The following is a 57,671-nucleotide window of genomic DNA, read 5'->3' as shown; positions in this document are numbered from 1 at the left end:
ACCAAAAAGCGTCTGAATCAGGGCGAACGCATCGTCGAGGTGCTCAAGCAGCCGCAGAACAGCCCGATTCCGGTCGAGAAGCAGGTTATCATCATTTACGCCGTCATTTCGGGCGCGCTGCTCGATATTCCGGCGGACCAGATCGGCGAGTTTGAGAAAGAGTTGTTCGCGTTTGTGGACGGCGTGTATGGAGACATTCCGGAAACCATCCGCGCGACCCGCCAGATGGACGACGATATCAAGGAAAAGCTGACCAAAGCGATCGAGGAATTCAAAGCAAAGTTCCTTTCCGAGCACTGACGCGGAAAGGGGGACTGAGCAATGGCTTCCGGAAACATGAAAGATATCAAGCGCCGCATTAAGTCCGTGCAATCCACCATGCAGATCACCAAGGCGATGGAGCTGGTGGCATCGTCCAAAATGCGGCGCGCCAAGGAGCGCGCGCTGGCCGCGCGGCCGTATTTCAACACAATGTACCGTACCGTCGCCCGCCTGGCTGCCGCCACGCGGAGCAGCGAATCGGTCTATACGCGCCGCCGAGAGGTCAGGAACAGCCTGTTCATCGTCATCGCGGGCGACCGCGGGCTGGCGGGCGGCTACAACGCCAATGTATTCAAGCTGGCGGCGGCCGAAATGGAGGGCAAAAACGCGCAGGTCATCACGATCGGCAAAAAGGCGCAGGAGCATTACGCCAAGCGCCCCTGGCCGGTGGCCGCGGATTATCCGGCCATCGCCGAGGGGATGAAGATCGGAGATACCCATCCGATCGTGGACGGGCTGCTCCGCCTGTTCCGAGAGGGAAAGGCGGACGAGATATTCCTGTGCTACACGGAGTTTGTCTCGCCGCTGCAGCAGGAGGCGAAGTGCCTGCAGCTGCTTCCGGCGCGCTTTGAAGACGCGGCGCAGGAAGCGCCCGCCGGTGCGCGCGTGCTGACCGAATACGACCCCTCGCCAGAGGCGGTGTTCGATGCGGTCATACCGGAATACCTGTACGGCGTGCTGTACGGCGCGGTGGTGGAGAGCTACTGCTCCGAGCAGTCCGCGCGCCGCATGGCGATGGAGGCTGCCTCCGACAATGCCAGCGAGATGATCGAAAACCTCAACCTGTCCTACAACCGCGCCCGTCAGGCGGCCATCACGCAGGAGATCACCGAGATCGTCGCGGGTTCGGGCGAGGTCGGCGCATAGGATGATAAGAATTAGGAGTTTTGCCAATGAGTGAGCAGAATATTGGCACCGTCGTCCAGATTATCGGGCCGGTGCTTGACATCAAATTTGCTGCCGACGCACTGCCGAAGCTGCTGAACGCCATCACGATTGACAACAAAGGCCGGACCGTTACGGTCGAGGTCGCGCAGCATATCGGCCAGGATACCGTGCGCTGCATCGCGATGGAGTCCACCGACGGCCTGGTGCGCGGCATGAAAGCGGTCGATACCGGCGGTCCGATCACGGTGCCGGTGGGCGATAAGAACCTCGGCCGCATCTTCAACCTGCTCGGCCAGCCGGTGGATAACAAGCCGCCGGTCGAGGGGGAGGAGCGCTGGCCGATCCACCGCCCCGCGCCCTCCTATGAGGAGCAGGAGTCCACAACCGAGATCCTCGAAACCGGCATCAAGGTCATCGACCTGATCGCGCCATACGCCAAGGGCGGCAAGATCGGCCTGTTCGGCGGCGCGGGCGTCGGCAAGACGGTCATTATCATGGAGCTGATTAACAACATCGCCAAGCAGCACGGCGGTATTTCGGTATTCACCGGCGTGGGCGAGCGCACCCGTGAGGGCAACGACCTGTATAACGAAATGCAGGAGTCGGGCGTTATCAACAAGACCGCGCTCGTCTACGGCCAGATGAACGAGCCGCCCGGCGCGCGTATGCGCGTGGCGCTGAGCGGCCTGACCATGGCGGAGTATTTCCGCGATGTGGAAGGGCAGGACGTGCTGCTGTTCATCGATAATATTTTCCGCTTCACGCAGGCCGGTTCGGAGGTTTCCGCGCTGCTCGGCCGCATGCCGTCGGCGGTAGGCTACCAGCCGACGCTCGCAACCGAAATGGGTGCGCTGCAGGAGCGTATCACCTCCACCAAGAAAGGCTCGATTACGTCCGTGCAGGCGGTTTACGTTCCGGCGGACGACCTGACCGACCCCGCGCCGGCGACCACGTTCTCCCACCTGGACGCCAAGGTCGTTCTGTCGCGTGACATCGCCTCCATGGGTATTTATCCGGCGGTGGACCCGCTGGATTCCTCCTCGCGCATCCTGACCGCGGACGTTGTCGGCGTGGAGCATTACGAGGTCGCCCGCGCGGTGCAGTCCATCCTGCAGAAATACAAGGATTTGCAGGATATTATTGCCATCCTCGGCATGGATGAGCTTTCCGACGAGGATAAGCTGACCGTTGCCCGCGCCCGCAAAATACAGAACTTCCTGTCGCAGCCGTTCCACGTTGCGGAGCAGTTCACGGGCTTCCAGGGCAAGTATGTGCCGATTGCGGAAACCATCCGCGGCTTCAAGGAGATTCTCGCGGGCCAGCATGACGGCCTGCCCGAGTCCGCGTTCCTGTTCGCCGGCACGATTGACGAGGTAGTGGAGAAGGCGAAGAAGGGGGCATAACATGGCTACCTTTCACTTGAAAGTACTGACCGTGGACCGCTGCTTTTACGACGATGTGGTTGACCGGATCGTTGTCCGCACAACGCAGGGCGACGTTGGCATCCTGCCGAACCATGTGCCGTATACGGCGGCGCTCGGCATCGGCGGCTTGACCATCCTCAAGGATGGGGAAAAGCGCGTGGCGGCGGTTGCCGGCGGCTTTGTGGACGTTTCCAAGGAGGAAACCGTCGTGCTGGCGCGCACCTGCGAGTGGGCGGATGAAATCGACGTTCACCGCGCCGAGGAGGCCGCGGAACGCGCCCGCCAGACCCTGCAGCAGAAAGAAAGCGACCATGAGCATGACATCGCGCAGATCAAATTGAAAAAGGCGGTCAACCGCATCCGTATCGCGGGGGATAAATGACTGCAATAAAAAAACGTCCGGCCCTGGGCCGGACGTTTTTTATATAGGGAGGGACCTGCGGGGAGGGGGCTACGGCTCGTCCTCGAGGCAGGTTTCGATCATGGAGATGACGACGTTGTTCCAACTTGTGTCGTTCTCCTTTGCGATTGCGTCAATTTTGGAAACAAGCGACTGCTTGATGTAAATTGTTTTATAGACGCTCTCTTCTTTTTCGAGAGGACGCCGAATGCTCCATTTCATACTGCTCACCTGATAATAGTTTACAGGAAATGCAGAAAATAGAATACCTTAGAAAAATACCATGTAAGGATACCATAGATTTTTCTGGTAAGGCATACATCCTTGAGGGGCATTAAAATTAAAGGGGAGTTGATATGTATGAACACGATTGTATGCGAAAACAAGTGGTGCATTCACTATCAAAAGGGCCGCTGCACTTTCGATGAAATCGAAATCAACAGCTACGGGATGTGCGCGGACTGCGTTATGCGCGATCAGGATGAAACCGAGCTGAAGCGCTTCCCCAGACGCATGCTCGATACGGATTTTCCGGAAACCCTTCCGGAAGAATAAGCAGAACACCGTGCGGCCGGTTGAACCGCACGGTGTTTTTTGCTATACTGAAACCAGATACCGAAAGAAATGGGGAAAGAAAATTGAAACGGATACGGGGGCAAATGTCCGAATCGCTCCTGCTGGGCGCGCTGCTGGCCGTGGCGGGCGGCTTTTTCGACGCTTATACCTACCTGTGCCGCGGCGGTGTGTTCGCCAATGCGCAGACCGGCAACATTGTGCTGTTCGGGCTGGAGCTGGCGCAGCGGGAATGGATGCGCGCGCTGGGCTATCTGGTGCCGATTGTGGCGTTCGCGGTCGGCGTTGTGGCGGCCGAGGTGGTCAAGCACCGGTATAAGGCGCAGCAAAATCGGGATATCAATATCCACTGGCGGCAGATCATCGTCCTTGCGGAAACCGTGCTGGTCGCCTGCATGGCCTTTTTGCCGCAGGAGCGGAACACGGTTGTCAACAGCGTGATCTCATTCGTCTGCGCGCTGCAGGTGGAAGCGTTCCGCAAGGTGCAGGGCAGCGCGATCGCCACAACCATGTGTACCGGCAACCTGCGCTCCGGCACCGAGCAGCTTGTCATCTGGCGGCAGACCGGCGACCGCGGCGCCGCGAAAAAGATGCGCAATTACTATGCGATCATCCTGTTTTTCATCCTGGGCGCGGTGCTGGGCAGCTTTGCGACCGGCTGGCTGGGGGAGCGGGCGCTGCTGCTGACCTGCGCGCCGCTGCTGGCGGTGTTCGGCATTATGTTCATCGCGGAGGAGCGGGAGGAGCGCGAAACGCGCGGTTCTCTGGAAAATTAGCACAAAAGCAAAAGGGAATGGAAAAATCCATTCCCTTTTTATACAAAAATATCCTTGACTTATTATGCAAAATCATGGTATAATAAAACGCTTAACAAAATCGGGAAATTATCCCGATTCCTAAATACATGTTAGCACGGTCTTGGTCAAAATGCAAGACCCAAAATGATATTTTTGCCACGCCGCCGGGCGTATCAACACCAACACAGCCGAAAGAAACGGAGTGATCAAAGCACATGAAGGTGAAAGACGTACAGCACGGCAAAACCACGCGAAAGAGCTTTGCACGCATCAACGAGATATTGGAGATGCCCAATCTGATCGAGGTGCAGAAAAAGTCCTACCAGTGGTTCCTTGACGAAGGACTGCGCGAGGTTTTCGCCGATACCGCGTCCATCACGGACTACACCGGAAATCTGGAGCTTTCGTTCCTCGATTACTCGATGGACGAGGCGCCGAAGTACAGCGTGGAGGAATGCAAGGCGCGCGACGCCACATATGCTTCGCCGCTCAAGGTCCGCATGCGCCTGCGCAACAAGGAGACCGGCGAGATCAAGGAGCAGGAGATCTTCATGGGCGATTTCCCGAAGATGACCGACTCCGCGACCTTTATCATCAACGGCGCGGAGCGCGCGATTGTCTCCCAGCTCGTCCGTTCGCCTGGCGTCTACTATGGCAGGGAGTATGACAAGACCGATAAGCTGCTGCTGTCGGCAACCGTTATCCCGTACCGCGGCGCGTGGCTCGAATATGAGACCGATGCGAACGACGTGTTCTACGTCCGCATCGACAAGAACCGCAAAATCCCGATCACCAGCTTTATCCGCGCCATCGGCGTCAAGACCGACGCGGAGATCAAGGAGCTGTTCGGCGAGGACCCGCTGATCGTCGCCACGCTCGACAAGGACCCCGCCCATACGCCGGACGAGGCGCTGATTGAGATTTACAAGAAAATGCGCCCGGGCGAGCCGCCCACGGTCGAGTCCGCGACCAGCCTGATGGACGCGATGTTCTTCGACGTGCGCCGCTATGATATTTCCGCGGTCGGCCGCTATAAATACAACAAGAAGCTGGATATTGCCCGCCGCATCACCGGCCATAAGCTGCTCGAGCCGGTGGTCGATCCCATGACCGGCGAGGTGCTGGCCGAGGGGGAGGAAATCCTCACCCGCGACAAGGCGCGCCTGCTGTCCCGTCGGGGCGTCAACCATGCGGTGATTGAATCGAGCGAGGGAACGGCCGTCAAGGTGTTCGGCAACGGCATGGTCGATATCGGCGACTTCCAGGAGTACACCGGCTTTACCGCCGAGGAGCTGGACGTAAAGGAAAAGGTGCGCTTCTCCGTACTCAAGGAAATCATCGATTCCGGCGTTTCGGGCGACGAACTGAAAAAGACCGTGCAGACCCGCATCCATGACCTGATTCCCAAAACCATCATCGTGGACGACATGCTCGCCTCGATCTGCTACCTGCTCAACCTGGGTCACGGCATCGGCACGACCGACGACATCGACCATCTGGGCAACCGCCGCCTGCGCTGTGTGGGCGAGCTGCTCCAGAACCAGTTCCGTATCGGCTTCAGCCGCATGGAGCGCGTTATCCGCGAGCGCATGACCATTCAGGATCTGGACATCGTCACCCCGCAGTCGCTCATCAACATCCGTCCGGTGACCGCGGCCATCAAGGAGTTCTTCGGCTCCTCGCCGCTGTCCCAGTTCATGGATCAGAACAACCCGCTGGCAGAGCTGACGCATAAGCGCCGTATGTCCGCGCTCGGCCCCGGCGGTCTGTCGCGCGACCGCGCCTCCTTTGAGGTGCGCGACGTACACTATTCGCACTACGGCCGCCTGTGTCCGATTGAGACGCCGGAAGGTCCGAACATCGGCCTGATCTCGTATCTGGCGACCTATGCGCGGATCAACGATTTCGGCTTCATCGAAGCGCCGTACCGCATCATCGATAAGGAAAACGGCCGCGTGACCGACCAGGTGCAGTATATGACTGCGGACGTGGAGGACGAGTATATTGTCTGTCAGGCCACCGAGCCGATCGATGAAAACGGCTACCTGCTCAACGACCGCGTCACCTGCCGCATGCGCGACGAGTTCGTCGAGGTTGACCGCAAGGACGTTGACCTGATGGACGTTTCGCCCCGCATGATGGTCTCGGTCGCGACCGCGTTTATCCCGTTCCTCGAGCATGACGACGCAAACCGCGCGCTCATGGGCGCGAACATGCAGCGTCAGGCCGTGCCGCTGTTAAAGACCGAAGCGCCCGTGGTCGCCACCGGCATGGAATACAAGGCGGCGGTTGACTCGGGTACCATCCCGCTGGCCGAGGGCGACGGCGTCGTCACCCGCGTAACCGCGCGCGAGGTCGTCGTACAGTATGACAACGGCGAGGAAAAGACCTATCATCTGACCAAGTTCCTGCGCTCCAACCAGTCCACCTGCATCAACATGCGCCCGATCGTCGATCTGGGCGAGCGCGTCAAGGCGGGCGACGTGCTGGCGGACGGCCCCTCGACCGATAAGGGCGAGATCGCGCTCGGCAAGAACGCGCTGATCGGCTTTATGACCTGGGAGGGTTATAACTACGAGGACGCCGTCCTGCTCAACGAGCGGCTGGTGCGCGACGACGTGTATACCTCGATCCACATTGAAGAATATGAATCCGAATCCCGCGACACCAAGCTCGGGCCGGAGGAGATCACCCGCGATATCCCGAACGTCGGCGAGGACGCGCTGCGCAACCTCGACGAGCGCGGCATTATCCGCGTGGGCGCGGAGGTGCAGGCGGGCGACATCCTGGTCGGCAAGGTGACCCCCAAGGGCGAGACCGAGCTGACCGCCGAGGAACGCCTGCTGCGCGCGATCTTCGGTGAAAAGGCGCGCGAGGTGCGCGACACCTCGCTGCGCGCGCCGCACGGCGAATCCGGTATCGTGGTGGACGTCAAGGTGTTCACCCGCGAGAACGGCGACGAGCTTTCGCCGGGCGTGAACATGGTTGTGCGCGTGTATATCGCGCAGAAGCGCAAAATTTCGGTCGGCGACAAGATGGCGGGCCGCCACGGCAACAAGGGCGTTGTGTCCCGCATTCTGCCGCAGGAGGATATGCCCTTCCTGGAGGACGGCCGTCCGCTTGATATCGTGCTCAACCCGTTGGGCGTTCCGTCCCGTATGAACATCGGGCAGGTGCTCGAGGTACACCTCGGCTTCGCGGCGAAAAAGCTCGGCTGGAAGGTTGAAACCCCTGTGTTCGACGGTGCGACCCTGGACGACATCAAGGAGACCCTGGTTGCCGCCGGCGTGGGCGAGGATGGCAAGAGCGTTGTTTACGACGGACGCACGGGCGAGCAGTTTGACAACCGCGTTACCGTCGGTTATATGTACTACCTCAAGCTGCACCACTTGGTAGACGATAAGATTCACGCGCGTTCGACCGGCCCGTACTCGCTGGTCACCCAGCAGCCGCTGGGCGGCAAGGCGCAGTTCGGCGGCCAGCGCTTCGGCGAAATGGAAGTCTGGGCGCTCGAAGCCTACGGCGCCGCCTACACCCTGCAGGAGATTCTGACCGTCAAGTCGGACGATATCACCGGCCGTGTCAAGACCTATGAGGCGATCGTCAAGGGCCATAACGTGCCGCAGCCGGGCGTGCCGGAATCCTTCAAGGTTCTGGTCAAGGAGCTGCAGAGCCTGTGCCTGGATATCCAGGTGCTCGACGAGAACATGGAGGTTATCGAGCTGGCGGACGACGAGGATGACGATGCAGATTTCATCCGCCCGATGGAGCAGGCTGTTTCGGGCGCGGATGATGAATTCACCGCCGCCGGCTTCGGCATCAACGACGCCGAGGAGGGCGACACCGATCTCTTTGCACTGGACAGCGCCGACGAGGGCGGCGACGATGCCGAAGATGATTTTGACGACGGCCTGGACGAATAAGTCAGCGGCCGGCCGGAATCATCTGTGAATTGGGAAGGAGCATCTGAAAATATATGGGATATCATACGTTTAACGCCATCAAGATCGGCCTGGCCTCGCCCGACCTGATCCGCGAGTGGTCGTATGGTGAAGTCAAAAAACCCGAAACCATTAACTACCGCACGCTCAAGCCGGAAAAGGACGGCCTGTTCTGCGAGCGCATCTTTGGCCCAACCAAGGACTGGGAGTGCCACTGCGGTAAATATAAAAAGGTCCGCTTCAAGGGCAAGATCTGCGACAAGTGCGGCGTCGAGGTCACGCGCGCCAAAGTCCGCCGCGAGCGCATGGGCCACATTGAGCTGGCCGCGCCCGTCTCGCACATCTGGTATTTCAAGGGCATCCCGTCCCGCATGGGCCTGATCCTGGATATCAGTCCGCGCGTGCTGGAAAAGGTCCTGTACTTTGCCAACTATATTGTGATCGATCCGGGCGATACCCCGCTGATGAAAAAGCAGATTCTGACCGAGGCGGAGTACCGCGACATGCGCGAAAAGTACGAGGACGATTTCCGCGCCGGCATGGGTGCGGAGGCGATCAAGGAGCTGCTGCAGGAACTGGACCTCGACCAGCTTTCCAAGGAGCTGACCGCGGAGCTGCGCGAGTCCTCCGGACAGAAGCGCCTGCGCATCATCAAGCGCCTGGAGGTCGTCGAGTCGTTCCGGCTGTCGCACAACCGTCCGGAATGGATGATTATGGACGTGGTTCCGGTCATCCCGCCGGAGATCCGCCCCATGGTGCAGCTCGACGGCGGCCGTTTCGCGACCTCGGACCTCAACGACCTGTACCGCCGCGTCATCAACCGCAACAACCGTCTGAAACGCCTGTTGGAGCTGGGCGCACCCGATATCATCGTGCGCAACGAGAAGCGCATGCTCCAGGAAGCCGTGGACGCGCTCATCGACAACGGCCGCCGCGGCCGTCCGGTCACCGGCCCGAACAACCGCGCCCTCAAGAGCTTGTCCGACATGCTCAAGGGCAAGCAGGGCCGCTTCCGTCAGAACCTGCTCGGCAAGCGTGTCGACTACTCCGGCCGTTCGGTTATCGTTGTCGGTCCGGATCTGAAGATTTACCAGTGCGGCCTGCCCAAAGAGATGGCGCTTGAGCTGTTCAAGCCGTTTGTAATGAAAAAGCTGGTGGAGGACGGCACGGCGTCCAACATCAAGTCCGCCAAGAAGATGGTCGAGCGCGCCAAGCCCGAGGTTTGGGACGTGCTCGCCGGCATCATCAAGGGCCATCCGGTCATGCTCAACCGCGCGCCGACGCTGCACCGCCTGGGCATCCAGGCGTTCGAGCCCGTGCTGGTTGAGGGCCGCGCCATCCGTCTGCATCCGCTCGTCTGTACGGCGTTCAACGCGGACTTCGACGGCGACCAGATGGCGGTTCATGTGCCGCTGTCCGCGGAGGCGCAGGCCGAGGCGCGCCTGCTCATGCTGTCCGCCAACAACCTGCTCAAGCCGCAGGACGGCAAGCCGGTCACCGTACCGTCGCAGGATATGGTGCTGGGTTCCTATTACCTGACTATCGACCGCGATACCGAGCCGGGTACCGGCAAGGTGTTCCGCGACGCCGATGAAGCGCTGATGGCTTATGCGGAGGGTGTTGTCGGCATCCACGCGCCGATCAAGGTGCGCGTGACCAAGGAGATCAACGGCAAGCTGGAGAGCCGCATTGTGGACGCGACGCCGGGCCGCCTGATCTTCAACGAACGCATTCCGCAGGACCTCGGCTTTGTCGACCGCTCGGATCCGGACAAGAAATTCGATCTGGAGATCATGTTCACCTGCGGCAAAAAAGAGCTGGGCAAGATCATTGACAAGTGCATCCATGTGCATGGTTTCAATGTAACGGCCGAGGTGCTCGACTCCATCAAGGCGATGGGCTACAAATATTCGACCAAGGGCGCGCTGACCGTTGCGGTGGCCGATATGCTGGTGCCGGACGACAAGGCGACCCTGATCCATGAATCCGAGCAGCAGGTCGCCAAGATCGATAAAAAATACAAGCGCGGCTTTATCACGGACGACGAGCGCTACCGCCTGACGGTCGCCGAGTGGGAATCCACGACCAAAAAGGTTACCGCCAAGCTGCAGGAAAACATGCGTGAGCAGCGCTTCAACCCGATCCACATGATGGCCGATTCCGGCGCGCGTGGTTCGATCAACCAGATCCGTCAGCTCGCCGGTATGCGCGGTCTGATGGCGTCCACCTCGGGTAAGACGATCGAGATTCCGATTAAGTCCAACTTCCGTGAGGGCCTCTCGGTTTTGGAATACTTCATTTCTGCGCGCGGCGCGCGTAAAGGTCTGGCGGATACCGCGCTGCGTACCGCGGACTCCGGTTACCTGACCCGCCGCCTGGTAGACGTTTCCCAGGACGTAATCATCCGCGAGGAGGACTGCGGCGCGGCCAAGGGCATCTGGGTAGAGGATATCAAGGAAGGCAACCAGGTCATCGAGCCGCTGCGCGAGCGTCTGCTCGGCCGGTATCCGGTCGACGATATCTGCGATCCGGCAACGGGCGCGTTGATCGTACCCAAGAGCAAGATGATGAACGATGCGGACGCGGACGCGATCATCGCGGCCGGCATCACCCGCGTACAGATCCGCTCGGTCCTCGAATGCCGCGCACGCAAGGGCGTCTGCTCGCACTGCTATGGCATGAACCTGGCGATGGGTACGCCGGTCGGCAAGGGCGAGGCGGTCGGCATCATCGCCGCGCAGTCCATCGGCGAGCCGGGAACCCAGCTCACCATGCGTACGTTCCACACCGGCGGCGTTGCCGGCTCGGACATCACGCAGGGTCTTCCGCGTGTTGAAGAGCTGTTCGAGGCGCGCAAGCCCAAGAAGGCCGCGACCCTTGCGGAGATCAGCGGCATCGTCAACATTGAGGAGTCCAAGCGCACCACGGTCAAGACGGTCAACATCGTCAATTCGGAAACGGGCGATATGCGTTCCTACCAGCTCGCGTCGTCTTCCGGCATCCGCGTGACCGATGGGCAGGAGGTCGAGCAGGGCTTCCAGCTCAACGAAGGCTCGCTCAACCCGCATGATATCCTGCGCATCCTCGATCCGCGTGCGGTGCATGACTATGAGATCAAGGAAGTGCAGAAGGTTTACCGCCAACAGGGCGTTGATATCAACGACAAGCATATCGAGGTTATCGTGCGTCAGATGATGCGCAAGGTGCGCGTCGAGGACGCGGGCGACGCAGAGGTGCTGCCCGGCTCGGTAATGGACCTGCTTGAGTTTGAGGACTACAACCAGAAGGTGCAGGACCGCATCGACGCGGGCGAGGAGGGCCTCCGTCTGGCGGTGGCCGAGCCGACGCTCATGGGTATCACCAAGGCGTCGCTGGCGACCGACTCCTGGATGTCCGCCGCGTCGTTCCAGGAAACGACCCGCGTACTGACCGACGCCGCGATCAAGGGCAAGGTAGACCCGCTGATGGGCCTGAAGGAAAACGTCATCATCGGCAAGCTGATTCCAGCAGGCTCCGGCATGACCGAATACTGCGACGGACATTACGAGCAGACGGTCGATCTCGGCTGAACCGGAAAAGTATAAATTCTGCAAAACAGGGGAATGCTGAAAGGCGTTCCCTTGTTTTTGCAGTCAGCGGCGCATTTTTCCGCCGTGAACGATGCGGCAAACGCGTATTATGGCAGAAATGGTGAAAAATCTCTGTAAAAATGCTTGACTTCATGCCGGAAAGCAATTATACTAATGAAGTATGCCGTATAGGAGGGTTAGTATGCTTTCAGAACTTCGCACGGCGCACAAGGTCATCGGTGTGAAGCAGTCGAAAAAGGCGATTCGGGACGGCGCGGCGGCTGAGGTCTATGTTGCGCTGGACGCGGAAAAACGCGTGGTAGGTCCCATTTACGAGCTTTGCAGCGAGACGGATACCAGGATCACGGAGATCACCACTATGGCGGAACTGGGGGACGCGGCGGGCATCGATGTCGGCGCTGCGGTCGTCACAGTCCTGCGCTGATGCTGCTTGATGGAATACGCGCGGCGCGCGTTTTTCATAAATACTTTTGAAAGAAGGAGGAAATAAAATGCCAACTTTTAACCAACTCGTCCGTAAGGGGCGCGAGGCAGTCGTTTACAAATCTACGGCGCCGGCTCTTCAGGTAGGCTATAACTCTCAGAAGAAGAAAGCCACCGACCAGTCCGCTCCGCAGAAGCGCGGCGTCTGCACGACGGTTAAAACCATGACGCCGAAGAAGCCGAACTCCGCGCTTCGTAAGGTTGCTCGTGTCAAGCTGACCAACCAGATGGAAGTTTCCGCTTACATCCCGGGCGAAGGTCACAACCTGCAGGAGCACTCTGTCGTTATGGTCCGCGGCGGCCGTGTAAAGGACCTTCCCGGCGTCCGTTACCACATCATCCGCGGCACGCTGGATACTCAGGGCGTGGCAAACCGCCGTCAGGCTCGTTCCAAGTACGGCGCTAAGCGTCCGAAGGCAGGCAAGTAAGCTGCCGACCCACACGTTTTGCGAGAAAAGTTAAAGTTTTTTTCAGCAAAGCACTCTCATGCTTTGTCTGAGGCGTTTTATATCCGATTGCATATGCGGGTGTATTACCTCGGACAGGCATTACAACGGCTTGCCCTATGTGCTGAGCCGGAGTACCTATGAAATCAAATATTTTTGAAGGAGGGAAGCAAAGTGCCAAGAAGAGGTAATGTCCCGAAGAGAGACGTTCTGCCCGATCCGCTTTACAACTCCAAGCTTGTCACCAAGCTGGTCAACTCGATCATGCTGGACGGCAAGAAAGGCGTTTCGCAGAAGGTCGTTTATGGTGCTTTTGATATCGTCCGCGAGAAGACCGGACGTGAACCGCTGGAGGTCTTTACGGAAGCGATGGAGAACATCATGCCGTCGCTCGAAGTCAAGGCCCGCCGTGTAGGCGGCGCCACCTATCAGGTGCCGATGGAAGTCCGTCCGGAGCGTCGTCAGACCCTGGGCCTGCGCTGGATTACCAAGTATGCCCGCGCCCGCAGCGAGAAGACTATGCGCGAGCGCCTGGCCGGCGAGATCATGGACGCGTGCAACAATCTGGGCGGCGCTGTGAAGAAGCGTGAGGATACGCACAAGATGGCGGAAGCGAACAAGGCATTCGCGCACTACCGCTATTAATCTGCGATCCGTTTTACGCTTTGAAAGGAGAGCAATATGCCTAGAGAATATTCCCTGGAAAGAACCAGAAATATCGGCATCATGGCGCACATCGACGCCGGTAAAACCACTACCACCGAGCGTATTCTGTACTACACCGGTGTAAACCACAAGATCGGCGATACCCACGACGGTACCGCCACGATGGACTGGATGGAGCAGGAGCAGGAGCGCGGCATCACCATCACCTCCGCCGCCACCACCTGCCACTGGTCGGGCTCCCAGCATCAGTTTCCGGAGCATCGCATCAACATCATCGACACCCCGGGCCACGTTGACTTCACCATCGAGGTACAGCGCTCGCTGCGCGTGCTGGACGGTTCGGTCACCGTTTTCTGCGCCAAGGGCGGCGTTGAGCCTCAGTCCGAAACGGTTTGGCATCAGGCTGATGATTACAAGGTGCCGCGTATGGCGTTCGTCAACAAGATGGACATCATGGGCGCCGACTTCTTCAATGTTGTCAGCATGATGAAGGACCGCCTCAAGTGCAACGCAGTCCCGATCCAGCTCCCGATCGGCGTGGAGGAGACCTTCCGCGGCATCATCGACCTGGTGACCATGCGTGCAGAGGTTTATTATGACGATCTCGGCAAGGATGTCCGCGACGAGGATATTCCGGCCGATATGATGGACCAGGCGCAGGAGTATCACGACGCGCTGTGGGAAGCCGCTGCCGAGCTTGACGAGGACCTCATGATGAAGTACCTCGAGGGCGAGGAAATCTCCGCTGCGGAGGTTAAGGCTGCGATCCGCAAGGGTACTATCGGCAATCAGATCGTTCCCGTTCTGTGCGGCACCGCTTACCGCAACAAGGGCGTGCAGATGCTGCTCGACGCGGTTATCGACTATATGCCGGCGCCGACCGATATCGAGGATATCAAGGGCGTCAACCCCAAGACCGGCGAGGATGATACCCGTCCGTCTTCCGATGAGGCGCCGTTCTCCGCGTTGGCGTTCAAGATCGCGACCGACCCGTTTGTCGGCCGTCTGACGTTCTTCCGCGTCTACTCGGGTACGATCACCGCGGGCTCCTCGGTCCTCAACGCGACCAAGGACCAGCGTGAGCGTCTGGGCCGCATCCTGCAGATGCACGCAAACCACCGTCAGGATATCGACGTGGTTTATTCGGGCGATATCGCCGCGGGCATCGGCTTTAAGAATACCACCACGGGTGATACGCTCTGCGACGAGAAACACCCGATCATCCTGGAGTCCATGAACTTCCCAGAGCCGGTTATCCGCGTTGCGATCGAGCCTAAGACCAAGGCCGGTCAGGAGAAGATGGGTATTGCGCTGGCCAAGCTGGCGGAAGAGGACCCGACCTTCAAGACCTACACCGACGAGGAAACCGGTCAGACCATCATCGCCGGCATGGGCGAGCTGCACCTCGAAATCATCGTTGACCGCCTGCTGCGCGAGTTCAAGGTAGAGGCGAACGTCGGTGAGCCGCAGGTTGCTTACAAGGAAACCATCCGCCGCTCTGCGGACGTGGATCAGAAGTATGCGCGTCAGTCCGGCGGTAAGGGCCAGTACGGCCACGTCAAGATTATTGTTGAACCGAACGAGTCCGGCAAGGGCTACGAGTTCATCAACAAGATCGTCGGCGGCGCGATTCCGAAGGAATATATCGAGCCTGTCAACCAGGGTATCCAGGGTGCGATGCAGGCCGGTATCCTGGCGGGTTATCCGGTAGTCGACGTCAAGGTTACCCTGTACGACGGTTCCTACCACGAGGTTGACTCCTCTGAAATGGCGTTCAAGATCGCCGGTTCCATGGCGTTCAAGGAAGCGATGAAGAAGGCGGATCCGGTTCTGATGGAGCCTATCATGCAGGTTGACGTTATGGTGCCGGAGGATTATATGGGCGATGTCATCGGCGGCCTGAATGCCCGCCGCGGCCAGATCCAGGGCATGGAGCCGCGCGGCGGCGTGCAGGCGATCAGCGCTGCCGTTCCGCTGAGCGAGATGTTCGGCTATGCGACCGCGCTGCGTTCGAGCACGCAGGGCCGCGGCCAGTACACCATGCAGCCCAGCCATTACACGGAAGTACCCAAGAGCATCCAGGAAAAGATTATGGACACCCGCAACAAAGACAACTAAAAACTATTGCCGAACTATTGCATTTTTCTGTGATTTGCAGTAGAATAAACTCACCATGACTATGAATTCAATTTACGAGGAGGATATCCACAATGGCAAAGGAAAAATTTGACCGCTCCCTGCCGCACGTTAACATCGGTACCATCGGCCACGTTGACCATGGCAAGACCACGCTGACCGCGGCGATCACCAAGGTTCTGGCTCTCGAGGGCGAGGCTGAGTACCAGGCGTACGACTCCATCGACAAGGCGCCGGAGGAGAAGGAGCGCGGCATTACGATCAATACCGCTCACGTTGAGTACCATACCAAGAACCGCCATTATGCGCACGTTGACTGCCCGGGCCACGCCGACTACGTTAAGAACATGATCACCGGCGCTGCTCAGATGGACGGCGCGATCCTGGTTGTTTCTTCCGCTGACGGCCCGATGCCGCAGACCCGTGAGCACATCCTGCTTGCCCGTCAGGTAGGCGTTCCGTATATCGTTGTATTCATGAACAAAGTTGACCAGGTTGACGACGAGGAGCTGCTCGATCTCGTTGAGATGGAGATCCGCGATCTGCTGTCCTCCTACGAGTTCCCGGGCGACGACATTCCGGTAATCCGCGGTTCCGCGCTGGGCGTTCTGACCTCTGAGTCCACCGATCCGAACGCGCCGGAGTACGCTTGCATCCGCGAGCTGATGGACGCTGTTGACTCCTATATCCCGACGCCGGACCGTGCGGCTGACAAGCCGTTCATCATGCCGGTTGAGGACGTATTCTCCATCACTGGCCGTGGTACGGTTGCTACCGGCCGTGTTGAGCGTGGCCAGCTGAAGATGGGCGAGGAAGTTGAGATCGTCGGCCTGATGGACGCGCCGCGCAAGACCGTTGTTACCGGTATCGAGATGTTCCGCAAGCTGCTGGATTACGCTGAGGCTGGCGACAACATCGGCGCGCTGCTCCGCGGCATCCAGAAGACCGAGGTTGAGCGCGGCCAGGTTCTGGCGAAGCCGGGCTCCATCCACCCGCACACCAAGTTCCACGGTCAGGTTTACGTTCTGAAGAAGGAAGAGGGCGGCCGTCATACTCCGTTCTTCAACAACTACCGTCCCCAGTTCTACTTCCGCACCACCGACGTTACCGGCGTTATCGCTCTGCCGGAGGGCGTTGAGATGTGCATGCCGGGCGACAACGTTGAGATGGACGTTGAGCTGATTACCCCGATCGCGATCGAGGAAGGCCTCCGTTTCGCTATCCGTGAGGGTGGCCGTACGGTTGGTTCGGGCGTTGTTACCAAGATCAACGCTGACTAATTGGCAATCATTAAACTCCCATGCTTTGCATGGGAGTTTTTTCTTGTCTAAAGCGTGCGGACGCGCGGCACAATAGCTGTGAGGAGGGATGCTTGATGAAAAACGAGCATGAGGTTTCCGCGCAGCAGCTGGAATCCGCAAAAAAGAATATTGAATGGATGGAACGGAGCAAACCGAGCGTTGCAGCGCGCAGCGGCGGACATGAGCTCAGCGACTGCCACCGTCAGAACGACGTTCAGACGCAAGGGGAGGCGCTGCCGCCGCATGAGCGGAACTGCGGGCGGGCGCACCCGATGCGCGGCACGAACAGCGAGGATCTGACCGAGTGGTGCATCGAGCACGAGACGTAAAGGGCAAACGGACGGTGCGGGGGCTGCGGGCGTGATGCCTGCAGCCTTTCGTTGTGCGGCGGTATTTTACTTTTTTGCCGACTTGTGCTACAATTGATATAACGCTGCGTAACATGCGGCCCGCCTGCGGCATAGCCTGAAAGCAGGAGGGGAAAACCATGTCTGTTTTCTGGCAATCTGTGCTGGCGGTATTTGCCGCGGTAGGGTTTTATACCGTTTTGCACACCGTATATGAAATCGTTTTTGCGCGTATGCTGCGGCTGCATGGCTCGGCGGAGCTGACGTTGTACGGGGATGGCTGCGATGCGTCGAGCGAGCAGCTGATCCGGACCGCCCTGCGGATCCGTAAGCAGTATCTGCCCGGCATGTCGATCACATTCGTCGAGATCGGCAGCGGGCAGGGCCAAAATGTGGCGAAGCATATGGCGGCGCGGCAGGACATGATGTATTTGGAATGACATGGAAGTAGAGGAACATATCGGGTGGACGAAAGAGAATACGTATTGATACGCGGCACGGTGGAACAGATCGTTTTCTATAATCAGGAAAACGGTTACGCCGTGCTGCGCCTTGCCTCCGAAGAGGGGGCGGAGGTAACGGCGACCGGCACGTTCCCCAATATCGGACCCGGGGAACAGGTTATCCTGACCGGCTATTGGGTCACGCATCCCTCCTATGGCGAGCAGTTCGCCACAGAAGCGTTTGAGCGGCGCCTGCCATCGTCCGTGCGCGGCATCGCCGAATACTTGGGCTCCGGACTGATTCGCGGCGTGGGGCAGCGTCTGGCGGCGCGGATCGCGGAACGCTTTGGGGAGGATACTTTTGACGTTCTGACACATGATCCCGACCGCCTGACCGAGATTCGGGGTATTACGGAAAAGAAAGCGCGGGAAATCGGCAGGCAGTTTGTCGAGCAAAGCGAAATGCGCCTGCTGATGGATTTTTTGAGCGAGCATAACCTGCCGGTATCGCTGACGCCGCTGCTGTATAAGCGGCTGCACGACAGTGCGATCGATGCACTGTGCGAAAACCCGTATCTGCTGTGCGATCCGTATTATGATGTGGAGTTCCGTATCGCGGACGGGCTGGCGATGGAACTGGGGCTGTCGCTGCTGTCGGACGAACGGGCGGACGCGGGCGTGCTGTATACCCTGACGTTTAACCTGGATAACGGGCATACGTTCATACCGTTGGAAAAGCTGACCCATACGGTCTGCATGCTGCTGTCGGATGAGGATGTGGAGTTCGATGAGGCGCGGGCGCTGGAGAGCATCCTGCAGCTGAGTGAGCGCGGGAAGCTGGTGCGGGAACAGATCGCGGGCAGAGACGCGGTCTATCTGCGCAGCATCCATGACGCCGAAGCCTATCTCGCAGAGATGCTGGGCAGTATGGCGGAGCGCAGCTTTATGTATGACTTTGACGTGGACGAGCTGCTCGGCGCGCTGATGGAGGGCAGTGAATTCCCCTATTCGGAAAAGCAGAAGCAGGCCATTTCCGTGGCGGCGCGCAGCGGGCTTGTGATCCTGACCGGCGGGCCGGGTACGGGCAAAACGACCACCGTGCGCGGCATCCTGCAGGTTTTTGAGGCATTGGGCCTGCACACGCTGCTCGCGGCCCCAACCGGACGGGCGGCCAAACGCTTATCCGATCTGACCGGCATGGAGGCCAGAACCATCCACCGGCTGCTGGAAGCCGGCTTTGCCGCCGGAGGGCGCACCGCCTTTGCGCGTAACCTGACGAATCCGTTGGAATGCGACGCGGTGATTCTGGACGAGGTATCCATGGTGGATATCACGCTGATGCAGGCGTTGGTCGAGGCGCTGCCGCATGGGGCGCGGCTGGTGCTGGTGGGCGACGCGGACCAGCTCCCGCCGGTGGGACCGGGCAATTTTCTGCGGGATATGATCGGCTCCCACCGTGTCCCGACGATTGAGCTGACCGAGATTTTCCGGCAGGCGCAGAAATCCGATATCGTGATGAACGCGCATGCGGTCAACGCGGGCCGAATGCCGGTCCCGTCCGGCGCGGACGGAGACTTCTTTTTTCTCAAGCGTGCCGAGCCGTCTGCGGTGATCGAAACGGTCGCGCAGCTTTGCGCGTCGCGTTTGCCGAAGCATTACGGCTTTACCCCAGCGCAGATTCAGGTGTTGTCGCCCGCCAAGCGGCAGGGGAGCGGCACGATGGCGCTCAACCGACGCTTACAGGAAGCCCTCAATCCACCCGCGGAAAGCAAGCTGGAAAAGCGCTTCGGGGACTGGATATTCCGCGAGGGAGATCGGGTGATGCAGGTGCGCAACAATTACGACATCGTATGGGAGCGTCGGGAGGACGAGGAGCAGGGGACGGGCATATTCAACGGCGATGTGGGGGAAATACTGCAGATATTCCCGCAGCAGGAATGCATGGTCATCCGGTTTGACGACCGCATCGCAACCTACACCTATGATATGCTGGGCGAGCTGGAGCTGGCATATGCGGTCACGGTACACAAGTCGCAGGGCAGCGAGTTTGACGCGGTCGTGCTGGCGCTGTCCGACGGGCTGCCGCGCCGCCTGCTGACGCGCAATATCCTTTATACCGCGATTACGCGCGCCAGGCAGCTTCTGGTGATCGTCGGCAGCGCGGATACGGTCGCTTATATGGTGGAAAACAACCAGAAGGGCCGGCGGTACAGCGCGCTCAAGGCGCGCCTGCGCGCGGAACCGGCGCCGGATGCATCGGTTCTCGGATAAAACGCAGGGAAATGTTGTCGGTTTGACAATATTTTCGCAAATAGCCTTGAAAACCGACTGGTGTATGGGGTATAATAAAAATACTGCAAATCGGCGGTAACAGAGCAAAAAGGATGAATGAAGATTATGGCTTCTTTTCTGGAAACATTAGCGAAAAAGTTTTCGCTTTTTTCGAGTGATATCGGCATTGACCTCGGCACGGCGACGGTTCTGGTCTACGTCAAGGGGAAAGGCGTGGTGCTGAACGAACCATCGGTTGTCGCGGTGGATAAGGTGTCGGGCAAGATCCTGTCCGTCGGCGCGGAGGCGCAGAAGATGCTGGGCCGCACACCAGGCAACATTATTGCCATCCGGCCGCTGCGCGAGGGCGTGATTTCAGACTATGAAATGACCGAGCGCATGATTAAGGAATTTATCCGTAAGGTGCAGGGCTTCCGCCTGTTTAAGCCCAACGTGGTGATTTGCGTGCCTTCGATCATCACCGAGGTCGAGGAACGCGCGGTGATCGACGCCGGCACCCAGGCGGGCGCAAAGCGTGTGTTCCTGATCGAGGAGCCGGTCGCGGCGGCGATCGGCGCGGGCATTGATATTGCAAAGCCGAACGGCAACATGGTGGTCGATATCGGCGGCGGTACGACCGACGTTGCGGTTATTTCGCTCGGCGGCATTGTGGAATCCACTTCGATCAAGATTGCGGGCGATAAGTTCGACGAAGCGATCGTCAAATATGTCCGCCGGAAGCACAACGCCCTGATCGGCGAGCGCACCGCGGAGCAGATCAAAAAGACCATCGGCTGCGTTTATCCGCGCACGGAAGAGGTATCGATGGAGGTCAAGGGGCGCTGCCTGATGACCGGCCTGCCGCGCACGTTCTCGGTCAACTCGACCGAGGTGCTGGACGCCTTGGAGGAAGTCAGCGCGTCGATCGTCGAGGCGATCCACTGGGTCATCGAGCGGACGCCGCCCGAGCTGACCGGCGATATTTCGACCAACGGCATCGTGATGACCGGCGGCGGTTCGCTGATCTGGGGCTTCGACAAGCTGGTCGCGTCCAAGACTGGCATCCCGACCCACATCGCGGATGAAGCGATTTCCTGTGTTGCTTACGGCACGGGCAACTGCCTGGAGAACCTGTCCGGCATGCAGGACGGAACGATGAACCTTTCGCGGCAGCGTCAGATGATGCAATAAACGGGCGCAAAGTCCGAGCCCATATGCTGCGCAGCAGTATAGCGCTTGCCGGGGCTTGCATCCGGCAAAGGCAAGGCAAAAAAACACCCGCCATTGGACGGGTGTTTTTGATGGAGCGGTGCGGAGGCCGGTGGATGACAGAACAGCAAAAATACATGAAAGCGGCGCTCCGTCTCGCCCAAAAGGCGGCGGAGGAGGGCGAGGTGCCGGTGGGCGCGGTGGTCGTCTGCGAGGGGAAAATTGTCGGCCGCGGCCGGAACCGCAGGGAGACCAAAAAAAACGCGCTCCATCATGCGGAGATCGAGGCCATCGAAAAGGCGTGCAGAAAACTGGGCGGCTGGCGGCTGCATAAATGCGACCTGTATGTTACGCTGGAGCCGTGTCCGATGTGCGCGGGCGCTATCATCAACGCGCGGATCAAAACGGTATATTACGGGGCGCCCGACCCGAAAGCCGGCTCATGCGGCACGCTGGTCGACCTGTTCGCGCTGCCGTATAACCACAGGCCGGCAGTTGTTTCCGGCGTGATGGAGGAGGCGTGCGCGGCGGTCCTCAGAGATTTTTTCCGCGCGCTGCGGGAAAAACGCAGGCGGCTGCGTTTTCAGGAGAAATCAGACGTCGCGGACGTTTGAAAATATAAAGATGTAAGTTTTATAAGGGGTATGTAGCAATGCAAAGAGAAAGACTGGGCTCCCGCCTGGGGTTCATCCTGCTCTCGGCAGGGTGCGCCATCGGCGTGGGCAATGTGTGGAAGTTTCCCTGGATGGTGGGACAGTACGGCGGCGGCGCGTTTGTCGTGTTTTATGTGCTCTTTTTAATCATCCTGGGACTGCCGATCATGACGATGGAATTTGCGGTGGGCCGCGCCAGCCAGAAAAGTCCGGTGCGCGCTTACCAGGCGCTGGAAAAGTCGGGACAGAAATGGCATATCCACGGTTATCTGGCCATGATCGGCAACTACCTGCTGATGATGTTTTATACGACTGTGTGCGGCTGGATGCTGCATTATTTCTATCTGACCGCTTCCGGACGGTTTGAAGGGGCGACGACCGAGCAGGTGCAGGCGGTATTTCCCGAAATGCTCAGCCAGCCGCTTGTAATGGGGGGCTGGATGGTCGTTGTCGTCGTTGTGGGCTTTGCAATCAATTCGTTTGGACTACAGAGCGGCCTGGAGCGCGTGACCAAGGTGATGATGCTCGCGCTGCTGGCGATCATGGTGATTCTGGCGGTCAACAGCATCCTGACGGAAGGCGCCGGCGAAGGCCTGAAGTTCTACCTGATTCCGGACCTGAACCGGATGCAGGAAGCCGGTATCGTCAATGTCATTGTCGGCGCGATGAACCAGTCGTTCTTTACGCTGTCTCTGGGCATTGGCGCGATGGCGATTTTCGGAAGCTACGTTGGCAAGAGCCGCGCCCTGCTGGGCGAAGCGGTCAATGTGGCGATCCTGGATACCTTTGTTGCGTTCACCGCGGGTCTGATTATTTTCCCAGCCTGCTTTGCGTTCGGCGTCTCGCCGGACAGCGGCCCGAACCTGATTTTCGTCACCCTGCCGAATATTTTCAACCATATGGCGATGGGGCGGCTGTGGGGCAGCCTGTTCTTTGTGTTCATGGCGTTCGCGGCGTTTTCCACGGTTCTGGCGGTTTTTGAAAACATCATCTCCTGCGGCATGGACCTGACCGGCGCCAGCCGGAAAAAGGTTGCAGGGGTCAACATCATCCTGATAATCCTGCTCTCGCTTCCCTGTGTATTGGGCTATAACATCTGGTCGGGCTTCCAGCCGTTTGGCGATGGGACTGCTGTGCTGGATCTGGAGGATTTCCTGGTTTCCAACATCTGGCTGCCGTTGGGGTCGATCATTTACCTGCTGTTCTGCACCAGCCGTTATGGTTGGGGCTGGAAAAACTTTAAGGAGGAGGCCAACGAGGGCGGTGGCCTCAAGGTGCGCGATGGGATCCGTGTCTATGTCAGCTATATCCTGCCGCTGATCGTGCTGGTGATTTTCGTGCTGGGAATAAAGGACAAGATTTTGCTCCTGTTCTCTTGAAAACAGTGGTGCAGTATGATATAATAACTCTGCTGCACCAAATATGCCGGTGTGATGGAATTGGTAGACGTAGTGGACTCAAAATCCACCGCTGGCGACAGCGTACCGGTTCGAGTCCGGTCACCGGCACCATACTGTATTTTTTACAGGTTCATATTAAAAAACACTGCACGTTCCGTGCGGTGTTTTTTAAGTATACAGGAAAACGCCGCGGCATCGGGAATAATCCGGATGAAACGGTGCGGCGGGATGGAAAGGACGGACGACGACAATGCACAATGATCTGACTGCGCAGGATATTGCGATGATGCAAAAGGAGTTGGAGCACCGGAAGCTGGAACTGATGCCGGAGCTGATTGAGGAGGTCAAAAGAACGAGAGCGTTCGGGGACCTGAGCGAAAACTTTGAATATAAAGCGGCCAAGCAGGCGCAAAACCGCAACCGCAGCCGGATCCGCTATTTGGAGCGGATGATTAAATCCGCCCATATCATAGAGGACCGCGCGGGTGCGGATGAAATCGGGCTGTTCGATAAGGTGGAGCTGTACTTTGAGGAGGACGATGAAACCGAAACGATACAGGTTGTGACCACGGTTCGGTGCGACCCGCTGCAGGGGCGCATCAGTCGGGAAGCGCCCCTGGGCAGAGCGGTGCTCGGCAGGAAGGCGGGGGAGCGCGTGAAAGTGGAGACCGATGACGGGGCGGCCTATACGGTCGTCATACGGTCCATCACGAAAGAGACGGACGACGGGAACGGCACGATCCTCTGAATGCGCTGCGCGGCATGGAATATCGAGCATCCGGCTGTTCGCAGATGCTTTGCATATTTCATGGATTTGTGATAAGATAGCAGGGAGAGAATGAATGACAGGGGGAAACATTGGTGCTTTCCAATAAAAGCAAGGCGATCGGCTTCATCCTGCTTTCCGCGCTGGGGTTTGCGATGATGAGCGCTTTCGTCCGCTTGGCGGGCGATCTGCCTTTTACACAAAAATCTTTTTTCCGCAACGCGGTTGCGATGGTCGTGGCCGCGGTGCTGCTCAAACGCGATGGGAGCGGATTCCGGTGGGAGAAAGGGAACCTGCCTCTTTTGCTTCTGCGCGCGTCGTGCGGCACGCTCGGCATTTTCTGCAACTACTATGCGATTGACCGCCTGGTTTTGGCGGACGCGAATATCTTGAATAGGATGTCGCCGTTTTTCGCAATTTTATTTTCCCTTTTCCTGTTGAAAGAGCGGGCCAACCTGTTCCAATACGGGATGGTTCTGGTGGCGTTTGGCGGAAGCATGCTGATTATCAAGCCCGGCTTTTCGGCAGAGGCGTTTCCGGCGTTTATCGGCCTGCTGGGCGGTATTGCCGCGGGCGCGGCTTATACCGCGGTTCGCGCGCTTTCCAAAAAACAGGAGAAAAGCGCGCGGATCGTCTTTTTCTTCTCCGCTTTTTCGACGTTGGTCACGCTGCCGTTTCTGATTCTTGATTTCCATCCGATGTCCTGGCTGCAGCTTGTGTATCTGCTTGGCGCGGGCTTTGCGGCCACGCTGGGGCAGTTCGGCGTGACGCTGGCTTATGCGCATGCGCCGGCAAAGGAGATTTCTGTGTTTGATTATTCCCAGGTTTTGTTTACCGCGTTGTTTGGCTTTTTCCTGTTCGGCCAGGTTCCGGATTGGATGAGCGTCGTCGGCTATGCCGTGATCTGCGGCGTTTCAGTCGTCACATTTTTGTATAACCGGACCGTGGAAAGCAGGGAGCAGGCGCGTGGACCGGTATGAGGTGGTCCGCTCCCGCCGGCGGACGTTGGCGGTCGAGGTGCGGCAGGATGGCGCGGTGGTGGTGCGTGCGCCGCTGCGCGTTCCGGAGCGGGAGATCGCGCGCTTCGTGAGCGGTCAGGGGGCCTGGATTGACCGTGCGCGCGCAAGGCAGGCGTTGCGTCGGGAGGCGCATCCGGAGCCGGACGCCGCGCGCCGCGCAGAACTGGAAGCGCAGGCGCGGGACGAGCTTCCGCGTCGGGTGGCGCGGTATGCGGAACGGATGGGGCTGCGGCCGGCTGGGATAAGGATTACCGCCGCGCGGACGCGGTTCGGCTCCTGCAGTGCGAAAAACAGGCTGTGCTTTTCCTGGCGCCTGATGGATTATCCGGACGCCGCGATTGATTATGTGGTCGTGCATGAGCTTGCGCACATTGTCCATAAAAATCACGGCCCCCGTTTTTGGGAGCTGGTGGAACGCTATATGCCGGATTATAAGCGTCGGCGCGCCATGCTGCGCGAATAGGAACAAAGGAGTGGAAAACGAAAAATGACGATTGCGGAGATTGCACAGCGGGCAGGCGTATCCAAGGCGGCGGTTTCCCGCTACCTGAATAACGGCTATATCAGCTCGGAAAAACGCGAGGCAATCCGCCGTGTCATTGAGGAGACCGGATATATCCCATCCCAACAGGCGCAGACTTTGCGCACGGGAAAAAGCCGTATGATCGGCGTGATTGTGCCGCGCATCGATTCCGAGGCGGTCAGCCGTGTGGTGGCCGGTATTTCGCGCATATTTGAGGAGCAGGGCTACCGCCTGCTGCTGGCCAACACCGAGAACCGGATTGACAAGGAGCTGGAATATCTGGAGGTGTTCCGCACGGGAAACGTGGACGGCGTGCTTCTGGTGGCAACGATCCTGTCGCCGGCGCATCGAAGGGCGGTGCAGTCGTGCAGCGTGCCGGTTGTCCTGCTGGGGCAGCAGATGGACGGGGTGGCCTGCGTCTACCACGATGACCGTGGCGCGGCCTATGCGGTCACGCGGCTGATGCTGCAGGGCGGCAGGAAAAAGCTCGGCTATATTGGCGTGACCCAGCGGGACAAAGCGGCGGGTGCGTCCCGACGGGCGGGTTTTTTGGATGCGCTCCATGAAGCCGGACTGGAAGAAGCGGCGTCCCGCATGGAACAGAGCGATTTCTCCATTGACGGAGGCTACGCCGCAGCGGAGCGTATGCTGCAGCGCGCGCCCGATGTGGACGGGATTTTTTGTGCAACCGATTCCATAGCGATCGGCGCAATGAACCGGCTCGAGCGGTATGGACGGCGTGTGCCGGAGGATGTTGCACTGGCAGGCATTGGCCATTCGCGGCTGGGCGAATTGATCCGCCCGCGTCTCACGACCGCGCATTACTATTACCAGACCAGCGGCGAAGAAGCTGCAAAAGACCTGATTGAAATTATCGAACAGGGGATGGATCGCAAAAAACAGCTTAAATTAGGCTTTGAAATCCGTTTGGGAGAAACGACCTGAAGCGGAAAACCATAGAAAGGGCGCAGCCGTTCCTGCCAAGGCAGGAGCGGCTTTTTTGTGTAAAATGGGGTATCCTAAAAAGGGGGATTGGGTGAAATGCGCAAAAAAAGGGCGGGATATTTGGACAGGATTGCGGATTTACAAAGGCCTGCATAGGGCGTATAATTAACCCATAAAGTGAAATCGATTTCACAAAAAAGAAAGGGTGAATCGCTGTGGATTACAAAAGAGCGGCGGCCGGGGTGCTGGAAAGCATCGGCGGGAAGGAAAACATTATTTCAGCGGCGCATTGTGCAACGCGCCTGCGCCTTGTGATCGCGGACAACGGCAAGGTCGACAAGAAAGCGCTGGAAAACGCGGAAGGCGTGCAGGGCGTATTTGAGGCGCAGGGACAGCTTCAGATCATTTTCGGCACAGGCACGGTAAACAAGGTGTACGATGAATTCATCGCGCAGTCCGGCGCGGCGGCGGTCAGCAAGGACGAGGCAAAGGCGCAGGGCGCGCAGAAAGGCAACTGGTTCCAGCGCGCGATCAAGACGCTGGGCGATATTTTCGTGCCGATCATTCCGGCGATCGTGGCGTCCGGCTTCCTGATGGGCATTATGGAGTCGCTCAAGTTCATGGTGAACAACGGCTTCATCGAGCTGGACAGCACAAGCTCGCTGTTTGTGTTCGCGGACCTGTTTTCTAATGTTGCGTATACGTTCCTGCCTATTCTGATCGCATTTTCTGCGGCCAAGGTCTTTGACGGCAACCCGTTCCTCGGCGCGGTCGTGGGCATGATTATGATTCACCCCAGCCTGCAGAACGCATGGACGGTAGCGGACGGTGTGCAGACCTATCAGGAGGTATTTTTCGGCTTATACGAGGTGCCGCTGGTCGGTTATCAGGGGCATGTCATTCCGGTCATCATCGCGGTGTGGGTGATGTGCTTTCTGGAAAAGCGGCTGCATAAAATCGTGCCGCCGATGTTCGACCTGTTCGTCACCCCGCTGGTTTCGGTGTTTGTGACCGGATACCTGACACTGGCCGCAATCGGGCCGCTGTTCACGACAGTGGAAAACTTTGTGATCGACGGCGTGCAGTGGCTGATCGCGATTCCGTTCGGCATCGGCTCGTTCATCATGGGCGGGCTGTATGCGACGACCGTCGTTTCCGGCATCCATCATATGTATACCATCATCGACCTCGGCCAGCTGAGCGCATACGGCCTGACGTTCTGGCTACCGCTGGCCAGCGCGGCGAATGTGGCGCAGGGCGGCGCGGCGCTGGCGGTCGCGATCAAGACCCGCAATAAAAAACTCAAATCCATGGCTCTGCCCGCGTCGCTGTCGGCGTTCATGGGCATTACGGAGCCCGCGATCTTCGGCGTGAACCTGCGGTTTTTCCGCCCGTTCATCGCCGGTGCGGTCGGCGGCGCGTGCGGCGCGCTTTACGCTTCGATCGTCGGGCTGGGTGCGACGGGTACAGGCGTAACGGGCATCTTCGGCATCCTTCTGCACCTGCACCATCCGATCCAATATATCCTGACCGTCGGCATCGCGGCGGGCGTTGCGTTTGCGCTTTCCTGGATCATGGGCATCCCAGAGGAGGCGCGCCAGCCGCAGCCGGATACGGCTGCGGCGCCGGAAGCGGCACAGTCGGCGGCCGTGCCGCAGGGCGGAACGGTAACGGTGGCCGCGCCGCTGACCGGCGAGGCGGTCCCGCTTTCCGAAACCGGAGATCCGGCGTTTGCAGCCGAGGTTTTGGGGAAAGGCGTTGCGGTAAAGCCTGCGGAAAACAGGATATACGCGCCTTGTGCGGCGGAGGTCACGGCAGTCATGGGCCATGCGGTCGGACTGCAGTGCGATAACGGCGCGGAGCTGCTGATCCATGTGGGTATTGATACGGTGAACCTGAACGGCAAGCATTATACCGGCCATGTGGCGGAGGGACAGCGCGTGCAGGCAGGCGAGCTGCTGCTCGAATTCGATGCGGAAGCGATCGAAAAAGAGGGCTATAAGACCATCACGCCGGTGATCGTGACCAATTCGGACCAGTACGCGGCCGTTGAGCTGTCGCTGGGCGCGGTAACGGCAAATCGGGATACGCTGCTCACGCTGGCCGCGCAGGAGGTGGACGCATGAGCAACGCATTACACAGGGACCTGGCGCGTCTGGTCGAGCGGGTCGAACGCGAGGACGGGCCGCGCGCTGCGGCGGACCCCTACCGCCAGCGGTTCCATCTGATGCCGCCGGTGGGCTGGCTCAACGACCCGAACGGCCTGTGCCGGTGCGGGGAATGGTACCATGTGTTTTATCAGTACGGCCCGTTTGACGCGGCGGGCGGTGTCAAGCATTGGGGACATTACCGGAGCCGCGATCTGCTGCGGTGGGAAAAGCTGCCGGTTATGCTCTATCCGGATGAACCGTGGGACGTCCACGGCGTGTATTCCGGCTCCGCGCTGGTCGAGGATGGGGTCATGTATCTGTATTACACCGGCAACGTCAAGCAGGCGGGGGATTACGACTATATCACGGCGGGGCGCGGGCATAACACCGCGCTTGCCGTCTCGCGGGACGGGGTATCGGTGCAGTCCGACGAGCTGCTGCTCACCAACGCCGATTATCCGGCCGGACTGACCTGCCATGTGCGCGACCCCAAGGTGTGGACACAGGACGGGATGTATTATATGGTGCTGGGTGCGCGCACACTGGATGATCGGGGCGAGATATTGGTATTCGAGTCCGCGGACAAGCGGCGGTGGACACATCGCAATACGCTCACCACACCGGAAAAGTTCGGCTATATGTGGGAGTGTCCCGACCTGTTCGGGCTGGAGGAGCAGTCCTTTCTGGTCTGCTCGCCGCAGGGGGTTGCCCAGCAGGGCGATCGATACCAGAATATCTATTCCAGCGGTTATTTCCCGCTGCACGGGGATTTTCGGGGCGAGTACACGCTCGGAGGCTTTACCGAGCTGGACTGCGGCTTTGATTTCTATGCGCCGCAGTCGTTCGAGGACCGCGGCCGCCGCCTGATGCTCGGCTGGATGGGCATGCCGGACGCGGAGTATCAAAACCCGACCGTGGAGAGCGGCTGGCAGCACTGTCTGACCGTGCCGTGTGAGATTACCCGTGACGGCACACGGCTGCTGCGGTATCCGGTACCGGAGCTGGAAAAGCTCCGTCAGGAGCGCGTTGCGCCGGAAAACGCGCAGGTGTTCGATCTGGAATACAGCCCGCAGGGCGCGGGAAAGCTTGTCATTCGGGAGAGCCTTGTGGTAGAATGGGAGGGGAACCGGATAACCCTGTCCTTCCAGTCGGGCGGTGCGGGGCGCACCATGCGCCGCGCCTGCGTGGAGCGGGAGGTCGAACATTTGCGCATCCTTGCGGATGCGTCCTCGGCGGAGGTGTTCGTAAACCGAGGCGAGCGGGTGCTTTCCACCCGCTATTATCCGGCGCCCGAGGCGCGCGGCATCGCGTTTACAGGAGCCGGGGAGGCTGCGCTGTGGGCGATGGGCGCGCTGGAAATCCAATAGCAGGTGGAATGGAAACCATGTATCAATTGCTTGCGCTCGACCTGGACGGTACACTGCTGGACCGGTCGAGCCGTGTGACCGAACAAAACGCCCGCGCCGTGCGCCGCGCGCAGATGGCCGGCGTGAAGATCGCGCTTTGCACCGGACGCCATCTGGCGGACGCGCGGCTGTTCAGCGAACAGCTTCTCGCGCCCGCGGACTGGGCGGTCACGGTAAACGGCGCGCTGGTCAGCCGGCTGGATGGGTCGGAAACCGTGCTGTCCGCCGGACTGGACCGGCGGGACTGCCGGACTATATTGGAGGTGTGCGGCCGTTATGCTTCCGACCCTTGCTTTTATACAGCGGAACGGCTGTATTTTGGCGACGGGTTCAACCGCTTTTTTGACGAGCTGAGACGGCGCGGCCATCAAATGGTCAGCTGCCAGTGGGATGGCGCGGTTTATGTGAAAGAGCTGGCGGATTGGGAGGCGCTGCTGGAGGAAAAAGGGCTTTGCTTTTCCAAGGCGATTTTGTACCACCGTGACCCGTCTGTTGTGGACGGCATGACGCGCGCGCTGGAGGCGACCGGACGGTTTGAACTTGCGCCGTCTGTGATGTACGGGGGCGCGTTGAAAAACGTGGAGGTCAACCGGAAAGGCGTACACAAGGGCAGAGGGCTGGAGCGGCTTGCCGCGCATCTTGGTTTTTCCATGCGGCAGGTGATGGCGGTCGGAGACAGCGACAACGACTTGACCATGCTGCGGCAGGCCGGCCTGAGCGTGGCGATGGGGAACGCGCCCGCGCACATCCGCGCCGCTGCGGATGCCTGCACGGCGGATCATACGGAAAATGGGGTCGCGAGGGCGATAGAACGGTATTTGCTGGAGGAACGGATATGAAAAAGGTTATGGCGATCGGGGAGCTGCTCATCGACTTTGTGCCGCAGCAGAAAGGCTGCGCGCTGGATGAGGTCACCCATTTTGAGCGCGTGGCGGGCGGCGCGCCCGCGAATGTCGCCGCCGCGGTCGCACGGCTGGGCGGCGCGGCGGGCATGATATCCCAGGTCGGCGAGGATGCGTTCGGCACGCATATCCTCAAGGTCCTGCATTCCAACGGCGTGGATACCGAAAACGTGTTCCGCACCGGAAAGGCGAACACCGGTCTGGCCTTTGTATCCCTGGATGCTTCCGGAAACCGTGAGTTTTCTTTCTTCCGCAATCCCTCGGCCGACCTGTTTTTGTGCGAAGAACAGATCACGCCCGCCATGTTTGCGGACTGCGCGGCGCTGCATTTCTGTTCGGTGGACCTGGTGGACTGGCCGGTCAAGGCGGCGCACCGCCGGGCGATCGGCCTGGCGCAGGAAGCCGGCGCGCTGATTTCGTTCGACCCCAATGTGCGTCTGCCGCTGTGGGAGCGTCCGGAGGACTGCCAGGCCGCGATACGGGTGTTCCTGCCGTTTGCCGACCTGGTCAAGCTGTCGGACGATGAGGTAGAGTTTGTGACCGGCTGTAAAGAGGAGCGCGAGGCCGCGTGCAGGCTGTTCGCGGGCGGCTGCCGCATGCTGCTTGTCACGCGCGGCGCGGACGGGGCGGCGGTCTACACACGCGGCGCGCATGCGGAAACCGAAACGGTTCCGGTCCCTGTTACGGATACAACGGGCGCGGGCGATTCTTTCATCGGTTCGTTCCTGTACCAGCTGACACGGGACGGGGTTGCGGCGGAGCAGCTCGATCAGCTTTCGGAGGAACGGCTGGTGTCCTACTTACGGTTTTCCGCGCGGTATGCGTCGCTCACCGTACAGCGCAAGGGTGCGGTGATGGCGACGCTGGAGGAGCTCCGGCGGGCTTATCCGGATGAAGAATAAAAAAAGCGGTCTGCGTTTCGGGCGCAGACCGCTTTTCAAAAATATGGGGAGAGCGGCGGCGCGCCGGCCAGCCGTTCTGCCGCTTCAGGAAAGTCGCGCCGCAGCCGCGCGGCGCAGCGGCAGCAGAAATCCTCGTAAAGCAGGGGCTCGTCCCGCATTTGCTGTTTGAAGCCCCAGATATGGGTGAAATAGCCCTGCTGCCCGCCGCTGAACAGCGCGGCAAGGTCGGACAGCGCGGCGGCATGGACGCGCTCCCGCGCCGCGCACATCGCCAGGAGGCGCTGTTCGGCAAAGACCATGTAGGTCAGCACGTCGTCCGCAGCAGCGGAGGCGCGGATAAAGCGGATCGCGGTATCCGTATAATGCCGCCGGAACGCATCGCTGCCAAAATAGGCGAGCGCGGTGTTATAGGGGCGCACGGTCCAGTCAAAAACGGAAAAATCAAAGCCGCGCGTCTGGGAAAAGGCCTCCGGCCCGGGATAGATATCGGGCATGATATCCTCCGTGTGGACTGCGGCGGCATCCAGCCCGCGGAGCAGCGGCGCAAGCGGCTTCCAGACGATAAAATCGGTATCGATCATCACACAGGGCGCGGGCATGGCGGAAAGCGCATACAGCTTGCTGGCCGCCCAAAACGCGATGGGATTGACGTCCTCCGGCATAGCGTCGAGCAGGGGATGCACCCCGCCGTCCCAGAGAAAGGAAAAGCCAAGCGCATCATAGTATCGCTTGGCGGTGCTGTCGCAGATCATGCGGATGGAGCCGTTGGTTTTCTGCCAGGAAAGCGCGGAGAGCGCGGTTGTCAGCAGTTCAAACGGTTCGACCGCGTAGGGCCGGTCCGGTGTGCGCGCAAAAAAGGGGCGCGTCCAGTTGATATGAAACGCGGAAAGCATTCAAATCAGCTCCAATCCGTAGCCGCCGACAAAGTAAGTGCAGGAACCAAAAAAATACGAACCCGAGCCGGACGAACGATAGCTGGTGCGGTAGGACGTGGTATAGGAGGTCAGGTAGGAACCGGAGCCGGAACCGCATTGCACCCAAACTGTGCGCCGGATCGTGATGCCGTCTTCGGTCACGACGGTTTCGAGGGGGGGCAGCGCGCCTCCCATGACGGGAACGGGGGCTTGTCCCTCCTCCGCGGGGTACCAGCCGGCGGGATAGGGGTCGGCTGGGAATACCGGCGCGGGACCAGGTGCCTCGTCCGGCACCTCCGGCGCGGGCGTCTGCTCGACCGGCCGGCAGTGCTTCGCATAACTGTCCAAATCGAATACAACACCGTCGATCTCACGGTATTGCTCGGGATTCATCGCTAAAATGCCGTTGGGTTTTGCCATGCGGAACCGCCTCCCCGTTAAAGTAGATGCACTGATAAGTAAATTATACTGTAACGGACTGGAAACCGCAACGAGAAAATCGCCGCCCGAGGAAAAATTTGCAGGCTGCGGGCTTTACAGGGCGCATGGCGGAACGTATAATATACGGGATACGGATAAGGGAGTTTTGGAAATGGATTTTTTGGCACTCGAGCAGTCCGTCTGGACGCGCCTGCAGGAAGAAAAGCGGCCGATTGTTTTATACGGCATGGGAGACGGCGCGGACAAGATACTCCGGCAGTTTGAGCGGCTGGGGATTCAGGCCGCCGCTGTATTTGCAAGCGATGAATTTGTGCGGGGACACAGCTTCCGCGGGTTTCGGGTGCATCGGCTGGACGAGGTGGTCGATGCGTTCGGGGAGGATATCCTGATCGTGATTGCGTTTGCCAGCCAGCGTCCGGAGGTGCTGGACAAGATGTATGCGCTCGACCGGCGCTTCGACGTGGTCGCGCCGGATGTGCCGGTCGTGGAGGGCGCGGTATTTGACGAAGCGTTCGTGCGCGCGCACAGCGGGGAGATGGAGCGGGCGTATGCGCTTTTGGCGGATGAACGGTCGCGCGCTGTGTTTCTGGATACCGTCCGCTTCAAGCTGTCCGGCAGGCTGTGTTATCTGCGCGCGAGCGAAACCGATAAGGACGAGGCGTTCCGCGCCGTGCTGCGTCTTGGACCGGAGGAGCATTTCGCCGACCTGGGCGCTTATAACGGGGACACAATCCGCGAGCTGCTGCATTATACCGGCGGGCGGTTTGCCTCGGTCACCGCGCTCGAGCCTGACCGGCGCAGCTTCCGCAAGCTGTCCGCCTACGCGGAAGAACAGCTTGCGGGGGATATAACGCTGGAACAGGCGGGCGCATGGTCGGAGGATACGGTCTTGTGCTTTTCGGACCAGGCGGGGCGGCAGTCGCGCATCTCGCGTGCGGGCAGGGAAACAAGGATGCGCGCGCTGGACAGCGTGCTGCGCGGCAGACCATGCACCTATTTGAAAATGGATGTGGAGGGCGCGGAGCGGGAGGCGCTGCGCGGTGCGGCGCAGACCATCCGAAGCTGGCGGCCCAAGCTCAACCTTGCGGCTTACCATAGGAGCGGGGATTTCTTTTCCCTTGCGCTGCAGGTGCATGCGCTTTGTCCGGATTACCGGCTGTACCTGCGCCACCATCCGTATGTGCCGGCATGGGATACCAACCTGTACGCGGTCGGCCCATAAAACAGGAAAAGAGCGCTGCCTGCGGGCAGCGCTCTTTATATATGGTATGTATGGTTCATTCGCCTTCCGCGAGGCGATAGCCGACGCCTACCTCGGTGAACAGATATTCCGGCTCGGCGGGGTTCTTTTCGATTTTGCGGCGGATGTTCGCCATGTTGACGCGCAGGATCTGATTGTCGCCGCCCGCGCGGGGACCCCACAGCTCCTTAATAATGTAGTCGTAGGTCAGCACCTTGCCGGCGTACTTGCCAAGCAGGGCGACGATGCGGAATTCGCTCAGCGTCAAATGGACGTTTTCCCCTCGCACCAGAACCTGATGCTTGTTGTAGTCGATGGTCAGGTCGCCGACCGTATAGGTGCCGCGCTGGGCAATCTCGTCGTTGTCCGAGGTGGTGCGGGTGTGGCGGATCGCCGTGCGGACACGGGCCAGAAGCTCGGCTGTGCCGAAGGGCTTGGTCAGATAGTCGTCCGCGCCGAGGTCGAGCGCGCCGACTTTGTCATGCTCATGCGAGCGGGCGGAAACGACCACCACCGGCAGGCTGGACCAGGAACGCAGGCTGTTGAGCACCTCCAGCCCGTCCATGTCCGGCAGGCCGAGGTCCAGGATGACCAGATCGGGACAGTGGGAGGACAGCATGGACATCGCCTCCGCGCCGGTGCGGGCCTGTATCGTTTCGTAGCCGTTGGAATTGAGGATGGTAGAAATAAAATGCGAAATGCTCTTTTCATCCTCCACAATCAGGATTTTTTCTCGGATATTCATTTGGGTTCCTCCTCGGAAAGCGGCAGCAGGAAAGAAAATTCCGCGCCCGCTCCCATATTTTTTGCTTCCATAGTACCGCTGTGCGCGCGCACGATCGCCATGCAGACCGACAGGCCCAGACCCATATTGCGTTTCCCGTCTCCAGCGGGCGTTTCGTTGCGTTTCATACTGCCGTCAAACAACGTCGGCAGCTCCTTAGGGGGAATGCCTTTGCCGTTGTCCTGCACGGAAAAACAGGCGTATTTGCCATCCTGATGCACGGAAAGCAGAATATTTGTCGTCGTCTCCCCGTGGATCACCGCGTTTTCCAGAAGGTTGGACAGCACCTGCTCGATCAGGATGGCGTCCATGGGGACAAACAGGAGATCGTTCGGCGCGGCAACGCGGATGGAAACATCGGGAAACCGCTTGCGGAATTTCTGCACGACCTCGCCGAGGATTTCCTCCACGACCTCCGGCTGTTTGGTGATCTGGGCGCGCGCGTCCCCGATGCGGGTGATGGAGAGCAGGTTCTCCACCACGCGGATCAGCCACTGCGCTTCGTCGCGGGCGTCCTCCAGAAGCTGGCGCTGCTCGGCAACCGGCAGGTTGGGCGTTTCCAGAAGGGTGGAGGTGACGCCGACGATCGATGTCAGCGGCGTGCGGATATCGTGAGAAACCGAGCGCAGCAGATTGGCGCGCATTTTCTCTTTTTCGCTTTCCGCTCGAATCCGCTCCTGCTGCTTGAGCTTGGTGGTCATCGTACAGGTGATGAGCGAAACGCACAGCATGGTCAGGAACGTCAGCGGATAGCCGGACAGCGTAAAGTTGAACGCCCAGTATGGATAAGTAAAAATATAGTTGATGCCGATGACGCTGAACAGTGCGGCCAGAATGCCGAAAATATAGCCGGTCGTCAAACGTGAAACCAGCAGGACGGCCAGGACGAAAATCGGATACGCAAAGCCGTCGATGCTGTCGGCAATGCTTAAAATAACGCATAATTCGACCGCGCAGGCCAAAATGCCCGCGGTAACCGCAAAATCGCGCGCGGAAAAGGAAAAAAGCGGACTCCGATGCTTCGAGCTTTGCAAAACGGGACACTCCCTATCATCAATTGGGTACAAAAACATTATAGCAGAAAAGGTGTTAAAAATCTGTTAATATCCTTTACAAAATCTGAACGGGAAAAAGTTGCCGTTTGGCGGAAGATTAACAAATCGAAACGCGACCTTAGCAGCGGTTGAACGGGGTTATGCGGTATAATAAAGACAACAGAAAGGGATTCTGTGCAAGATGAAAAAGGGAGTGTTTCTAATGAGTAAAAATTTGCAAGAGTATCTGCAGGACAACGAGACCGTACTGTGGCAGGGGGAGCCCGCGGCGTTTCCGCTGATTGAAAACGGCAACAAGACCCGCGTGCTGCGCACCTGGCTGCTGACCGTTGTAATCATCGGCGGCCTGGTTGCGGCTTATGTTACGCGGAACAGCCAGTGGAATATGAACGTTGTAATCGGTATGCTGGTCATCGGCGCCGCAATCATTATCTCCCCGGCCTTTGAGCGTGCCAGCGTAAAGCGTCAGAAGTACTACATCACCAACCAGCGTGCGATCCTGGAGTTCGACGCCAAGACGTTCTATTCCATGAACCTGTCCGACATTGACGATTACAAGGTTGTCAGCGACGTGGCCAACGAGGACTGCGTGGTTCTGGGCAGCAAGGCGTTTGAAGAGATCAGCAAGCAGCTCCGCTGGAGAGCGTGCCATCCGATGATCGACCGTCAGAACACCACGAACCGGAACCGTGCGGAAGCGCTGGTTTTCTATGGCGTTAAAAACGCGGAAGCCGCTGTAGAGCTTCTGGAGGGCCGCGGCACGAGCCGCGCCGCGTAAGGCATTCAACTGATATAGATGGAAAAAGGGCCGCAGAGCATTCTGCGGCCCTTTTTGTCAGGAAATAAGAAAGGGATGACAATTGGCCGGTATTGTGATATAATTCCAAACATACAAGGGTTTGCTATCCGGAAAACGGCGTCAAAATTATTTTGCCGCCCCTGTTAGGAAGCAGAAAAATGGTTAAAATGATGAAATCAGGCGCCCGCAGCGCAGGCGCCTGAATAGTTGGAGGAGTTTGTTTGCTTTGGAGTGCTCTGCGCAGGGGAGACCTGCAGGCCGCGATCATCACGCTTGCGTTGTCGCTCCCCGCGGTCGTTTTATGCCTCACCGTGCATGAGGCCGCGCATGGGGGAATGGCCTATCTGCTGGGCGACCGCACGGCGCGCGATTCCGGCCGCGTCACGCTTTCGCCCCTGGCGCATATTGATCCGGTCGGTTTTTTATGCCTGCTGGTGTTTGGATTCGGCTGGGCGCGGCCCGTGCCGGTCAATATATCCAACTTTGAAAACAGGAAAGCGGGCATGGCGCTGACCGCCGCCGCAGGCCCCGCAGCCAATTTCATCACGGCGTTTTTTGCGTTTGCAGGGTATCTGGCGATCGGGGTATACCTGCTGGGGACGCAGGTTTTTGCATTAGGCGTAAACGGTGTTTATGTGCTGATGACCCTTTTGACCTCCGGACAGATCGCCGCGAACGGCATCGCGGCGTTCCTGCTCGTGCTGATGATCTTTTTGGGCTATACGGCGGTTTTGTCAGTGGGCCTCGGCGTATTCAACCTTATCCCGGTTCATCCGCTGGACGGGTCGCGCGTGGTTGACGCGTTCCTGCCGTTCTCCTGGTCGCTCAAGCTGCAGAAATACCAGAGCGCGATCCTGCTTCTGTTTGTTGCGGCAATCTGGTTCGGCTGGCTGGACGGGCTGATGCTGATGGCGGACAGTGCGGTCATCAACCTGGCGGCACGGTTTGTCGGACTGTTTTTATAGCAGGGTGCTGTCATGGATTTTCATTTGGAGAATTTTGATGGCCCGCTCGACTTATTGCTGCATTTGATCGCCAAAAACAAGGTCAGTATTTACGACATCCCGATCGCGGTGATACTCGATCAGTATATGGAGGTCCTGCATGCGGCCGAGGCGATGGACCTTGACGTCGCGGGGGATTTCGTGGCGATGGCGGCGCAGCTGGTTTACATCAAGTCGAAGATGCTGCTGCCGCGCCATGAGGAGGACGAGGAGGACGATCCCCGTGCCGGACTGGTCGAGATGCTGCTGGAATACCAGCGCCTGAAAGAAATCGCGCCGTATTTCCGCGAAAAAGGGGAAATCGGGCGGGACATCTTTGTCAAGCCGCCGGAAAACCTGGGGGAAGCGCCGAAAGAGTACCGCCAGTCGGTCAACGATCTGGTTCGGGCGGCCAACAATATGCTGCGCAAAGCCCAGCGGCGGATACCGCCGCCGGCGAGCGCGTTTTCCGGCATTGTCGGGCGGGAGCCTGTGCCGGTCGAAACGCGGATCACCGCGATCCTCCGGCGGTTTATCCGGTCGGTCCGCGTGCCGTTCCGCAGGCTGTTTGACGATGCGAAAAACCGCTCGGAGATCGTCGCGACCTTTCTGGCGGTGCTTGAGCTGTCCAAGACCCGCCGCATCCTGCTGGAAGGCGACGGAGAGGATATGGAGCTGACGCTTACAAACGATAAAGGAGAGAGTAACGTCTGATGACCGAACTCGAAGCCGGCCTGGAGGCCGTGCTGTTCGCCGCGGGGGACGCTGTGCCGGTCGACCGGTTGGCCGCAGCGCTGGAAGCGCCGCGCGGCGCGGTGCTTGAGGCCGCCGCAGCGCTGGAAAACCTATATGATTTTGAAAACAGGGGCCTGATGCTGCTGCGGCTGGAGGACAAGCTGCAGCTCTGTTCGCGTCCGCTGTATGCAGACGCGGCCCGTCGGGTGACCGAATCGCGCAAGCCGCCGTCCCTGTCTCCGGCCGCGCTGGAGGTGCTGACGATCGTCGCATACCGCCAGCCGGTGACAAGGGCGTTCATCGACCAGCTGCGCGGCGTGGATTCGGGCGGCACCGTTGCGGGGCTGGCCGAAAAGGGCCTGATTGAAGAAGCCGGACGTATGGATGTACCCGGCCGGCCGATCCTGTATCGCACAACCGAGATATTCCTGCGGACGTTCGCGCTCAGCAGCCTGAGCGAGCTGCCCGCGCTGCCATCGCTTGAGGAAAACGAACAAATGGAACTGGATTTGGACGGGCGGCAGCCTGAGGCCGCGTTGGAGGGACAACTGCAGATAGCGTCCCCGCCCACGCAGGCGCGGCCGGAGGAAACGGAGTGAAGCGGATATGACGGCGCTGCTTTGGATTTTGGCGGTGCTGCTGGGGCTGCTCCTGCTGATGCTGACCGTCTGCCTCCTCCTGCTCTGCGTCCGCACAGGGATAGAGGCCGTGGGCGTGAACGGGGAGGTCAGCGTAGAAATCCGGTACGGGCCGGCGCGTATCCCTGTCTGGCCGCCGCCGAAGCGAGAGGAAGCGCCGCCGCAGACTGCCGCGGCGCCGGCAAAACGCAAAAAAAAGCGGAAAAAATCCAAATACCGGTATTCTTTTCAGCGAGAGGAACTGGATATCGGTGAACTGGCCGGACTGGCCTTGACGCTGCTGAGCGAAATGACGGATACGCTCCGCATCAGCCGGCTGCGCGTGCGGGTGCGGATTGGAACGGACGACGCGGCAAAAACCGGACTCCTTTTGGGGCAGTCCGCGGCGTTGACCGGCATGATTGTACCGTTTTTGGAGAATACTTTTGAAATGAAAGCGTATCACGTCGATGTGGACGCGGATTTTGAGGCAGACCATACGGAATGGGCGTTTACTGTGTTTTGCTCCATGCGGCCGCTGCGCCTGCTGCTCGTGCTGCTGCGGCACGCAGGGGAGCTTTTCCGTCTGTATAAACGATTGATAAAGAAAGAAGAGGCGATAACAAATGAGTGAGCATCCTATCAGCAACCTGATGACCGAAACCATGGCGAAAATAAAGGAAATGGTGGATGTCAATACCATTATCGGCACGCCGATCACCACGGCGGACGGCACGACCGTGATTCCAGTCTCCAAGGTCACGTTCGGCTTTGCGTCCGGCGGCAGCGATTTTGCGCCTAAGCATATGCCGCAGGGCGCGCCGCTGGCCTTTGGCGGCGGAGGCGGCGCGGGCGTGACGGTATCGCCCGTCTGCTTCCTGATTATCGGCACGGACGGCAGCGCCAACATCCTCGGCGTGAACGCGCAGGCCTCGACAACGGTCGACCGTCTGGTCGAAATGATCCCGGGCGCGATTAACAAGGTTTCCAGCTTTGTGGAGGGCTACAAAGGAAAGGCAGGGCCAAAGATGGACCGAACGGCCGAAGCCGACGAATAATGCCGCATTTCCCGCAAAACCTACTCACACGAATGCTGAGTAGGTTTTGTTTTGCAGGGGAGATGTGCGAACATGAAGAAACTGTGGTGCGGGATACTGCTCTGTTTGCTGCTGCTGCCCGATTCGCGGGCGCTCAGCGCGCAGAGCGCGGTCGTGATGGACGCGGATACCGGCGAGGTGCTGCTGGAACAGAATGGCGACGCACGCCTGCCGATGGCGTCCACAACAAAGATCATGACCGCCCTTGTCGCATTGGGCGAGGGCGACCTGGATCGGGAATACACGGTGAAAAAGGAATATACCCGAGTCGAAGGCTCGTCCATGTACCTGCAGGAAGGGGAAACGCTGACCCTGCGGGATACGCTGTACGGGCTGATGCTGGAATCCGGCAATGACGCGGCGGTGGCAATCGCGGGCGAATGCGGCGGGTTTGACGTGTTTATAGAAAAAATGAATGCAAAAGCGGCCGAGCTTGGTTTGACGGATACGCATTTCGACAACCCTAACGGCCTTTCCAGCGAAACGCATTATACAACCGCGCATGAGCTGGCACAGATCACGGCCGCCGCCCTGCGCGATCCGGTGTTCCGCCAGATCGTATCGACCCAGAGCTATACGGTGGGACAGCGCACGTTGAGCAACCATAACCGCCTGCTCAGCATGTATGAAGGCGCGATCGGCGTCAAAACAGGCTACACCAAGGCGGCGGGGCGCTGCCTGGTGTCCGCGGCGGAGCGGAACGGACGCACTTTGATCGCGGTTACCCTGAATGACCCAAACGACTGGAACGATCATATAGAGCTGCTCGACGCAGGCTTTGCCCAATATGAGGAGATTACGCTCCATGAGGCGGGGGAGGAGGTCGCGGTGCAGCGCGTTTTCGGCGGGGATGCGGATACGGTCCCGCTCGTTGCGCAGCATACGCTGACAGCCTATGTCACGCCGGAGGAAAAGGACCGGATTGAGGCCGTGCGGTACGGCGATAAAATCTGCTATGCGCCGGTTGTCAAAAGCGCGGCGGCGGGACAGATCGAATACCGGATCGGCGACAAGGCGCTGGCAAAGGATACGCTGCTGTACGGCAGCGCCTCCATACTGGCGCCGGAGGAAAAGAGCCTGACCGAACGGATACTCGACCGGATATTCGGTGAAAAGGACCAATGACAGCATAGGAGGACAACTGTGGAGGAGAGACTGCAGAAAATTTTGGCGCAGGCCGGACTTTGCTCGCGCCGCGAAGCGGAAACATGGATACTGGACGGACGGGTGACGGTAAACGGCCATGCGGCGTCGCTGGGCGATCGGGCGGATATCCGGCGCGACCGGATCCAGGTAGATGGCAGGCCGGTCGGTCTTTCGGAGGAGAAGAAATACCTGATGCTGTACAAGCCGCGCGGCTATGTGACAACGCTCAAGGACGAGCGGGGCCGCAGGACCGTGGCCGATCTGACCCAGGGCTGCGGTGCGCGCGTGGTGCCGGTCGGCCGGCTGGATTACAATTCGGAGGGACTGCTGCTGCTGACCAACGACGGGACGCTGGTCAACGCGCTGACGCATCCGCGGCACGAGATCGAAAAGCACTACGAGGTGCGCGTGCGCGGCCGGCTGGATAACATCCCGCGCCTGGAAGAGCCGATGGAGATAGACGGGTATGCAATCCGGCCCGCGCAGGTCGTCATTCTGGAGCAGGACAGTGAAAGCGCGAAGCTGCGCCTTACGATTCATGAGGGGCGCAACCGACAGATCCGGAAAATGTGCGAGCAGTGCGGCCTGGAGGTACGAAGGCTGAAACGGGTGGCGGTGGGCGAGCTGCCGCTCGATCCGGCGCTCAAGGCTGGGGCGTGGCGTGAGCTGACGCCGGAGGAGGTCGCCTATTTGCGGGGCTTGGGTGCAATTTTGCAGGATTGATGCAAAATATCTTGCATTTCTGCGGCAAACCGCTTACAATAATAACGGCAAAAGCAGGCGATAATGCAGGAGTGAATGTCATGAACGATCTGATCAACAAGATTCAAAATGAATTGCCGGATTTTTCCAAAGGACAGAAGCAGATCGCGCGCTTCATCCTGGAGCACTATGACAAGGCCGCCTTTATGACAGCCAGCCGGCTCGGCGCTACCGTCGGCGTGAGCGAGTCCACCGTGGTGCGCTTCGCGACCGAGCTGGGATACGATGGATATCCGCATCTGCAGCGCGCCCTGCAGGAGATGATACGAAACAAGCTGACTTCGGTGCAGCGCATGGAGGTTTCCAGCGACCGCATGGGCGGCCGCGACGTGCTGCAGACCGTTCTTCACGCGGATATGGATATGATTCGCATGACGCTGGACGAGATCGACCGCGATGCGTTCCAGGGGGCGGTCGACGCGCTGACCGGCGCGAAACGGATCTACATTTTAGGCGTGCGCTCCGCGAGCGCGCTTGCCAATTTTGTCGGGTTTTACTTTAACCTGCTGTTTGAAAATGTCACGCTGGTCCATACCAACAGCGTCAGCGAAATATTTGAGCAGATCCTGCGGGTCGGCCCAGGGGATGTGCTGCTGGGCATCAGCTTTCCACGCTATTCCAAGCGCACACTGAGCGCCATGCGGTATGCGGGCGACCGCGGCGCGCGGGTGGTCGCGCTGACGGACTCGCACCTGTCGCCGCTGGCGCGGGTGGCGGATCATGTGCTGCTGGCGCGCAGCGATATGGCGAGCTTTGTTGATTCTCTGGTCGCGCCGCTGTCGGTCATCAACGCGCTGATCGTCGCGGTCGGCATGAGCCGGCGGGGGGAGATCGAGCAGACGTTCAACAGGCTGGAACGCATCTGGGAAGAATACGACGTATATGAAAAGCCGGAGGACGACGCGAATTGAACATAGTGGTAATCGGCGGCGGTGCGGCGGGCCTGATGGCGGCGGGTACGGCGGCTGAAAACGGCGCGCGGGTGACGCTGCTGGAAACAAATGAAAAGGTCGGCCGCAAGCTGTTCATCACGGGAAAGGGACGCTGCAATGTCTGCAATAACTGCGATATCCAGACGGTTTTGCAGAACGTTCCGGTCAACCCGCGTTTCCTGTATTCCGCGCTCGGCGGCTTTTCCCCAGAGGATGTGATGGCGTTTTTCACCTCCCACGGCGTGCCGCTCAAGACCGAGCGGGGAAACCGCGTTTTTCCGGTGTCGGACAAGGCCGCGGATATTATTGACGCACTTTTTACATGGATTAAACGTGTGGGAGTTATAATAAAGCATACGGCTGCGGATCGGCTCGTCATTGAGGCGGGCAGGCTCACGGGTGTGCAGGCGGGCGGCGCGTTCTATCCGGCCGACCGTGTGATCGTCGCAACCGGAGGGGTATCCTATCCGCAGACCGGTTCGACCGGAGACGGCTACCGCTTTGCAAAGCAGGCGGGGCATACGGTCGTGCCGCCCAATCCCTCGCTGGTGCCGCTGGTGACGCCGGGCGGCTGTGAGGAGCTGATGGGGCTCAGCCTGCGCAATGTGCAGGTGACAGTGTTTGAGGACAACAAAAGGATCTGGTCGGAATTCGGGGAGATGCTGTTTACGCATTTCGGCCTGTCCGGCCCGCTGATCCTTTCCGCTTCTGCGCATATGAGGCACTTTGGCAGCAAGGGCTATCATATCGAGATCGACCTCAAGCCGGCGCTGGATGAAAAGACGCTGGATAAGCGTCTGCTGTCCGATTTCGGGGCGCATAAAAACAGCGATTTCATCAACGCACTGGGCGGGCTGCTGCCCCGCAAGCTGATTCCGGCGGTCGTGCGGCTGTCCCAGATCGACCCGCATGCCAAGGTAAACGGCATCACCAGGCAGCAGCGCGCGGCATTGCTGCACACATTAAAGCATTTTCTGGTTGTGGTGTCCGGCAAGCGGCCGGTCGCGGAGGCGATCGTGACCTCGGGCGGCGTATCGGTCCGCGAAGTAGACCCCAAAACCATGGAATCCAAAAAGCTGCCCGGGCTGTATTTCGCGGGAGAGGTACTCGATGTGGACGCTTATACGGGCGGCTTCAATTTACAGATCGCGTGGTCGACCGGACGGCTGGCCGGCCTGTCGGCGGCGCGGCAGTAGGAGGGACATATGGAATACATTTCGGTTGCGATAGACGGGCCATCCGGCGCGGGGAAATCCACGGTCGCGCGGGCTGCGGCGGCGCGGATGGGATATGTTTATGTGGATACCGGCGCGATGTACCGTGCGGTCGGCCTGGCCGTGCGCCGCAGGGGAATTGCGGGCGAGGATACGGCGGGGATCATTGCGGCCCTGCCGGCGGTGGATATTTCGCTGGTTTATCAGGACGGTGTGCAGCATGTGCTGCTCAACGGAGAGGACGTATCCGAAGCGATCCGTACGCCGGAAATCGCGCAATATGCGTCAAAGGTCTCGGCCGTGCCGGAGGTACGGCGTTTTTTGCTGGATGTACAGCGGGATATGGCAAAAAACAGCAATATCCTGATGGACGGACGCGATATCGGCACGGTGATCCTGCCGGACGCTCCGGTGAAAATATTCCTGACCGCCTCCGCGGAAACGCGGGCGGAGCGCCGCTACCGCGAGCTGAAGGAAAAAGGACAGCAGGTGACGCTCGAGGGTGTGCTGGCGGACATACAGGCGCGCGACCGGCAGGATACGATGCGCGCGGTCGCCCCGCTTCGTCAGGCGGACGACGCGGTCCTGCTCGACACGAGCGCGCTCGATTTGGAGCAGAGCATTGCCGCGGTTCTGCGGATAATTTGGGAAAAGACGGAGAGATAATACATGAAACAGAAATATCACCGCTGGTTCCAATGGTTCGCGGTTCCCTTTGTGGCGCTGGCATTTCATATTTATTTCGGCTTTAAGGTCATCGGGCGGGAAAACATTCCGAAGGGCGGCTGTGTCGTCTGCCCGAACCATGTGCAGCTTTCCGACCCGCCGTTCGCGGCGGTGGCCCTGGGGCATAGGACGCCGCTGCGTCTGATGGCGAAAAAGGAGCTGTTCCGCAAGCCTCTGTTTGCCTGGCTGATCGCGGCGCTCGGCGCGTTCCCGATCGACCGCGGCGGCGTGGATATCGATGCGATCAAGACCGCGCTCGGTTCGGTCCGCGCGGGGCAGAAGCTGATCATCTTCCCGCAGGGTACGCGCGGCGCGTCCGAGGGAGACGCCAAAAAGGGCGCGGCGATGCTGGCGGTCAAAACGCGCGCGCCGATCCTGCCCATGTATATCTCGGAAAACAAAGGCTTCCGCTGCCGGGCAACGGTTATAATCGGCAAGCCGTTCCTGCCGGACGGAAAGGAAAAGGATTACGGCGCGATTGCGGACGATATTCTGCACCGCATCTATGCCCTGAAAAAACAGATATGAGCATTACAGTAGCAAAAACAGCCGGCTTCTGCTTCGGCGTGCGGCGCGCGGTCGAGCTGGCCGAGCGGCAGGCGCAGGCAAACGGCGTTATTTACGCGTATGGCGAAATCATCCACAATATGCATGAGATCGCGCGGCTGGAGCGCCAGGGGGTGCGCACCGCCCACACGCTGCAGGAAATACCGGACGGGGCAAAAGTCCTGATCCGCGCGCATGGCGTGCCGCGGCGGGTATATCAAACGCTGCAGGAGAAAAACTGCGAGGTGTTTGACGCGACCTGCCCGTTTGTGCAGAAAATACACCGCATTGTGGACGAACAGAGCCGCGAGGGACGCCATATCCTCATCCTGGGAAGCGCAGGCCATCCCGAGGTTGTCGGCATCCAGGGATGGTGCGGCGGCTCGGACGTACTCGAGAACGAAGCGCAGGTGCGGGCCTATTTGGACCGGCCGGATTCGACGGAAAGACCGCTGGCTGTTGTCGCGCAAACGACCGTCAATCGGAATCTTTGGAATATTTCAGTCGGTTTGATAAAAAAAAGGTGTACAAACCTCAAAATTTTTGATACAATATGTAAAGCGACGGATGAGCGTCAGTCGGAGGCTCGTCTGCTTGCCGGTGCGTCGGATCAGATGATCGTGATCGGCGATAAAAAAAGTTCCAACACAAAGCGGCTGTACGAGATCAGCCGCACGCTGTGCAACAATGTGCTTTATATCGAGGATGCCGCGGAGCTTACAACGCAGGGGCTCCGGAGGAATGGGCGCGTCGGGATCACGGCTGGGGCATCGACACCGGCATGGATAATTAAGGAGGTCAGTAACATGATGAGCGAAGAAACGAAAATCGAAAATGGTGAGGACTTTGCGGCAATGCTCGAAGAGTCCTTCAAAACCTTGAATACAGGAGAGAAAGTCACCGGTACCGTAGTCGCTGTATCCTCGACCGACGTACAGGTCGACCTTGGCGTAAAGCATACTGCGTATATCCCGCTGAGCGAGCTGTCGGACGACCCGAACTACGACGCAGCCGCAAACATCCACCCCGGCGATGAGATCGAGGCGGTAGTCGTGCGCGTCAACGACGGCGAAGGCACCGTGACCCTGTCCAAGAAGCGCGTTGACCAGCTCAAGGGCTGGGAGACCGTGGAAAAGGCGTATGAAGAGCATTCGGTCGTTGAGGGCATCATCATCGAGGAGAACCGCGGCGGCGTGGTTGCGACCGCTTACGGCGTGCGTGTGTTCATTCCGGCCAGCCAGACCGGCATCCCGAAGGATCAGCCGATGAGCCAGCTGGTAAAGACCAAGCAGTCTTTCTATATCACGGAGATCAACCGCCAGCGCAAGCGCGTGGTCGGCTCGATCCGCCAGATCCAGCAGGAAGCCCGCAAGGCGGCGGCCGAGCAGATCTGGAGCACCATCGAGGTCGGCAACGAGTATGAGGGTACGGTCAAGAGCCTGACCTCTTACGGCGCGTTTGTCGATATCGGCGGCGTGGACGGTATGGTTCATATTTCCGAGCTGTCCTGGGGCCGTATCAAGCACCCGTCCGAGGTCGTCAATGTGGGCGATAAGGTCAAGGTGTTCGTGATCGGCCTGGACAAGGACAACAAGAAGATCTCTCTCGGCTACAAGCGCGAAGAGGATAACCCGTGGAATGTATTCAAGTCCAAGTACGGTGTGGGCGATGTAGCGGACGTCAAGATCCTCAAGTTCATGCCGTTCGGCGCGTTCGCGGAAATCGTTCCGGGCGTTGACGGGCTGATCCACATCTCCCAGATTGCGGACCACCGCATCGCAAAGCCGGAGGATGTGCTCGAGGTCGGCCAGCAGGTCGAGGCCAAGATCATCGACATCAACGATGAGAAGAAAAAGGTTTCCCTGTCCATCCGCGCGCTGCTCACAGGCGAGGATGAGGGCGAAGACGAGGAATAATTCCCCCAGATGCAAAGAAGCACCCGCAGGGTGCTTCTTTTTTTGGATAAAAGTATTTTACAAATTAGTAAAATATAATGGAAATAATGATGAAAAATGATATAATAAAATGTATCAAAAATCGACATATTTCGACAATCTTATATTGCGGGGGAATACCTATGAAAAAAGATAATGAGCAGGTAGCACAACCTCAAAAGCTGTTGAAAAAATGGTTGTTACCTAAACTTATGATTTTGATTGCAGTTATTGTAATAGCGATCATGGCAGTGATTGGCTGGAGAAACTTGTTTTTTTCGGAAAGCAAAACAACTAAAATCGGTTTTGAGGATATTGGAGAATTGGCAACGCAGTCTGTTAGTTGTACAGAAGTGAATACGATTGAGGCTTCGCGGGATTTTTATGGGATCACGATTCCATTTACGCAAAGCAAATACATATATAGCTATGACGTAGAAATTAAGGCAGGGTTCAATTTTGCAGACATCGAATGGTCTGAACATAATAAAGTAATTGAAGTGCGATTACCAGCGGTAGAGATTACAAGCAGTACGGTTGACTTGGAATCGTTTAAAATCTATCATGAATCTGAAAGTATCTTTCGTCAGATTTCGATGGATGAGAATAACGAAGCACTCAAGACATTACAACAACGAGCCGAGGAGGATGCAGTTGCAAATGGACTCTTTGAAAACGCAAGAAGAAATGCGGAAAAGATTTTGACTGCATTTTTTGGAAACGAATATGATTTGAAGGAATATCAAATTAAATTTGTCGATCAATAGGAGTTTCTATATGAAAAAGGCAATATTGATTGCAGGTGGCGCGATTATTGTAAGTATCGTCTTGTTTTACTTCTATCTGTTTCTGACTGCATAAAACGAAAGTGAGAAGCGTTATAAAATAGCTTCTCACTTCTTTTTTGTTCCTCTGCCACATATACTGGCGCTAAAAAGGGGGCGTGTGGATGCACCGGCGCAGATACCGGAAAAAAGGGAGAAGAGCTGCGCTGCTGTTGCTGCTGGCGGTTGCGGCGGTGCTTGGCGTGCTGGTAACCATGCGGATGCATCGGGTGTTCATGGAATACGCCACCAATGTATGCGAGGACAGTGCGCTGCAGGAAATCAACAACCTGATGCAGGACGAAGTGTTTGACGACCCCGAGACGTATGAAAATATGGTCGTGCTGGAACGGGACAGCGAAAACCATGTCACGGCGCTTCGGACGGATGTGATCGCGATCGGCCAGATCAAGGCGCGGCTTGTCAACGGCCTGTTTGAACGGCTGGAGGACCTGGAGCAGACAACCATCGAGGTGCCGCTGGGTACGGTGTTCGCCCCCAATTATTTTACCGGCATGGGGCCGAGCGTGGATATCGGCATGGCGGGGCTGACGCAGATGTCGGCGGAGTTCATCAGTGCGTTTTCCTCGGCGGGGATTAACCAGACGCGGCATAATATCATCATTGAGATTCATGCGGGATTCCGCATCCTGACCCCGTTCGGCGGCGAGGACCGCGAGATTGTGACCAGCTATCCGGTGACGGATACGGTGATCGTCGGCACCGTACCCGAACGCTATGCCTATATTGATGATCTGGGCGGCAACCTGCTCGGGCGGGTGAGCGATTACAGCGGCGCGGCAGCGGGCGGAAGCGGGCCGCAGCTTTCGGATAATTCGTCGGAAAACGGAAAATAATACTTCCGAAACCGCGCAAAATTTGGTATACTATATTCTGTATTGGATCAAGAAGGGATGTTGGCATGGACGCGGGTAAACAGATCGCCGCGCTGCGCGAAAAGCTGCGGTATCACAATGAAAAATATTACGATCAGGACGCGCCCGAAATATCGGACTATGAGTACGATATGCTGCAGCGCGAGCTGAGCGCGCTTGAGGCCGCGCATCCGGAATTCGCGGACGCGGATTCCCCGACCCAGCGGGTCGGCGGCACGGCCTCCGGCCGGTTCGCCAAGGTGACGCACGCCTACCCGCTCGAGAGCCTGCAGGATGTATTCTCGTTCGACGAGCTTTCCGAGTTCTACGACCGCGTCGAGGGCGCGGTGGGGCAGGCGGAATATGTGGTTGAGTATAAGATCGACGGCCTTTCGGTCGCGCTCGAGTATGTGGACGGCGTGTTCGTCCGCGGCGCAACGCGCGGCGACGGGCAGGTCGGCGAGGACGTGACCGCCAACCTGAAAACAGTCAGGGATATCCCGCGCAAGCTGGAAAACGCGCCGCCGCACCTGATCGTGCGCGGCGAGGTATATATGAAAAAGTCCGTGTTTGACGCGCTCAACCGCGAGCTTGAGCTGCATGAAAAGCCGCTGCTCGCCAACCCGCGCAACGCGGCGGCGGGTTCGCTGCGGCAAAAGGACAGTGGGGTCACCAGGCAGCGCAAGCTCTCTATTTTCTGTTTTAACATCCAGAATAGCGACGAGCTGCCGCTTGCGAGCCACACGGAGTCATTGGACTATTTGAAACGGCTGGGCTTTCCGGTCAGCCCGCGCTATCCGGTCTATACCGATCCGGAGGATGTGCGGTGCGAGATCGAAAGCATGGGCGAAACGCGCGGCGAGCTGGATTTTGATATCGACGGCGCGGTGGTCAAGGTCAATGCGTTCGCACAGCGTGAAACGCTGGGTTCGACCGCCAAATTCCCACGCTGGGCGGCGGCGTATAAGTATCCGCCCGAGGTCAAGCAGACGCTTCTCAAGGATATCATCATCTCGGTCGGGCGGACGGGCGTTTTAACGCCCAACGCCGTGCTCGAACCGGTGCGGCTTGCGGGGACGACGGTCTCCCGCGCAACGCTGCACAACCGCGATTTTATTCGCCAGCTTGACGTGCGGGTGGGCGACACGGTATCCGTGCGCAAGGCGGGCGAGATCATCCCCGAGATTGTCGGCGTGGACACGGACAAGCGCCCCGCGGACGCGCAGCCCTATGAAATGCCGCGCTTCTGTCCGGTGTGCGGCGCGCCGGTGTTCGACGACGAGGAGGAGGCTGCGATCCGCTGCACGGGTGCGTCCTGTCCGGCGCAGCTTTTGCGCAACCTGATGCACTTTGCCTCGCGCGACGCGATGGATATTGACGGCTGCGGCGAGGGCAACCTGCAAAAGCTGATCGACGCGGGGCTGGTGCGCTCCGCCGCCGACCTGTACGACCTGACGGTTGAGCAGCTTCTGCCGCTCGGCAAAAAGGTGGATACCTGGGCCAATAATCTGATTAGCGGTATCGAAGCCAGCAAAACGCGCGATCTGTCGCGGCTGCTGTTTGCGTTTGGCATAAGGCATGTGGGGCAGAAAGCAGGCAAGGTGCTCAGCGACCATTTCGGCAGCCTTGACGCGCTGCTCGCGGCGCCGGTCGAGGAGATGACCGAGATCCGCGACATCGGCCAGACCACCGCGGAGAGCATCGCAGCATGGCGCGAGCTTGACCAGTCCCAGGAGCTGATCGAAAAGCTGCGTGCGCATGGGGTCAACTTCACCGGGGAAAAGACCGCGAAAAGCGATCTGCTCGCGGGTAAGACCATCGTCGCGACCGGCAGCCTGACGCTCTACACCCGCAAGGAGATCAACGACCTGATCGAATCTCTCGGCGGCAAGGCGGCGGGTTCGGTCTCCAAAAAGACGAGTTATGTCGTTGCGGGGGAGAACGCGGGCAGCAAGCTGCAGAAAGCGGCTGAGCTGGGCATTCCCGTGCTGACCGAGCAGGAATTCAAGCAAATGATAGAAAATGAAAATATAACACAGCAGGAGGAACTTTGACATGGCAATTTCGCGAAAAGAAATTGAACACATCGCGTCCCTTGCGCGTCTGGATTCGTCGGAGGGCATTTTTGACCGGCTGGCGGACGACATGCAGGGCATCGTCGGCATGGTGGACAAGCTGGCCGAACTGGACCTCGGCGATATCACCGACGTGATCGACACCGAGCGCAAGAACGCGTTCCACGAGGATGCAGTCATCCAGGAGTATACGCCGGACGAGCTGATCGAGCCGAACGCGCCGGATTTCCAGGCGGGCGGCGTAGCCGTACCGCGTGTGGTCGAGTAAAGGGAGGGACAGGAAAATATGGCACTTTATGAGAAAACAGCGGCCGAGCTGTCCGAACTGCTCGCGAAAAAGGAGGTTTCGGCGGTCGAGCTGGCGAAGGACGTGTTCGCCCGCACCGCAGCGGTCGAGGACAGGGTGCAGGGCTATGTGACCGTCACCGAGGAGGCCGCGCTCGCGCAGGCCGAGGCGGTGGATAAAAAGCGCGCCGCCGGCGAGGAGCTGTCCGCACTCGCGGGCATTCCGGTCGCGGTCAAGGACAATATCTGCACCAAGGGAACGCTGACTACCTGCGCCTCCAAGATCCTGTATAACTTCAAGCCGCCGTATAACGCAACCGTGGTGGAAAAGCTCGCCGCGCATGATGTGGTTGTGACCGGCAAGGCGAATATGGACGAATTTGCGATGGGTTCCTCGTGCGAGAACTCCGCCGCGCACCCGACGCACAACCCGCACGACCTGACCCGCGTGCCGGGCGGTTCGTCCGGCGGCTCGGCGGCGGTGGTCGCCGCGGGCGAGGTTCCGCTGTCGCTCGGCTCGGATACCGGCGGCTCGATTCGACAGCCCGCGTCGTTCTGCGGGGTGGTCGGCCTCAAGCCGACCTACGGCGCGGTGTCCCGTTACGGCCTGATCGCGTTCGCGTCCTCGCTCGACCAGATCGGCCCGTTTGCCCGTTCGGTCGAGGACGCGGCGATGCTGCTCGACGCGGTCACCGGCCATGACCCGCTGCATGACTCGACCTCGGTCAAGACCCCGTTCGAGGGCAGCGTGCGCGCAAACCTGAATGCGGATATCAAGGGCATGAAGATCGGTCTGCCCAAGGAATACTTCGGCGCGGGCATTTCGGATGAGGTGCGCGCGAGCGTGCTCGCCGCTGCTGAAACCTATAAGGGCCTCGGCGCGGAGGTGTTCGAAATTTCCCTGCCGCTGGTCGAGTACGCGCTGCCGGTGTACTACATCCTGTCGTCCGCGGAGGCGTCCTCCAACCTGGCGCGCTTTGACGGCGTCAAGTACGGCTACCGCACCCCGAACGCGGGCGACGACCTGATTGCGCTGTACACCAAATCCCGCTCCGAGGGCTTTGGCGCGGAGGTGCAGCGCCGCATCATGCTTGGCACCTATGTACTCTCGTCCGGCTATTACGACGCATACTACAAAAAGGCGCGCGCCGCGCAGCGCAAGATCAAAGAGGAATTTGCAAACGCGTTTGAGAAGTGCGACGTCATCCTGACGCCGGTCGCGCCAACCACGGCCTACGGCTTGGGCGCCAAGACCAGCAATCCGCTGGAGATGTATGCGGGGGACGTTTGTACGGTATCGGTCAACATCGCAGGCCTGCCGGGGCTGGTGCAGCCCTGCGGGTTTGACGCGAACAAGCTGTCGATCGGCATGCAGCTCATCGGCCCGCGCTTCGGCGAGCAGAAGCTGCTGAACGCCGGCCTTGCGTTTGAGCAGGCGTCGGGGCTCAGGAACATCATCGCGGCGCTGTAAGGGAGGAAACGACAAATGAAATATCAAGCTGTCATCGGCCTTGAGGTGCATGCGGAGCTTTCCACCAAGAGCAAGATCTACTGCTCCTGCTCGACCTCGTTCGGCGCGCCGATCAATACCCACACCTGTCCGGTCTGTACCGGTATGCCGGGCGCGCTGCCTGTGCTCAACAAGCAGGTTGTACACTATGCGGCCAAGATGGGCAAGGCGACCGGCTGCACGGTCAACCAGCTCTGCAAGGCCGACCGAAAGAATTATTTTTACCCCGACCTGCCCAAGGCCTACCAGATTTCGCAGTTCGATGTGCCGATCTGCGAAAACGGCGAGGTGTTCTTCTATGTGGACGGGGAAAAGAAGTCCTGCCGCCTTGAGCGCATCCATTTTGAGGAGGACGCGGGCAAGCTGCTGCATGACGAGATCGACGGTACGGTCGTGGACTTCAACCGCTGCGGCGTGCCGCTGATCGAGATGGTCACAAAGCCTGACCTGCACTCCTCGGCCGAGGCTAAGGAGTTCCTCGAAATGATTAAAACCACGCTGTCCTACCTCGATATCTGCGACTGCAAGATGGAGGAAGGCTCGATCCGCTGCGACGTGAACGTGTCCATCCGTCCGGAAGGCTCGGAGGAGCTGGGGACGCGTGTGGAGATGAAGAATATTAACACCTTCTCGGGCGCGGTGCGCGCGATCGATTATGAGATTGCCCGCCAGATCGAGGTCGTGGAAAACGGCGGCGAGATCCAGCAGGAAACCCGCCGGTGGGACGACGTCAAGCTCAAAAACACGGTCATGCGCACCAAGGAGGACGCGCAGGACTATCGCTACTTCCCAGACCCCGACCTGATCGCGGTTGAAATTTCGGACGAATGGATGCGCCAGATCGAGAGCGAGATTCCCGAGCTGCCGATCGCGCGCTATGAGCGTTACCTGAACGAATATGGCATGACCGCGATGGAGGCGCGCCTGATTTCGGACAGCTTTGCCAAGGCGGAGCTGCTCGACGCGGCGGCCAGGCAGGTCAAGCCCAAAGCCGCGGCGAACTGGATTTTGTCCGATATTTCCAAATACCTCAACGACAAGGGCGTGGAGCTGCCGGATACCAAGCTGACCTCGGATAAGTTGATCGACCTGGTAAAGCTCATCGAAGCAGGGACGATTTCGGGCAACGCGGGCAAAAAGGTGCTGCCGAGCATGTTTGAAACCGACGAAACGGTGGAAGCCATCGTCGAGCGCATGGGGCTCAAGCAGGTGTCGGACGAGGGCGCGATCCTCGCCATCGTGCAGGACGTGATCGCCAAAAATGAAAAGGCGGTCGCGGACTTCAAGGCGGGCAAGAACGTCACCGGCTTCCTGGTCGGCCAGTGCATGAAGGCCTCCAAGGGCCAGGGCAACCCGCAGATCATCAATAAGCTGATCACACAGGAGTTGGCGAAGCTTTGATAAAAAAGGATGCTGCAATTTGCAGCATCCTTTTTGCGTCTAGGACAGGTCCTGGAATTTTTTGTCCAGCGCGATACACAGGGTCAGGGTAGCGCAGACCTGCTGTTTTTCACGGCCTTTGTCAACCGCGCTATTGTATCGCACAGGGGAAGCGGTTATAATAGAGACAGACCATATTCTACAGAAAAAAAGGAGGAATTCTCTTTGCGTTTGGAGGAAACCCTGCGGACGCTGTGCGCGATGCCGGCGGTCAGCGGGTTTGAAATGCAGGCGGCGCAGGCCGTGGCGGCGTTGTTCCAACCATACTGTGATACGGTGGAAACCGACCGCAGCGGCAATGTGCTGGCCTATAGAAAATGCGGGAAAAAGCATGCAAAAACCGTTTTGCTGGACGCGCATCTGGACCAGATCGGCTTTGTAGTGACCGAGGTGCTGGAGGGCGGCTTTCTGCGGTTCGCTCCGGTCGGCGGCGTGGACCCGCGGATGCTGCTCGCGGGGGAGGTGACGGTCCTTGCGGACGAACCGCTGTACGGCGTGGTAGCCTGCATGCCGCCGCATCTGCTCAAGGCGGGCGAACAGGATAAGGCGGTGCCGGTCGATCAAATGCTGATCGACACGGGCCTGACGGATGCGAAAGACCGGATCAGGATCGGTACGCCGATCGTATTCGCCCAGAAGCCGGTGCGGCTGCTCGGCGGGCAGCTTTGCAGCAAATGTCTGGACGACCGCGCGGGTGTAGCTGCGATCCTGCTGGCCGTGGAGAAGCTGAAAAAGGTGAAAAAGCTGGGCTGTAATATCGCCGTGCTGATTAGCACGCAGGAGGAGGTCACCGGACTCGGCGCGCAGACCGGCGCGTTTGCCGTACAGCCGGAATATGCAATCGCGGTGGATGTGACGCATGGCAAAACGCCGGACGGCCCCGCGGACGGTGTGTTTGAGCTGGGCAGCGGCGTGGCGGTCGGTATGGGTCCGAACCTGCACCGCGGGCTGACAAAGCGGCTGATTAAGGCGGCCAAGGCCAATGACATCGGCTATTCGCTTGAGGTGATGGAGGGCAACACCGGTACGAACGCCTGGACCATGCAGACCGTGGCGTGCGGGATTGCGACCGCGCTGCTCTCGATTCCGGAGAAATACATGCATACGCCGGTCGAAGTGGTGAAGCTGTCCGATGTAGAGGCGACGGCCGATTTGCTCGCCGCGTTTCTGCGTGAGTTTGATGGGGAGGCCGAGGAATGACCGAGCTGCTGAAAACGCTGTGCGCGCTGCCGGGGCCGTCCGGCTGTGAGGACGCGGTGCGCGCGTTCGTGCTGAAAAAGGCAAAGCCGCACGCGGACGCGCTGCGGACGGATGCGATTGGCAATGTGATGGTATTCCGCAAAGGGAGAAAAGCCCTTGACCGTCCGGTCGTCGTGTGCGCGCATATGGACGAGGTCGGCGTGATCGTCAAAAAGATCACGGACGACGGTATGATTAAATTCGGCTTTGTCGGCGGGGTGGACCCGCGCGTCGTGATCGGGCGTCCGGTGCGCTTCGGGGAAGTGACGGGCGTCATCGGTATCAAGGCGGTGCATCTGACGACCGCTGCCGAGCGCCGGACCATGCCCAAGACCAGGGATCTGTATATCGACATTGGTGCGTCCAGCCGCGCGTCGGCGGAGGAGCGGGTGTCGCTGGGGGACTATGGTGTGTTCGACTCCCCAGTGGTTGCGTTTGGCGATGGGCTGATTAAAGCAAAGGCGATCGATGACCGCGTGGGCTGCGCGGCCCTGCTCAAGCTGCTGGAGGAGCAGCCGCCCATCGATACCTGGTTCTGCTTTACCGTGCAGGAGGAGGTAGGACTGCGCGGCGCGGCAAGCATGGCCTATGCGCTGGAGCCGGGCTTTGCACTGGTGCTGGAAGGCACGACCGCCGCCGACCTGGCGGAGGTAACGGACGGGAAAGCGGTCTGCCATGTGCGCGGCGGCGTCGTGCTGCCGTTCATGGATGGCGCGACGATTTACGACGCGGGCCTGTTTGAACTGCTGCGCGATGCGTGTGCAAAGCGCGGCATCGCCTGGCAGACCAAGACGCGCGTTTCCGGCGGGACGGACGCCGGACGCATTCACAAAAGCAGGGCGGGGGTGCGCGTCTGCGCGGCCGCCGCGCCGGTGCGGTATATCCATTCGCCGTCCTCTGTGGCGGCGGTATCGGACTGCGAGGCGGTGCTGGCCGCTGCGCGCGCATTTCTGGAAGATCTGGGAGGGGACGACGAATGAGCAAAGTTTTTGAGTTATGGAATACGGTCGGCGGCGCGTTCGGTCCGTCCGGCCGCGAGGATGCAGTGCGCGAAGCCATCGCCGCCATCGCGGGGGAATATATTGACGATATCACCACGGATGCGCTCGGCAATCTGATCTGCCGCAAAAAAGGCGCAGGCAAAAAGCTGCTGTTCGCCGCGCATATGGATTCGATCGGCGTGGTGGCGACCTATATCGACGAAAAAGGGTTTATCCGGTTTTCGCCGGTCGGCGGGCTGTTCAAGGGCGACCTGATCAATATTCAGGTCCGGTTTGCGGGAGGCACGCGCGGCGTGATCTCCTATGAGGAAAAAACGCCGTTCAAGGATATTACGCTGGACAACCTCTTCATTGATATCGGTGCGGCAGATCGGGCGGATGCAGAGAGACGGGTGCAGATCGGCGACTTCGCGGTGTTCGACGCGCCGCGCTTTGAACAGAACGGGGTGCTGTGCGGTCCGTATCTGGATAACCGTATCGGCTGCGTGACCCTGTTGCTCGCGATGGAGCGTCTGGCCCAGCAGGAAACCGAGAACGACCTGTATTTTGCGTTCACCGCGCAGGAGGAGGTCGGCCTGCGCGGCGCGGGCGCGGC

Annotated in this window: 55 protein-coding genes and 1 tRNA gene (2 of these 56 cut by a window edge); 51 read left to right on the top strand and 5 right to left on the bottom strand. The window is 59.2% G+C overall.

Annotated features, from left to right (window positions below):
* The 4 genes in view from atpA to atpC are tightly spaced (at most 26 nt apart) and all read left to right on the top strand, a layout consistent with a single transcriptional unit that may run on beyond the window.
* A protein-coding gene (gene atpA / locus ACYQ3S_RS06515; protein ID WP_107632052.1) for a F0F1 ATP synthase subunit alpha crosses the window boundary here: on the top strand, positions 1-300 show its end. It extends 1,206 nt beyond the left edge of the window; 300 of the gene's 1,506 nt are visible here — the last part of the coding sequence; its start codon lies off the left edge, out of view; the stop codon is at positions 298-300.
* A gap of 21 nt (positions 301-321) precedes the next feature.
* Entirely contained in the window at positions 322-1,188 is an 867-nt protein-coding gene (gene atpG, locus ACYQ3S_RS06510) for an ATP synthase F1 subunit gamma (protein WP_459687961.1), read from the top strand.
* A 26-nt stretch (positions 1,189-1,214) separates the two neighbouring features.
* Complete coding sequence (gene atpD, locus ACYQ3S_RS06505) at positions 1,215-2,612, top strand: F0F1 ATP synthase subunit beta (RefSeq protein ID WP_054327689.1); 1,398 nt, start codon at positions 1,215-1,217, stop codon at positions 2,610-2,612.
* A 1-nt stretch (position 2,613) separates the two neighbouring features.
* Positions 2,614-3,015 carry an ATP synthase F1 subunit epsilon gene (gene atpC / locus ACYQ3S_RS06500; RefSeq protein ID WP_459687959.1) on the top strand — a complete coding sequence of 134 codons (402 nt, stop codon included), beginning with the start codon at positions 2,614-2,616 and terminating at the stop codon, positions 3,013-3,015.
* Between the two features lie 69 nt (positions 3,016-3,084).
* Here atpC and ACYQ3S_RS06495 read toward each other — a convergent pair whose 3' ends face one another.
* Positions 3,085-3,255, bottom strand: a complete 171-nt coding sequence (locus ACYQ3S_RS06495) for a hypothetical protein (RefSeq protein ID WP_459687957.1) — start codon at positions 3,253-3,255, stop codon at positions 3,085-3,087.
* Between the two features lie 138 nt (positions 3,256-3,393).
* On the opposite strand from ACYQ3S_RS06495, the gene ACYQ3S_RS06490 reads away from it, so the two are divergent.
* The 24 genes from ACYQ3S_RS06490 (at position 3,394) to ACYQ3S_RS06375 (ending at position 31,902) form a co-directional block, all read left to right on the top strand.
* On the top strand, positions 3,394-3,588 hold the full coding sequence (locus ACYQ3S_RS06490; RefSeq protein ID WP_459687955.1) for a hypothetical protein: 195 nt from the start codon (positions 3,394-3,396) through the stop codon (positions 3,586-3,588).
* Between the two features lie 104 nt (positions 3,589-3,692).
* Entirely contained in the window at positions 3,693-4,382 is a 690-nt protein-coding gene (locus ACYQ3S_RS06485; RefSeq protein WP_459687953.1) for a YoaK family protein, read from the top strand.
* A gap of 236 nt (positions 4,383-4,618) precedes the next feature.
* Positions 4,619-8,326, top strand: coding sequence for a DNA-directed RNA polymerase subunit beta (gene rpoB / locus ACYQ3S_RS06480; protein ID WP_459687951.1), 3,708 nt, complete (start codon positions 4,619-4,621; stop codon positions 8,324-8,326).
* A 53-nt stretch (positions 8,327-8,379) separates the two neighbouring features.
* Entirely contained in the window at positions 8,380-11,913 is a 3,534-nt protein-coding gene (rpoC, locus tag ACYQ3S_RS06475; protein ID WP_459687949.1) for a DNA-directed RNA polymerase subunit beta', read from the top strand.
* Between the two features lie 202 nt (positions 11,914-12,115).
* Complete coding sequence (locus tag ACYQ3S_RS06470; protein ID WP_054327685.1) at positions 12,116-12,358, top strand: ribosomal L7Ae/L30e/S12e/Gadd45 family protein; 243 nt, start codon at positions 12,116-12,118, stop codon at positions 12,356-12,358.
* A gap of 67 nt (positions 12,359-12,425) precedes the next feature.
* A complete protein-coding gene (rpsL, locus tag ACYQ3S_RS06465) occupies positions 12,426-12,845 on the top strand; it encodes a 30S ribosomal protein S12 (RefSeq protein WP_054327684.1) in 420 nt (139 codons plus the stop codon).
* 192 nt (positions 12,846-13,037) lie between these two features.
* Positions 13,038-13,508 carry a 30S ribosomal protein S7 gene (rpsG, locus tag ACYQ3S_RS06460; protein WP_054327683.1) on the top strand — a complete coding sequence of 157 codons (471 nt, stop codon included), beginning with the start codon at positions 13,038-13,040 and terminating at the stop codon, positions 13,506-13,508.
* Between the two features lie 36 nt (positions 13,509-13,544).
* Positions 13,545-15,647, top strand: a complete 2,103-nt coding sequence (gene fusA, locus ACYQ3S_RS06455) for an elongation factor G (RefSeq protein WP_459687946.1) — start codon at positions 13,545-13,547, stop codon at positions 15,645-15,647.
* Between the two features lie 92 nt (positions 15,648-15,739).
* Positions 15,740-16,945, top strand: coding sequence for an elongation factor Tu (gene tuf, locus ACYQ3S_RS06450; RefSeq protein WP_459687944.1), 1,206 nt, complete (start codon positions 15,740-15,742; stop codon positions 16,943-16,945).
* Positions 16,946-17,040: 95 nt separating this feature from the next.
* The gene (locus tag ACYQ3S_RS06445; protein WP_459687942.1) at positions 17,041-17,295 is read left to right on the top strand and encodes a hypothetical protein; all 255 of its coding nucleotides are present in this window, start codon (positions 17,041-17,043) and stop codon (positions 17,293-17,295) included.
* Between the two features lie 158 nt (positions 17,296-17,453).
* Complete coding sequence (locus ACYQ3S_RS06440; protein ID WP_459687940.1) at positions 17,454-17,753, top strand: hypothetical protein; 300 nt, start codon at positions 17,454-17,456, stop codon at positions 17,751-17,753.
* Between the two features lie 24 nt (positions 17,754-17,777).
* The gene (gene recD2, locus ACYQ3S_RS06435; RefSeq protein ID WP_459687938.1) at positions 17,778-20,027 is read left to right on the top strand and encodes an SF1B family DNA helicase RecD2; all 2,250 of its coding nucleotides are present in this window, start codon (positions 17,778-17,780) and stop codon (positions 20,025-20,027) included.
* A gap of 126 nt (positions 20,028-20,153) precedes the next feature.
* Positions 20,154-21,218 (top strand): rod shape-determining protein, encoded by a 1,065-nt coding sequence (gene mreB, locus ACYQ3S_RS06430; RefSeq protein WP_054327675.1) that lies wholly within the window; start codon positions 20,154-20,156, stop codon positions 21,216-21,218.
* Positions 21,219-21,352: 134 nt separating this feature from the next.
* On the top strand, positions 21,353-21,850 hold the full coding sequence (gene tadA / locus ACYQ3S_RS06425; RefSeq protein ID WP_459687935.1) for a tRNA adenosine(34) deaminase TadA: 498 nt from the start codon (positions 21,353-21,355) through the stop codon (positions 21,848-21,850).
* Positions 21,851-21,888: 38 nt separating this feature from the next.
* Positions 21,889-23,268 (top strand): sodium-dependent transporter, encoded by a 1,380-nt coding sequence (locus ACYQ3S_RS06420; protein WP_459687933.1) that lies wholly within the window; start codon positions 21,889-21,891, stop codon positions 23,266-23,268.
* A gap of 45 nt (positions 23,269-23,313) precedes the next feature.
* Positions 23,314-23,400: transfer RNA gene (locus ACYQ3S_RS06415), tRNA-Leu, on the top strand.
* A 139-nt stretch (positions 23,401-23,539) separates the two neighbouring features.
* Complete coding sequence (locus tag ACYQ3S_RS06410) at positions 23,540-24,037, top strand: GreA/GreB family elongation factor (protein WP_459687931.1); 498 nt, start codon at positions 23,540-23,542, stop codon at positions 24,035-24,037.
* A gap of 113 nt (positions 24,038-24,150) precedes the next feature.
* Positions 24,151-25,035: a DMT family transporter gene (locus tag ACYQ3S_RS06405; protein ID WP_459687929.1), complete on the top strand. Its 885-nt coding sequence runs from the start codon at positions 24,151-24,153 to the stop codon at positions 25,033-25,035.
* Positions 25,022-25,537: a M48 family metallopeptidase gene (locus ACYQ3S_RS06400; RefSeq protein ID WP_459687927.1), complete on the top strand. Its 516-nt coding sequence runs from the start codon at positions 25,022-25,024 to the stop codon at positions 25,535-25,537. The genes ACYQ3S_RS06405 and ACYQ3S_RS06400 overlap by 14 nt, the downstream gene beginning before the upstream one ends.
* Positions 25,538-25,561: 24 nt before the next feature.
* The gene (locus ACYQ3S_RS06395; protein ID WP_459687925.1) at positions 25,562-26,542 is read left to right on the top strand and encodes a LacI family DNA-binding transcriptional regulator; all 981 of its coding nucleotides are present in this window, start codon (positions 25,562-25,564) and stop codon (positions 26,540-26,542) included.
* A gap of 215 nt (positions 26,543-26,757) precedes the next feature.
* Positions 26,758-28,668 (top strand): glucose PTS transporter subunit IIA, encoded by a 1,911-nt coding sequence (locus ACYQ3S_RS06390; protein WP_459687923.1) that lies wholly within the window; start codon positions 26,758-26,760, stop codon positions 28,666-28,668.
* Complete coding sequence (locus ACYQ3S_RS06385; protein WP_459687921.1) at positions 28,665-30,059, top strand: glycoside hydrolase family 32 protein; 1,395 nt, start codon at positions 28,665-28,667, stop codon at positions 30,057-30,059. Before ACYQ3S_RS06390 ends, ACYQ3S_RS06385 begins: the two co-directional genes overlap by 4 nt.
* A 17-nt stretch (positions 30,060-30,076) precedes the next feature.
* A complete protein-coding gene (locus ACYQ3S_RS06380) occupies positions 30,077-30,937 on the top strand; it encodes a Cof-type HAD-IIB family hydrolase (RefSeq protein WP_459687919.1) in 861 nt (286 codons plus the stop codon).
* Positions 30,934-31,902, top strand: coding sequence for a carbohydrate kinase family protein (locus ACYQ3S_RS06375; protein ID WP_459687917.1), 969 nt, complete (start codon positions 30,934-30,936; stop codon positions 31,900-31,902). The genes ACYQ3S_RS06380 and ACYQ3S_RS06375 overlap by 4 nt, the downstream gene beginning before the upstream one ends.
* A 35-nt stretch (positions 31,903-31,937) precedes the next feature.
* Here the strand turns inward: ACYQ3S_RS06375 and ACYQ3S_RS06370 are convergent, their stop codons facing one another.
* Together ACYQ3S_RS06370 and ACYQ3S_RS06365 are read right to left on the bottom strand one after the other, a co-directional pair.
* Complete coding sequence (locus ACYQ3S_RS06370; protein WP_459687915.1) at positions 31,938-32,795, bottom strand: hypothetical protein; 858 nt, start codon at positions 32,793-32,795, stop codon at positions 31,938-31,940.
* The gene (locus ACYQ3S_RS06365) at positions 32,796-33,236 is read right to left on the bottom strand and encodes a hypothetical protein (protein WP_459687913.1); all 441 of its coding nucleotides are present in this window, start codon (positions 33,234-33,236) and stop codon (positions 32,796-32,798) included. It abuts the gene before it with no gap.
* A gap of 172 nt (positions 33,237-33,408) precedes the next feature.
* Between ACYQ3S_RS06365 and ACYQ3S_RS06360 the strand changes: the two genes are divergently transcribed.
* On the top strand, positions 33,409-34,479 hold the full coding sequence (locus ACYQ3S_RS06360) for an FkbM family methyltransferase (RefSeq protein ID WP_459687911.1): 1,071 nt from the start codon (positions 33,409-33,411) through the stop codon (positions 34,477-34,479).
* 55 nt (positions 34,480-34,534) lie between these two features.
* On the opposite strand, the gene ACYQ3S_RS06355 is transcribed toward ACYQ3S_RS06360, so the two are convergent.
* Complete coding sequence (locus ACYQ3S_RS06355; protein ID WP_054327664.1) at positions 34,535-35,242, bottom strand: response regulator; 708 nt, start codon at positions 35,240-35,242, stop codon at positions 34,535-34,537.
* Positions 35,239-36,315, bottom strand: coding sequence for a sensor histidine kinase (locus tag ACYQ3S_RS06350; protein WP_459687909.1), 1,077 nt, complete (start codon positions 36,313-36,315; stop codon positions 35,239-35,241). Before ACYQ3S_RS06350 ends, ACYQ3S_RS06355 begins: the two co-directional genes overlap by 4 nt.
* 223 nt (positions 36,316-36,538) lie before the next feature.
* Between ACYQ3S_RS06350 and ACYQ3S_RS06345 the strand changes: the two genes are divergently transcribed.
* The 22 genes from ACYQ3S_RS06345 to ACYQ3S_RS06240 all read left to right on the top strand — a co-directional run.
* Positions 36,539-37,114: a hypothetical protein gene (locus ACYQ3S_RS06345; protein WP_459687907.1), complete on the top strand. Its 576-nt coding sequence runs from the start codon at positions 36,539-36,541 to the stop codon at positions 37,112-37,114.
* A gap of 242 nt (positions 37,115-37,356) precedes the next feature.
* Complete coding sequence (locus ACYQ3S_RS06340; protein WP_459687905.1) at positions 37,357-38,100, top strand: site-2 protease family protein; 744 nt, start codon at positions 37,357-37,359, stop codon at positions 38,098-38,100.
* A 12-nt stretch (positions 38,101-38,112) separates the two neighbouring features.
* Positions 38,113-38,832, top strand: coding sequence for a segregation and condensation protein A (locus ACYQ3S_RS06335; RefSeq protein ID WP_459687904.1), 720 nt, complete (start codon positions 38,113-38,115; stop codon positions 38,830-38,832).
* Positions 38,832-39,452 (top strand): SMC-Scp complex subunit ScpB, encoded by a 621-nt coding sequence (gene scpB / locus ACYQ3S_RS06330; RefSeq protein ID WP_459687903.1) that lies wholly within the window; start codon positions 38,832-38,834, stop codon positions 39,450-39,452. The genes ACYQ3S_RS06335 and scpB overlap by 1 nt, the downstream gene beginning before the upstream one ends.
* A gap of 7 nt (positions 39,453-39,459) precedes the next feature.
* Positions 39,460-40,104, top strand: a complete 645-nt coding sequence (locus ACYQ3S_RS06325) for a DUF2953 domain-containing protein (RefSeq protein ID WP_459687901.1) — start codon at positions 39,460-39,462, stop codon at positions 40,102-40,104.
* On the top strand, positions 40,097-40,528 hold the full coding sequence (ytfJ, locus tag ACYQ3S_RS06320) for a GerW family sporulation protein (protein ID WP_459687899.1): 432 nt from the start codon (positions 40,097-40,099) through the stop codon (positions 40,526-40,528). The genes ACYQ3S_RS06325 and ytfJ overlap by 8 nt, the downstream gene beginning before the upstream one ends.
* Before the next feature lie 72 nt (positions 40,529-40,600).
* Complete coding sequence (locus ACYQ3S_RS06315; protein WP_459687897.1) at positions 40,601-41,692, top strand: serine hydrolase; 1,092 nt, start codon at positions 40,601-40,603, stop codon at positions 41,690-41,692.
* Between the two features lie 18 nt (positions 41,693-41,710).
* Positions 41,711-42,436 carry a pseudouridine synthase gene (locus tag ACYQ3S_RS06310; protein ID WP_459687895.1) on the top strand — a complete coding sequence of 242 codons (726 nt, stop codon included), beginning with the start codon at positions 41,711-41,713 and terminating at the stop codon, positions 42,434-42,436.
* A gap of 80 nt (positions 42,437-42,516) precedes the next feature.
* Positions 42,517-43,386 (top strand): MurR/RpiR family transcriptional regulator, encoded by an 870-nt coding sequence (locus ACYQ3S_RS06305; RefSeq protein WP_054327653.1) that lies wholly within the window; start codon positions 42,517-42,519, stop codon positions 43,384-43,386.
* Entirely contained in the window at positions 43,383-44,603 is a 1,221-nt protein-coding gene (locus ACYQ3S_RS06300) for a BaiN/RdsA family NAD(P)/FAD-dependent oxidoreductase (protein WP_459687893.1), read from the top strand. The genes ACYQ3S_RS06305 and ACYQ3S_RS06300 overlap by 4 nt, the downstream gene beginning before the upstream one ends.
* 9 nt (positions 44,604-44,612) lie before the next feature.
* Complete coding sequence (gene cmk, locus ACYQ3S_RS06295) at positions 44,613-45,287, top strand: (d)CMP kinase (RefSeq protein ID WP_459687891.1); 675 nt, start codon at positions 44,613-44,615, stop codon at positions 45,285-45,287.
* Positions 45,288-45,290: 3 nt separating this feature from the next.
* Positions 45,291-45,875, top strand: a complete 585-nt coding sequence (locus ACYQ3S_RS06290) for a lysophospholipid acyltransferase family protein (protein ID WP_459687889.1) — start codon at positions 45,291-45,293, stop codon at positions 45,873-45,875.
* Positions 45,872-47,809, top strand: coding sequence for a bifunctional 4-hydroxy-3-methylbut-2-enyl diphosphate reductase/30S ribosomal protein S1 (locus tag ACYQ3S_RS06285; RefSeq protein WP_459687887.1), 1,938 nt, complete (start codon positions 45,872-45,874; stop codon positions 47,807-47,809). Before ACYQ3S_RS06290 ends, ACYQ3S_RS06285 begins: the two co-directional genes overlap by 4 nt.
* A gap of 161 nt (positions 47,810-47,970) precedes the next feature.
* Positions 47,971-48,594 (top strand): DUF4230 domain-containing protein, encoded by a 624-nt coding sequence (locus ACYQ3S_RS06280; protein WP_459687885.1) that lies wholly within the window; start codon positions 47,971-47,973, stop codon positions 48,592-48,594.
* A 182-nt stretch (positions 48,595-48,776) separates the two neighbouring features.
* Positions 48,777-49,508 (top strand): sporulation protein YunB, encoded by a 732-nt coding sequence (gene yunB / locus ACYQ3S_RS06275; RefSeq protein ID WP_459687884.1) that lies wholly within the window; start codon positions 48,777-48,779, stop codon positions 49,506-49,508.
* 65 nt (positions 49,509-49,573) lie between these two features.
* On the top strand, positions 49,574-51,580 hold the full coding sequence (ligA, locus tag ACYQ3S_RS06270; RefSeq protein WP_459687882.1) for an NAD-dependent DNA ligase LigA: 2,007 nt from the start codon (positions 49,574-49,576) through the stop codon (positions 51,578-51,580).
* A gap of 1 nt (position 51,581) precedes the next feature.
* On the top strand, positions 51,582-51,869 hold the full coding sequence (gene gatC, locus ACYQ3S_RS06265; protein ID WP_054327649.1) for an Asp-tRNA(Asn)/Glu-tRNA(Gln) amidotransferase subunit GatC: 288 nt from the start codon (positions 51,582-51,584) through the stop codon (positions 51,867-51,869).
* An 18-nt stretch (positions 51,870-51,887) separates the two neighbouring features.
* A complete protein-coding gene (gene gatA, locus ACYQ3S_RS06260) occupies positions 51,888-53,357 on the top strand; it encodes an Asp-tRNA(Asn)/Glu-tRNA(Gln) amidotransferase subunit GatA (RefSeq protein ID WP_459687880.1) in 1,470 nt (489 codons plus the stop codon).
* Between the two features lie 15 nt (positions 53,358-53,372).
* Complete coding sequence (gene gatB / locus ACYQ3S_RS06255; RefSeq protein ID WP_459687878.1) at positions 53,373-54,797, top strand: Asp-tRNA(Asn)/Glu-tRNA(Gln) amidotransferase subunit GatB; 1,425 nt, start codon at positions 53,373-53,375, stop codon at positions 54,795-54,797.
* A gap of 204 nt (positions 54,798-55,001) precedes the next feature.
* A complete protein-coding gene (locus ACYQ3S_RS06250; RefSeq protein WP_459687876.1) occupies positions 55,002-56,036 on the top strand; it encodes a M42 family metallopeptidase in 1,035 nt (344 codons plus the stop codon).
* Entirely contained in the window at positions 56,033-57,055 is a 1,023-nt protein-coding gene (locus tag ACYQ3S_RS06245) for a M42 family metallopeptidase (RefSeq protein ID WP_459687874.1), read from the top strand. The genes ACYQ3S_RS06250 and ACYQ3S_RS06245 overlap by 4 nt, the downstream gene beginning before the upstream one ends.
* A protein-coding gene (locus ACYQ3S_RS06240) for a M42 family metallopeptidase (protein ID WP_459687872.1) crosses the window boundary here: on the top strand, positions 57,052-57,671 show its 5' portion. It continues 379 nt past the right edge of the window; 620 of the gene's 999 nt are visible here — the first part of the coding sequence; its start codon is at positions 57,052-57,054; its stop codon lies beyond the right edge, outside the window. Before ACYQ3S_RS06245 ends, ACYQ3S_RS06240 begins: the two co-directional genes overlap by 4 nt.

The sequence above is a fragment of the Agathobaculum sp. TL06 genome, from assembly GCF_054658635.1.
This window is presented reverse-complemented; position numbering and strand designations above follow the sequence as displayed.

What these genes read in the sequence shown, in the direction of transcription:
- ACYQ3S_RS06280 (WP_459687885.1), top strand. Translation starts at nt 47,971, where the DNA reads ATGAAAAAAGATAATGAGCAGGTAGCACAACCTCAAAAGCTGTTGAAA.
- ACYQ3S_RS06285 (WP_459687887.1), top strand. Translation starts at nt 45,872, where the DNA reads ATGAGCATTACAGTAGCAAAAACAGCCGGCTTCTGCTTCGGCGTGCGG.
- ACYQ3S_RS06335 (WP_459687904.1), top strand. Translation starts at nt 38,113, where the DNA reads ATGGATTTTCATTTGGAGAATTTTGATGGCCCGCTCGACTTATTGCTG.
- ACYQ3S_RS06485 (WP_459687953.1), top strand. Translation starts at nt 3,693, where the DNA reads ATGTCCGAATCGCTCCTGCTGGGCGCGCTGCTGGCCGTGGCGGGCGGC.
- ACYQ3S_RS06245 (WP_459687874.1), top strand. Translation starts at nt 56,033, where the DNA reads ATGACCGAGCTGCTGAAAACGCTGTGCGCGCTGCCGGGGCCGTCCGGC.
- ACYQ3S_RS06365 (WP_459687913.1), bottom strand. Translation starts at nt 33,236, where the DNA reads ATGGCAAAACCCAACGGCATTTTAGCGATGAATCCCGAGCAATACCGT.
- ACYQ3S_RS06490 (WP_459687955.1), top strand. Translation starts at nt 3,394, where the DNA reads ATGAACACGATTGTATGCGAAAACAAGTGGTGCATTCACTATCAAAAG.
- yunB (WP_459687884.1), top strand. Translation starts at nt 48,777, where the DNA reads ATGCACCGGCGCAGATACCGGAAAAAAGGGAGAAGAGCTGCGCTGCTG.
- rpoB (WP_459687951.1), top strand. Translation starts at nt 4,619, where the DNA reads ATGAAGGTGAAAGACGTACAGCACGGCAAAACCACGCGAAAGAGCTTT.
- rpsL (WP_054327684.1), top strand. Translation starts at nt 12,426, where the DNA reads ATGCCAACTTTTAACCAACTCGTCCGTAAGGGGCGCGAGGCAGTCGTT.
- tadA (WP_459687935.1), top strand. Translation starts at nt 21,353, where the DNA reads ATGACAGAACAGCAAAAATACATGAAAGCGGCGCTCCGTCTCGCCCAA.
- ACYQ3S_RS06420 (WP_459687933.1), top strand. Translation starts at nt 21,889, where the DNA reads ATGCAAAGAGAAAGACTGGGCTCCCGCCTGGGGTTCATCCTGCTCTCG.
- fusA (WP_459687946.1), top strand. Translation starts at nt 13,545, where the DNA reads ATGCCTAGAGAATATTCCCTGGAAAGAACCAGAAATATCGGCATCATG.
- ACYQ3S_RS06385 (WP_459687921.1), top strand. Translation starts at nt 28,665, where the DNA reads ATGAGCAACGCATTACACAGGGACCTGGCGCGTCTGGTCGAGCGGGTC.
- ACYQ3S_RS06370 (WP_459687915.1), bottom strand. Translation starts at nt 32,795, where the DNA reads ATGCTTTCCGCGTTTCATATCAACTGGACGCGCCCCTTTTTTGCGCGC.
- mreB (WP_054327675.1), top strand. Translation starts at nt 20,154, where the DNA reads ATGGCTTCTTTTCTGGAAACATTAGCGAAAAAGTTTTCGCTTTTTTCG.
- ACYQ3S_RS06315 (WP_459687897.1), top strand. Translation starts at nt 40,601, where the DNA reads ATGAAGAAACTGTGGTGCGGGATACTGCTCTGTTTGCTGCTGCTGCCC.
- ACYQ3S_RS06395 (WP_459687925.1), top strand. Translation starts at nt 25,562, where the DNA reads ATGACGATTGCGGAGATTGCACAGCGGGCAGGCGTATCCAAGGCGGCG.
- ACYQ3S_RS06380 (WP_459687919.1), top strand. Translation starts at nt 30,077, where the DNA reads ATGTATCAATTGCTTGCGCTCGACCTGGACGGTACACTGCTGGACCGG.
- ytfJ (WP_459687899.1), top strand. Translation starts at nt 40,097, where the DNA reads ATGAGTGAGCATCCTATCAGCAACCTGATGACCGAAACCATGGCGAAA.
- scpB (WP_459687903.1), top strand. Translation starts at nt 38,832, where the DNA reads ATGACCGAACTCGAAGCCGGCCTGGAGGCCGTGCTGTTCGCCGCGGGG.
- ACYQ3S_RS06410 (WP_459687931.1), top strand. Translation starts at nt 23,540, where the DNA reads ATGCACAATGATCTGACTGCGCAGGATATTGCGATGATGCAAAAGGAG.
- cmk (WP_459687891.1), top strand. Translation starts at nt 44,613, where the DNA reads ATGGAATACATTTCGGTTGCGATAGACGGGCCATCCGGCGCGGGGAAA.
- ACYQ3S_RS06375 (WP_459687917.1), top strand. Translation starts at nt 30,934, where the DNA reads ATGAAAAAGGTTATGGCGATCGGGGAGCTGCTCATCGACTTTGTGCCG.
- atpG (WP_459687961.1), top strand. Translation starts at nt 322, where the DNA reads ATGGCTTCCGGAAACATGAAAGATATCAAGCGCCGCATTAAGTCCGTG.
- rpoC (WP_459687949.1), top strand. Translation starts at nt 8,380, where the DNA reads ATGGGATATCATACGTTTAACGCCATCAAGATCGGCCTGGCCTCGCCC.
- gatC (WP_054327649.1), top strand. Translation starts at nt 51,582, where the DNA reads ATGGCAATTTCGCGAAAAGAAATTGAACACATCGCGTCCCTTGCGCGT.
- gatB (WP_459687878.1), top strand. Translation starts at nt 53,373, where the DNA reads ATGAAATATCAAGCTGTCATCGGCCTTGAGGTGCATGCGGAGCTTTCC.
- ACYQ3S_RS06305 (WP_054327653.1), top strand. Translation starts at nt 42,517, where the DNA reads ATGAACGATCTGATCAACAAGATTCAAAATGAATTGCCGGATTTTTCC.
- ACYQ3S_RS06325 (WP_459687901.1), top strand. Translation starts at nt 39,460, where the DNA reads ATGACGGCGCTGCTTTGGATTTTGGCGGTGCTGCTGGGGCTGCTCCTG.
- ACYQ3S_RS06445 (WP_459687942.1), top strand. Translation starts at nt 17,041, where the DNA reads ATGAAAAACGAGCATGAGGTTTCCGCGCAGCAGCTGGAATCCGCAAAA.
- ACYQ3S_RS06345 (WP_459687907.1), top strand. Translation starts at nt 36,539, where the DNA reads ATGAGTAAAAATTTGCAAGAGTATCTGCAGGACAACGAGACCGTACTG.
- ACYQ3S_RS06495 (WP_459687957.1), bottom strand. Translation starts at nt 3,255, where the DNA reads ATGAAATGGAGCATTCGGCGTCCTCTCGAAAAAGAAGAGAGCGTCTAT.
- ACYQ3S_RS06470 (WP_054327685.1), top strand. Translation starts at nt 12,116, where the DNA reads ATGCTTTCAGAACTTCGCACGGCGCACAAGGTCATCGGTGTGAAGCAG.
- ACYQ3S_RS06360 (WP_459687911.1), top strand. Translation starts at nt 33,409, where the DNA reads ATGGATTTTTTGGCACTCGAGCAGTCCGTCTGGACGCGCCTGCAGGAA.
- atpC (WP_459687959.1), top strand. Translation starts at nt 2,614, where the DNA reads ATGGCTACCTTTCACTTGAAAGTACTGACCGTGGACCGCTGCTTTTAC.
- ACYQ3S_RS06355 (WP_054327664.1), bottom strand. Translation starts at nt 35,242, where the DNA reads ATGAATATCCGAGAAAAAATCCTGATTGTGGAGGATGAAAAGAGCATT.
- tuf (WP_459687944.1), top strand. Translation starts at nt 15,740, where the DNA reads ATGGCAAAGGAAAAATTTGACCGCTCCCTGCCGCACGTTAACATCGGT.
- ACYQ3S_RS06290 (WP_459687889.1), top strand. Translation starts at nt 45,291, where the DNA reads ATGAAACAGAAATATCACCGCTGGTTCCAATGGTTCGCGGTTCCCTTT.
- ACYQ3S_RS06440 (WP_459687940.1), top strand. Translation starts at nt 17,454, where the DNA reads ATGTCTGTTTTCTGGCAATCTGTGCTGGCGGTATTTGCCGCGGTAGGG.
- atpD (WP_054327689.1), top strand. Translation starts at nt 1,215, where the DNA reads ATGAGTGAGCAGAATATTGGCACCGTCGTCCAGATTATCGGGCCGGTG.
- gatA (WP_459687880.1), top strand. Translation starts at nt 51,888, where the DNA reads ATGGCACTTTATGAGAAAACAGCGGCCGAGCTGTCCGAACTGCTCGCG.
- ligA (WP_459687882.1), top strand. Translation starts at nt 49,574, where the DNA reads ATGGACGCGGGTAAACAGATCGCCGCGCTGCGCGAAAAGCTGCGGTAT.